The 57,671-nt window shown below is 71.0% G+C and carries 39 protein-coding genes, 6 tRNA genes, 1 pseudogene and 1 riboswitch; of the genes and pseudogenes, 24 read left to right on the top strand and 22 right to left on the bottom strand.

The annotated features are described in order from the left end of the window. The first annotated feature begins 59 nt into the window (after positions 1-59). From ACFYW8_RS11880 to purM, 4 genes are all read left to right on the top strand, one after another. Entirely contained in the window at positions 60-854 is a 795-nt protein-coding gene (locus ACFYW8_RS11880) for a sterol carrier family protein (protein ID WP_365869480.1), read from the top strand. Positions 855-911: 57 nt separating this feature from the next. After that, entirely contained in the window at positions 912-1,703 is a 792-nt protein-coding gene (locus ACFYW8_RS11875) for an META domain-containing protein (RefSeq protein WP_389071323.1), read from the top strand. 61 nt (positions 1,704-1,764) lie between these two features. Then, entirely contained in the window at positions 1,765-3,291 is a 1,527-nt protein-coding gene (gene purF, locus ACFYW8_RS11870) for an amidophosphoribosyltransferase (protein ID WP_365869482.1), read from the top strand. A gap of 42 nt (positions 3,292-3,333) precedes the next feature. Beyond that, complete coding sequence (gene purM / locus ACFYW8_RS11865) at positions 3,334-4,434, top strand: phosphoribosylformylglycinamidine cyclo-ligase (protein WP_389071319.1); 1,101 nt, start codon at positions 3,334-3,336, stop codon at positions 4,432-4,434. Between the two features lie 221 nt (positions 4,435-4,655). On the opposite strand, the gene ACFYW8_RS11860 is transcribed toward purM, so the two are convergent. Together ACFYW8_RS11860 and ACFYW8_RS11855 are read right to left on the bottom strand one after the other, a co-directional pair. Continuing rightward, positions 4,656-4,910, bottom strand: coding sequence for a DUF3073 domain-containing protein (locus tag ACFYW8_RS11860; RefSeq protein WP_037615441.1), 255 nt, complete (start codon positions 4,908-4,910; stop codon positions 4,656-4,658). A gap of 301 nt (positions 4,911-5,211) precedes the next feature. Then, complete coding sequence (locus tag ACFYW8_RS11855; protein ID WP_389071313.1) at positions 5,212-6,306, bottom strand: Leu/Phe/Val dehydrogenase; 1,095 nt, start codon at positions 6,304-6,306, stop codon at positions 5,212-5,214. 222 nt (positions 6,307-6,528) lie between these two features. Here ACFYW8_RS11855 and ACFYW8_RS11850 point away from each other — a divergent pair, with 222 nt between their 5' ends. Both ACFYW8_RS11850 and bldC read left to right on the top strand, forming a co-directional pair. Then, positions 6,529-7,377: a hypothetical protein gene (locus ACFYW8_RS11850; RefSeq protein WP_365869485.1), complete on the top strand. Its 849-nt coding sequence runs from the start codon at positions 6,529-6,531 to the stop codon at positions 7,375-7,377. Between the two features lie 615 nt (positions 7,378-7,992). Beyond that, the gene (bldC, locus tag ACFYW8_RS11845) at positions 7,993-8,199 is read left to right on the top strand and encodes a developmental transcriptional regulator BldC (protein WP_003949541.1); all 207 of its coding nucleotides are present in this window, start codon (positions 7,993-7,995) and stop codon (positions 8,197-8,199) included. 466 nt (positions 8,200-8,665) lie between these two features. Here the strand turns inward: bldC and ACFYW8_RS11840 are convergent, their stop codons facing one another. From ACFYW8_RS11840 to ACFYW8_RS11795, 10 genes are all read right to left on the bottom strand, one after another. Beyond that, on the bottom strand, positions 8,666-8,857 hold the full coding sequence (locus tag ACFYW8_RS11840) for a DUF6274 family protein (RefSeq protein WP_389071307.1): 192 nt from the start codon (positions 8,855-8,857) through the stop codon (positions 8,666-8,668). Between the two features lie 351 nt (positions 8,858-9,208). Further along, positions 9,209-9,283 (bottom strand) — tRNA-Asp (locus tag ACFYW8_RS11835). Between the two features lie 95 nt (positions 9,284-9,378). Then, complete coding sequence (hrpA, locus tag ACFYW8_RS11830; protein ID WP_389071303.1) at positions 9,379-13,356, bottom strand: ATP-dependent RNA helicase HrpA; 3,978 nt, start codon at positions 13,354-13,356, stop codon at positions 9,379-9,381. Positions 13,357-13,448: 92 nt separating this feature from the next. Continuing rightward, positions 13,449-14,846 (bottom strand): FG-GAP repeat protein, encoded by a 1,398-nt coding sequence (locus tag ACFYW8_RS11825; protein ID WP_389071299.1) that lies wholly within the window; start codon positions 14,844-14,846, stop codon positions 13,449-13,451. Positions 14,847-15,092: 246 nt separating this feature from the next. Next, a complete protein-coding gene (locus ACFYW8_RS11820; RefSeq protein WP_389071294.1) occupies positions 15,093-15,470 on the bottom strand; it encodes a hypothetical protein in 378 nt (125 codons plus the stop codon). Between the two features lie 209 nt (positions 15,471-15,679). Next, a tRNA-Phe gene (locus ACFYW8_RS11815) sits at positions 15,680-15,753 on the bottom strand. A 24-nt stretch (positions 15,754-15,777) separates the two neighbouring features. Further along, positions 15,778-15,852 (bottom strand) — tRNA-Asp (locus ACFYW8_RS11810). Positions 15,853-15,898: 46 nt separating this feature from the next. Next, a tRNA-Glu gene (locus tag ACFYW8_RS11805) sits at positions 15,899-15,971 on the bottom strand. 80 nt (positions 15,972-16,051) lie between these two features. Further along, positions 16,052-17,659: a metallophosphoesterase gene (locus tag ACFYW8_RS11800; protein ID WP_389071289.1), complete on the bottom strand. Its 1,608-nt coding sequence runs from the start codon at positions 17,657-17,659 to the stop codon at positions 16,052-16,054. 100 nt (positions 17,660-17,759) lie between these two features. Next, on the bottom strand, positions 17,760-18,110 hold the full coding sequence (locus ACFYW8_RS11795; RefSeq protein ID WP_261708721.1) for a metallopeptidase family protein: 351 nt from the start codon (positions 18,108-18,110) through the stop codon (positions 17,760-17,762). Between the two features lie 165 nt (positions 18,111-18,275). Here ACFYW8_RS11795 and ACFYW8_RS11790 point away from each other — a divergent pair, with 165 nt between their 5' ends. The 6 genes from ACFYW8_RS11790 to ACFYW8_RS11765 all read left to right on the top strand — a co-directional run bounded on the left by ACFYW8_RS11790 (position 18,276) and on the right by ACFYW8_RS11765 (position 25,564). Continuing rightward, on the top strand, positions 18,276-19,526 hold the full coding sequence (locus ACFYW8_RS11790) for a serine hydrolase domain-containing protein (RefSeq protein ID WP_389071283.1): 1,251 nt from the start codon (positions 18,276-18,278) through the stop codon (positions 19,524-19,526). Between the two features lie 204 nt (positions 19,527-19,730). Beyond that, positions 19,731-20,249: a hypothetical protein gene (locus tag ACFYW8_RS11785; RefSeq protein ID WP_389071279.1), complete on the top strand. Its 519-nt coding sequence runs from the start codon at positions 19,731-19,733 to the stop codon at positions 20,247-20,249. Between the two features lie 406 nt (positions 20,250-20,655). Further along, positions 20,656-22,926, top strand: coding sequence for a DEAD/DEAH box helicase (locus tag ACFYW8_RS11780; RefSeq protein ID WP_389071275.1), 2,271 nt, complete (start codon positions 20,656-20,658; stop codon positions 22,924-22,926). 239 nt (positions 22,927-23,165) lie between these two features. Next, the gene (locus ACFYW8_RS11775) at positions 23,166-24,701 is read left to right on the top strand and encodes an amino acid permease (RefSeq protein ID WP_389071271.1); all 1,536 of its coding nucleotides are present in this window, start codon (positions 23,166-23,168) and stop codon (positions 24,699-24,701) included. Between the two features lie 121 nt (positions 24,702-24,822). Beyond that, a tRNA-Lys gene (locus ACFYW8_RS11770) sits at positions 24,823-24,898 on the top strand. Positions 24,899-25,243: 345 nt separating this feature from the next. After that, positions 25,244-25,564, top strand: coding sequence for a LuxR C-terminal-related transcriptional regulator (locus ACFYW8_RS11765; RefSeq protein ID WP_389071266.1), 321 nt, complete (start codon positions 25,244-25,246; stop codon positions 25,562-25,564). Positions 25,565-25,665: 101 nt separating this feature from the next. Here ACFYW8_RS11765 and ACFYW8_RS11760 read toward each other — a convergent pair whose 3' ends face one another. After that, complete coding sequence (locus ACFYW8_RS11760; protein ID WP_389071263.1) at positions 25,666-25,959, bottom strand: hypothetical protein; 294 nt, start codon at positions 25,957-25,959, stop codon at positions 25,666-25,668. Positions 25,960-26,423: 464 nt separating this feature from the next. On the opposite strand from ACFYW8_RS11760, the gene ACFYW8_RS11755 reads away from it, so the two are divergent. Both ACFYW8_RS11755 and ACFYW8_RS11750 read left to right on the top strand, forming a co-directional pair. Next, positions 26,424-27,434, top strand: coding sequence for a hypothetical protein (locus ACFYW8_RS11755; protein WP_389071259.1), 1,011 nt, complete (start codon positions 26,424-26,426; stop codon positions 27,432-27,434). A 105-nt stretch (positions 27,435-27,539) separates the two neighbouring features. Continuing rightward, on the top strand, positions 27,540-28,520 hold the full coding sequence (locus ACFYW8_RS11750; protein ID WP_389071255.1) for a TIGR01777 family oxidoreductase: 981 nt from the start codon (positions 27,540-27,542) through the stop codon (positions 28,518-28,520). Here ACFYW8_RS11750 and ribA read toward each other — a convergent pair. Together ribA and ACFYW8_RS11740 are read right to left on the bottom strand one after the other, a co-directional pair. Beyond that, on the bottom strand, positions 28,498-29,151 hold the full coding sequence (gene ribA / locus ACFYW8_RS11745; RefSeq protein WP_389071251.1) for a GTP cyclohydrolase II: 654 nt from the start codon (positions 29,149-29,151) through the stop codon (positions 28,498-28,500). The genes ACFYW8_RS11750 and ribA overlap by 23 nt on opposite strands. A 123-nt stretch (positions 29,152-29,274) precedes the next feature. Next, complete coding sequence (locus ACFYW8_RS11740) at positions 29,275-29,784, bottom strand: MarR family transcriptional regulator (RefSeq protein WP_365869550.1); 510 nt, start codon at positions 29,782-29,784, stop codon at positions 29,275-29,277. 81 nt (positions 29,785-29,865) lie between these two features. Between ACFYW8_RS11740 and ACFYW8_RS11735 the strand changes: the two are divergent. From ACFYW8_RS11735 to ACFYW8_RS11715, 5 genes and pseudogenes are all read left to right on the top strand, one after another. After that, positions 29,866-31,002, top strand: a pseudogene (locus ACFYW8_RS11735) (dihydrofolate reductase family protein); the annotation flags it as partial. Positions 31,003-31,176: 174 nt separating this feature from the next. Further along, positions 31,177-31,250, top strand: a tRNA-Met gene (locus tag ACFYW8_RS11730). Between the two features lie 211 nt (positions 31,251-31,461). Beyond that, positions 31,462-32,652, top strand: a complete 1,191-nt coding sequence (locus ACFYW8_RS11725; RefSeq protein ID WP_389071245.1) for a PP2C family protein-serine/threonine phosphatase — start codon at positions 31,462-31,464, stop codon at positions 32,650-32,652. Positions 32,653-32,957: 305 nt separating this feature from the next. Then, a riboswitch (cyclic di-AMP (ydaO/yuaA leader) is annotated at positions 32,958-33,116 on the top strand. 11 nt (positions 33,117-33,127) lie between these two features. Further along, positions 33,128-34,162 carry a M23 family metallopeptidase gene (locus ACFYW8_RS11720; protein WP_365869553.1) on the top strand — a complete coding sequence of 345 codons (1,035 nt, stop codon included), beginning with the start codon at positions 33,128-33,130 and terminating at the stop codon, positions 34,160-34,162. Positions 34,163-34,413: 251 nt separating this feature from the next. After that, positions 34,414-35,358 carry an aldo/keto reductase gene (locus ACFYW8_RS11715; RefSeq protein WP_389071238.1) on the top strand — a complete coding sequence of 315 codons (945 nt, stop codon included), beginning with the start codon at positions 34,414-34,416 and terminating at the stop codon, positions 35,356-35,358. Between the two features lie 152 nt (positions 35,359-35,510). Here the strand turns inward: ACFYW8_RS11715 and ACFYW8_RS11710 are convergent, their stop codons facing one another. The 4 genes from ACFYW8_RS11710 to ACFYW8_RS11695 all read right to left on the bottom strand — a co-directional run bounded on the left by ACFYW8_RS11710 (position 35,511) and on the right by ACFYW8_RS11695 (position 40,745). Continuing rightward, on the bottom strand, positions 35,511-36,872 hold the full coding sequence (locus tag ACFYW8_RS11710; protein WP_389071234.1) for a PrsW family glutamic-type intramembrane protease: 1,362 nt from the start codon (positions 36,870-36,872) through the stop codon (positions 35,511-35,513). Between the two features lie 88 nt (positions 36,873-36,960). Beyond that, positions 36,961-37,797 (bottom strand): tRNA (guanosine(46)-N7)-methyltransferase TrmB, encoded by an 837-nt coding sequence (gene trmB / locus ACFYW8_RS11705; RefSeq protein WP_365869556.1) that lies wholly within the window; start codon positions 37,795-37,797, stop codon positions 36,961-36,963. 173 nt (positions 37,798-37,970) lie between these two features. Continuing rightward, positions 37,971-39,176, bottom strand: coding sequence for an L-2-hydroxyglutarate oxidase (gene lhgO, locus ACFYW8_RS11700; protein ID WP_389071227.1), 1,206 nt, complete (start codon positions 39,174-39,176; stop codon positions 37,971-37,973). Positions 39,177-39,323: 147 nt separating this feature from the next. Next, positions 39,324-40,745, bottom strand: a complete 1,422-nt coding sequence (locus ACFYW8_RS11695; RefSeq protein ID WP_365869558.1) for an MFS transporter — start codon at positions 40,743-40,745, stop codon at positions 39,324-39,326. A gap of 1,097 nt (positions 40,746-41,842) precedes the next feature. Between ACFYW8_RS11695 and ACFYW8_RS11690 the strand changes: the two genes are divergently transcribed. Together ACFYW8_RS11690 and ACFYW8_RS11685 are read left to right on the top strand one after the other, a co-directional pair. Next, on the top strand, positions 41,843-43,942 hold the full coding sequence (locus ACFYW8_RS11690; RefSeq protein ID WP_389071221.1) for an asparagine synthase-related protein: 2,100 nt from the start codon (positions 41,843-41,845) through the stop codon (positions 43,940-43,942). 224 nt (positions 43,943-44,166) lie between these two features. After that, positions 44,167-47,991: a BTAD domain-containing putative transcriptional regulator gene (locus ACFYW8_RS11685; RefSeq protein ID WP_389071217.1), complete on the top strand. Its 3,825-nt coding sequence runs from the start codon at positions 44,167-44,169 to the stop codon at positions 47,989-47,991. A gap of 181 nt (positions 47,992-48,172) precedes the next feature. Here ACFYW8_RS11685 and ACFYW8_RS11680 read toward each other — a convergent pair whose 3' ends face one another. Both ACFYW8_RS11680 and ACFYW8_RS11675 read right to left on the bottom strand, forming a co-directional pair. Further along, positions 48,173-50,167 carry a sigma-70 family RNA polymerase sigma factor gene (locus ACFYW8_RS11680; protein ID WP_389071212.1) on the bottom strand — a complete coding sequence of 665 codons (1,995 nt, stop codon included), beginning with the start codon at positions 50,165-50,167 and terminating at the stop codon, positions 48,173-48,175. A gap of 329 nt (positions 50,168-50,496) precedes the next feature. Then, positions 50,497-51,276: a TetR/AcrR family transcriptional regulator gene (locus ACFYW8_RS11675; RefSeq protein WP_389071208.1), complete on the bottom strand. Its 780-nt coding sequence runs from the start codon at positions 51,274-51,276 to the stop codon at positions 50,497-50,499. A 376-nt stretch (positions 51,277-51,652) separates the two neighbouring features. On the opposite strand from ACFYW8_RS11675, the gene ACFYW8_RS11670 reads away from it, so the two are divergent. Then, the gene (locus ACFYW8_RS11670; RefSeq protein ID WP_389071203.1) at positions 51,653-53,014 is read left to right on the top strand and encodes an NAD(P)/FAD-dependent oxidoreductase; all 1,362 of its coding nucleotides are present in this window, start codon (positions 51,653-51,655) and stop codon (positions 53,012-53,014) included. A gap of 130 nt (positions 53,015-53,144) precedes the next feature. Then, positions 53,145-54,812, top strand: coding sequence for a SpoIIE family protein phosphatase (locus tag ACFYW8_RS11665; protein WP_389071199.1), 1,668 nt, complete (start codon positions 53,145-53,147; stop codon positions 54,810-54,812). Positions 54,813-54,950: 138 nt separating this feature from the next. On the opposite strand, the gene ACFYW8_RS11660 is transcribed toward ACFYW8_RS11665, so the two are convergent. Then, positions 54,951-56,225, bottom strand: a complete 1,275-nt coding sequence (locus tag ACFYW8_RS11660; protein WP_389071194.1) for an MFS transporter — start codon at positions 56,223-56,225, stop codon at positions 54,951-54,953. Between the two features lie 185 nt (positions 56,226-56,410). Between ACFYW8_RS11660 and ACFYW8_RS11655 the strand changes: the two genes are divergently transcribed. Then, positions 56,411-56,959: a MarR family transcriptional regulator gene (locus tag ACFYW8_RS11655; protein WP_365869566.1), complete on the top strand. Its 549-nt coding sequence runs from the start codon at positions 56,411-56,413 to the stop codon at positions 56,957-56,959. Positions 56,960-57,671 lie beyond the last annotated feature (712 nt).

Raw genomic sequence — 57,671 nt, 5'->3', positions numbered from 1 at the left:
GGTGCCCGGCCCACCCGGGTGCCTGAACAGCTGTGCCGTCAAGGCATAGGCTCCCAGCCATGCCTCCGGTCAAGAAGCGCACACGGACGTACGACCCCGCCAAGATCCGTGCGGCGGTGCTCGCGCAGTTCGGGAACGTACGGGAGGGCGTACGCGCCCTGAGCGAGGAGCAGTTGGCGCGGCCCGCGGGCCTCGGGGACTGGAGTGTGCGGGAGCTGGCCGCGCACATCACGATGGCCGTCGGCGCCGTGAGCCGTCATCTCGACCTGCCCGCGCCCGCCGCGAAGGAACTCGCGCTGCTGGACTGGCCGTTCGGGACGGCCTCCCGCGCCGGGAACATCGCCGACGGCACGCGCGCGCTCGCCGAGGAACACCCCGATCTCGACGCGCTCTACACCGACTCCGTCGCCAGGATCACCGGGCACCTGGCCACCGCTCCCGACGACCGGCTGCTCGGCGTGCCCGCCGGGGCGATGACCCTCGCCGACTTCCTCGTCACCCGGACCGTCGAACTCGTCGTCCACACCGACGACCTGAACCGCGCCGCCGGTACCGACATCCCCTTCGACCGCCAGGCCCTCGCCGCCTGCACCCGGCTGCTCGCCGACACGCTCGCCGTGAAGGCGCCCGGCGCGTCGACCGAGGTCCGGATCCCGCCGTACGCCGTCGTGCAGTGCGTGGAAGGGCCCCGGCACACCCGCGGCACCCCGCCGAACGTCGTCGAGACGGACCCGCTGACCTGGATCCGGCTCGCGACGGGACGTACGGAGTGGAAGGCGGCGCTGGACGAGGCGAAGGTCAGCGCGAGCGGCGAGCGCGCCGACCTCGCGGGGCTGCTGCCCCTGATGGGCTGAGCCACCCTCACCGCCTCCGAGGGGAACCGGCCACCCCACCTCTCCCGTCACATCGGCATGGACAAGCAGCGCATGACCCTCGGTGTCCTGACCCTGCTTCCCCTGGCCGCCGCGTGCGGTGCGCAGACGGCGGGGAGCGGGTCCGCACGGACGGAAACGGCGCCCGTGACGGGCGTCCACTGGACGGTCGACGTCCTCACCGTGGACGGGAAGACCGCGCGGGCACCCTCCGGCACATATCTGAAGATCGCGGACGACGGTCGCGTCAGCGGCAACCTCGGCTGCAACGGGTTCGGCTCGAAGGCCACCTTCACGGGCGACCGCGTCGAGTTCGGCGGAATGTGGACGACGGACATGGCCTGCGAGAAGGGCCCGATGAGCTTCGAGCGGAGCCTGGGCCGCACCTTCGCGGACAAGGGCGCGTTCACGGCGAAGGCCGACGGCGACCGGCTGACGCTCACCACGGACGGCGGTGACCGGATCGGCCTCACCAAGGAGAAGGACGCACCCGTTCGAGGGACGAAGTGGACGGTCACGGCACTGGGTGACAACAACGTCTCCCAGCCGCTCCCGAAGGGGGCGAACGCGTACTTCGTCCTTCGCGCGGACGGCACCCTCGACGGCCGGCTCGGCTGCAACCACGCGTCCGCCCAGGCCACCGTCGGCGACGGACATATCACCCTCGGGCCGGCCAAGACCACCCGGATGATGTGCCAAGACTCACTCATGAGGACCGAGAAGACGCTGCTGGGGCTCTTCGACAGCAAGGTCACCTACGCGTTGGATCATCGCGGCATCGCGCTGACCAGCGCGAACGGCACTGTCGTCAGTGCGGTGGCCGACGAATGATCCACTGAGGGCCCGTATCCCCAATTCGGACCAGTGGTCGATCTCGCCTACACTCGGTGCCGTGCCACGTGGTGACGGTCGACTCAATCATGATCTGCTCCCCGGTGAGAAAGGCCCCCAGGACGCTTGTGGCGTCTTCGGTGTCTGGGCTCCGGGCGAAGAGGTCGCCAAGCTCACTTACTTCGGGCTCTACGCCCTCCAGCATCGGGGTCAGGAATCCGCGGGAATCGCGGTCAGCAACGGCTCCCAGATCCTCGTCTTCAAGGACATGGGCCTCGTGTCCCAGGTCTTCGACGAGACCTCGCTCGGTTCGCTCCAGGGTCATATCGCGGTCGGTCACGCCCGCTACTCGACCACCGGGGCCTCCGTGTGGGAGAACGCCCAGCCGACGTTCCGTGCCACCGCGCACGGCTCCATCGCGCTCGGCCACAACGGCAACCTCGTCAACACGGCGCAGCTCGCCGAGATGGTCGCGGCCCTGCCCAAGCAGGAAGGCCGCACCACCCGTGTGGCGGCCACCAACGACACCGACCTGCTCACCGCGCTCCTCGCGGCCCAGGTCGACGACGACGGCAAGCCGCTGACCATAGAGGAGGCCTCCTCCAAGGTCCTCCCGCAGGTGATGGGTGCCTTCTCGCTCGTCTTCATGAACGAGCACACCCTCTACGCCGCCCGTGACCCGCAGGGCATCCGCCCGCTGGTCCTCGGCCGCCTGGAGCGTGGCTGGGTGGTGGCCTCCGAGTCCGCGGCCCTCGACATCTGCGGCGCCAGCTATGTGCGCGAGATCGAGCCGGGCGAGTTCGTCGCCATCGACGAGAACGGTCTGCGGAGCTCGCGATTCGCGGAAGCGAAGCCCAAGGGCTGCATCTTCGAGTACGTCTATCTGGCCCGCCCCGACACGGACATCGCCGGTCGGAACGTGTACCTCTCGCGCGTCGAGATGGGCCGCAAACTCGCCAAGGAAGCCCCTGTGGAGGCCGACCTGGTGATAGCGACCCCGGAGTCCGGGACGCCCGCCGCGATCGGTTACGCGGAGGCCTCCGGCATCCCGTTCGGCGCCGGCCTGGTCAAGAACGCGTATGTAGGCCGGACCTTCATCCAGCCGTCGCAGACGATCCGACAGCTCGGAATCCGCCTGAAGCTGAATCCGCTCAAGGAAGTCATCAAGGGCAAGCGCCTGGTCGTCGTCGACGACTCGATCGTGCGCGGCAACACCCAGCGCGCCCTGGTCCGGATGCTGCGCGAGGCCGGTGCGGCCGAGGTCCACATCCGGATCTCCTCCCCGCCCGTGAAGTGGCCCTGCTTCTTCGGCATCGACTTCGCGACCCGCGCGGAGCTGATCGCGAACGGCATGACCATCGAGGAGATCGGCACGTCGCTCGGCGCCGACTCCCTCTCGTACATCTCGATCGACGGGATGATCGAGGCCACGACGATCGACAAGCCGAATCTGTGCCGCGCCTGCTTCGACGGCGAGTACCCGATGGAGCTTCCCGACCCCGAACTGCTCGGCAAGCAGCTCCTGGAGACCGAGCTGGCCGCGGGTCCCGCAGCCACGGCCGCGGCTGACGCCATCCGTCGCCCGTAGCGCCGCAGAGCCCCGTTTCACCAACCCGAAAGATCCCAGGCAATGTCTTCTGTGTCCGATCAGTCCCCTCCGGCGACGGGCAGTGCCTCCGGTGTGTCCTACGCGGCCGCCGGAGTCGACATCGAGGCGGGCGACCGCGCCGTAGAGCTGATGAAGGAGTGGGTGAAGAAGACGCGGCGCCCCGAGGTCCTCGGTGGCCTCGGCGGCTTCGCCGGCCTCTTCGACGCCTCGGCCCTCAAGCGGTTCGAGCGTCCGTTGCTCGCCTCCGCCACCGACGGTGTGGGCACCAAGGTCGACATCGCCCGGCAGCTGGGCGTGTACGACACCATCGGCCACGACCTCGTCGCGATGGTCATGGACGACATCGTGGTGTGCGGCGCCGAGCCGCTCTTCATGACCGACTACATCTGTGTGGGCAAAGTTCACCCGGAGCGGGTGGCGGCCATCGTGAAGGGCATCGCCGAGGGCTGTGTCCTGGCGGGATGCGCCCTGGTGGGCGGCGAGACGGCCGAACACCCGGGTCTGCTCGGTCCGGACGACTTCGACGTCGCCGGCGCCGGTACGGGCGTGGTCGAGGCCGACCAGCTGCTCGGCCCGGATCGCATCCGTACGGGTGACGCGGTGATCGCCATGGCGGCCTCCGGTCTTCACTCGAACGGGTACTCGCTCGTCCGGCACGTCCTCTTCGACCGGGCGAACCTGCGCCTGGACCAGCACATCGAGGAGTTCGGCCGCACGCTCGGCGAGGAGCTCCTGGAGCCCACCAAGATCTACTCGCTGGACTGCCTGACGCTGACGAAGAGCGCCGAGGTGCACGCCTTCAGCCACATCACCGGCGGCGGACTGGCGGCCAACCTGGCCCGGGTGATCCCGGACGGTCTGCACGCCGTGGTCGACCGCGAGACCTGGACCCCGGCGCCGGTCTTCGACCTGGTCGGCAGGACCGGCGGTGTCGAGCGCCTGGAGCTGGAGAAGACGCTGAACATGGGCGTCGGCATGATGGCGATCGTGCCCGAGGAGTCGGCCGAGATCGCCCTCTCCGTCCTCGCGGACCGCGGAGTGGACGCCTGGATCGCCGGTGAGATCACCGAGCGCGGGGACCACACCACGGGCGCGGCGCTCATCGGCGACTACGCGAGCTGAAGCAGGCGCCCACGGGGACCGAAGCCGGCGACCACGTCGGCCGAGTCCCCGAAGAAGCAGGAATTTCCCGAAGCAGCACAAAACCCGGTCCGGTGCTGATGCCCCGGACCGGGTGAAGTGCAGTCGCTACGAGAAATCCGCCATGCGAGATCTACCAGAAACCCACGCCAAGAGATCCGCTACGAGATGAGATCGCGGAAACTGCGAGGGACGCTGTTGCGTCAAGCGCCGCGACGTTGCGACTGGGGACCGGACTGATCGTCCTCGTCCTCGTCGTCGTCGTTATAGAGATCCGCGTACTGCGCGTACGGGTCGTCTTCCTCGTCGTCGTCTTCGAACGGCTCGCCATTCGGCGGCTGGCTCGAAGTCGAAGCGCCCAGCTCATTGGCCAGACGCGAGAGGTCAGTCCCGCCGCTGCTGTACTTCAGCTGGCGGGCGACCTTCGTCTGCTTGGCCTTTGCCCGGCCGCGCCCCATGGCTCGACCCCCTCGGATACGGGGCTCGACGGCCCCAGAGTCTTGACACGCGTTCATGATCTGGAACGGACTCTCCGTGGAGAGACCGGTCCGTAGGGCTTCCACGGTACCTGAGCCCGCGCCCATACGGTACGTCGCCCGCAGCACGCGCCTTCACCCAGAACCCGCGAGGTGCCCTGTCCTCGCTGGTCAACCGCGATTTTAACCTCTTATTGGCGCACGACCCGCCGACGGACGTGAGAGTTGTCTCCCAACCGGCCGCCGACGGGTCCCTGACAAGCGCCTATGGCCCCGTACGGGGTCAGTGACGCAGTGCCTCAGCCATGCGCTGCTCGGCGATCCGGTCGGCCGCCGCGGCCGGCGGAATCCCGTCCTGCTTCGCACGTGCGAATATGGCCAGCGTGGTGTCGAAGATCTTCGCGGCCTTCGCCTTGCACCGGTCGAAGTCGAAGCCGTGCAGCTCGTCGGCGACCTGGATGACACCGCCCGCGTTCACCACGTAGTCGGGGGCGTACAGGATGCCGCGGTCCGCGAGATCCTTCTCCACCCCCGGGTGCGCCAGCTGGTTGTTGGCGGCACCGCACACGATCCGGGCCGTGAGCGCCGGCACGGAGTCGTCGTTGAGGGCCCCGCCCAGCGCGCAGGGCGCGTAGATGTCGAGGCCCTCGACACGGATGAGCGCCTCGGTGTCCGCGACGGCCGTGACGCCCGAGGGGTGCCGGTCCAGGATCCGCCGCACCGAGTCGGCCCGCACGTCCGTGATCACGACCTCGGCGCCGTCCTCGCGCAGGTGCTCGACCAGGTGGTGGCCCACCTTGCCGACGCCGGCGACGCCGACCTTGCGGCCGCGCAGTGTCGGGTCGCCCCACAGGTGCTGGGCGGAGGCCCGCATGCCCTGGAAGACACCGAAGGCGGTCAGGACCGACGAGTCGCCCGCGCCGCCGTTCTCCGGGGAGCGGCCGGTCGTCCACCGGCACTCGCGCGCCACGACGTCCATGTCGGCCACGTAGGTGCCGACGTCGCACGCGGTGACGTACCGGCCGCCGAGCGAGGCGACGAACCGGCCGTAGGCGAGGAGCAGCTCCTCGGACTTGATCTGCTCGGGGTCGCCGATGATGACGGCCTTGCCGCCGCCGTGGTCGAGGCCGGCCATGGCGTTCTTGTACGACATCCCGCGCGCGAGGTTGAGGGCGTCGGCGACGGCCTCCTGCTCGCTCGCGTACGGGTAGAAGCGCGTGCCGCCGAGGGCCGGGCCCAGGGCGGTGGAGTGGATGGCGATGACGGCCTTGAGGCCGCTGGCGCGGTCCTGGCAGAGCACGACTTGCTCATGACCCCCCTGATCCGAACGGAAAAGGGTGTGCAGTACATCAGCAGGCGCGCCGGTTACGTCGGTCACTGTGGTGACTCCCAGGTAAAAAGCGGCGGTTGGTTGCGGGGCCCGTGCGGATGGCGGGCTCCGTGGGAATGAGACTAGAGGCTGCGCCGACCCGCCCTCGGCGTCGTGTTCAGGATCACCCACGGGCGGGGTACGGCCATGATTCGATTTGCATAGATTTCTCTTCAGGTTATGAGCGGTTCTCGCTGGTTTTCCCGGTGGTCGACGGGGGAGGGAGCAGGCGTGCCCAAGGTGTCCGCGGTGATCGTCCCGTACACGTCGTATCTGCGGGTGTACGAGCCACTGGCCGCGTTCCCCGAGTCCGAGCGCGCCCACTGGACGCGCTACGCCCGGCGCGCCGAGCGCCCCTCGTACCAGGACGAACTGCGCCGCTCGCTGGCCGACTTGCTGCCCACCCCGCCGGTCCCCGTGCCGGTGCACGAGAGCGGCGACGCGTTCGTCGCCGAGGTGGACGGTGTGGTGTGCGTCTGCCCCTGGCGCACCCGGCTGCGCGGCTGGCAGGCCCTGGACGAGCTGGGTGAGGAGCTCCCGGCGTTCGTCCTCGACGCGGTGCTGCCGCCCCTGGTGCGCCGTCAGGCCGCGCTGGACTACGAGCGCTGGCTGGTGCGCAACCCCGACGCCCGCCCGTGGATCCGCACCTCGACCTGGCAGGTGCCGCTGAACTGGTTCGTGCTCGTCACGGACGAGGAGCGGGAGTACGAGAAGGGGACGGGTCCCGGCGGAGCCGAGCCGCTGCTGCGCTACCGGACGCCGATGGTGCAGGCGAGGCGGCGCACGGCGCGGGCGCTGCGGACGCTCAGGGAGGCACTGGACGAAGGGCCGCTCATCGAGGGTCTGGTGGACGTGGGGCGCTGGCTGGAGGAGTTCCATCCGCGCTCACTGGTCGAGCTGGACTACGGCGGGCTCGTGCACACGCTGCCGGCCGGGCAGCTGGAGGACGACCATTCCGCCGCGGACGTCGCCGAGGGCATCGAGGCACTGCGCACCGGGGACGGGGCGAAGGCGGGCGAGGCGTACGGCCGGCTGGTGGAGCGCTGGCGGTCGGTCAGGGACCGGCGTTCGTCGAACTGATGCCCCGCGCGGGCGGGCCGGGGCGGGCGGCGCCCATCGGTCCAGGTGGGGAGGGACGGGAGGGAGGGGAGTCCCGGGCCCCCTGGTCCGTGTGATCTGCTTCTCACTGGTTTCTGTCGAACTCGCGTATGGTCCTCACACGCTGAAGAACCCTCACGTCCGGGACGTAGGTCCTGATCCGGGCTTATGCGTCAACGGGTGCCAAGCGTGACGGACGGCACTTACCCGGCTCTTGCGTCGCTTCCCCCTCCTCGTGTCAAAATAGGACAAGGAGCCCGGGGGAGGGCTCCCTCCGCCCACGTTTGGGGGGAATCTCGGCATTGCACGCTTTGGGGGGTCTGGTGACTCCTGATCGCCCTGTGACTGATCGTCACAGTGGCGTGACTGTCCGCTATGGCATGGTCCATCGGCTTCCGTCGCTGATGAACACCTGGGAGGGCAATTCCATCGGTTTGGCCGACGCGGCTGGACGGATGGTGTAGTTGTAGTGCCGAGGACAAGCCGTTCGTCCTATAACCGACTCGACTCGCGTCCGCCATTTCGGGCAACGCGGGTCAAGGTGCAGAATTTAGAGGAAAGAACCGAGAAGGTTCGGTTCTCCCGAGGAGGCCGCTCATGACCGCTCGCACCCCTGATGCCGAGCCGCTGCTGACCCCGGCTGAGGTCGCCACGATGTTCCGCGTCGACCCCAAGACGGTCACGCGGTGGGCGAAGGCCGGCAAGCTCACATCCATCCGCACGCTCGGCGGGCACCGCCGCTACCGCGAGGCTGAGGTCCGCGCACTGCTCGCGGGTATCCCGCAGCAGCGCAGCGAAGCCTGAACCATCGCATAACCGGACAAGTCGACGGATCCCCCAACCCGTCGAGGCGTCCACACCACAGCTCCAAGCGACGCGGGTTCTGCCCCAACAGAGCCCACGCCCAAGCTTTATCGCCACTTGAACAGGGTGCGTCGTAGATCGCGCTGGACTCCGCCGGGTCCAGCGCGATCTTTTTTGTGCGGTCCGTGCGACTCCGTGGCCGACCTGTGAGCGGCCTTGTCGGAGTCTGGGGGCGGGTGTCGGATCGGCTGTGGAAGTCCTCGACGAGGAGTGCAATTGCACATATTAAATTGACTGGTTGTATGAGGGGGGTAAGTTCCACACTTCTGAAAACATATGCGGTGACTCCTGTCACATGCCACAGTCCTTGTCGCCCGCGAGCCTTCTGCGCTAGGGGAGTTGGGGTCGCGAGGGGCGCGTCACGCGGGGGCGTGCACGGCGTGAAGGTCGTGGCGACGGTCCTCGGTCACGCCGTCGAGGGATCTTCGCCCTCCGGGGCGCTCTCCAGGTCTCGCTCGTCGTGCGGGGTCGGTTCCATGGCCAGCCGCGCGAGCTGGTGGCAGATCGGGCAGTGCCGCGTCAGGTGGCGGTACCCGGAGGCGGCCGCCAGATGGGCTCGGAGCAGAGCCCGGGTCTCATGTCGAGCGGACACCGCCATGCGCACCTCCAGAGGGCCGGCAGGGCGAGGGCCCTGGATTCCGGGGTACCGGCGGAATGTGACGCCGTCAAGGGCCGTGAACGCGCCTCAGGGGGCTTCCCCGCGGCCTCGGCGGCCGTACGCGGACCGGTGCGCGCACGCGAACGCGGGCCGGTGCGCACATGCCGACGCGGCTGATGCGCGGACGCGAACAGCCGAACGAACCGGCGTCCGAACCGGCGCCCGCGCTCCGGACAGGCCCGACGCCGTACGCGCGTGATTCCTGGCCGCGGACCGCGCCGCACCTGCGAAAGCGGCCGGGAGCGGACATGCGAAAAGGCCCGGAGCCGAAGCTCCGGGCCTTTCTTCACGCGGTCCTGACGGGATTTGAACCCGCGGCCTCCACCTTGACAGGGTGGCGAGCACTCCAAACTGCTCCACAGGACCTTGTTTCGCAGCGACTTGTTCTTGCGCTGTGCTGCGAAAAGAGACTGTACAGGAGGGCGAGCCCGGGGTCGAACTCACCACCCGTACAGGCGCCGTTACGGGACGGCGGCGTCGATCGCCTTCACGATCCGCTTGTCGGAGACGGGGTACGCCGTGCCGAGCGCGTGGGCGAAATAGCTGACCCGCAGCTCCTCGATCATCCAGCGGATGTCCAGGACGGACGAGGGGACCGGACGGCCCTGCGGCAGCTGCTCCAGGAGCCAGGCGTACTCGTCCTGCATCTCATGGACCTTCTCCATGCGGCTGGTGTCCCGCTGGACGCCGGTCGGCATCTGCTGGAGACGGCGGTCCGCGGCGACCAGATAGCGCATCAGGTCCGGCAGCCGCCGCAGCCCCGTCGCCGTGACGAAGCCGGGCTTCACGAGGGCGTCCAGCTGCCCCCGTACGTCCGTGAGGTTCGCGAGCAGCGTCGGGCTCCTGACGCCCTTCAGACGGCGCTCACAGGCCTGCCAGGCGGCGAGCACCTGCTGCACCTGCCCGACCGTGCGCACGGTCGTGTCGACGATCTCGGCGCGCACCTTGTCGTAGAGCTTCCGGTAGGACTCCTCGTCCCAGGCCGGGCCGCCGAAGTCCGCGATCAGCTTGTCCGCGGCGGCCATCGCGCAGTCGTCGAAGAGCGCCTGCACCGAGCCGTGCGGGTTCGCGGACAGCGCGAGCTTCTGGGCGTTGGTGAGCTTGTCCGAGGCGAACTTGCCCGGATTCACCGGGATGTTCCGCAGGATCAGCCGCCGGGTGCCCTTCCACATGGCCTCGGCCTGCTCGGCCTCCGTGTCGAAGAGCCGCACCGAGACGGTGTTCGCCGCCGCTCCGTCGTCCACCAGCGCGGGGTAGGCCTTCACCGGCTGGCCCGCCCGGCGTGTCTCGAAGAGGCGGCTGAGCGAGCCGATCGTCCAGTCGGTCAGACCCGTGCGTTCCAGGGACTCGCCGCCCTCGCGCTCCGCCGTCGCGGCGGCGGCCTGCGAGATCGCCTGGCGCGCCTTCGGCTTCAGCCGGAGCTTGAGGGACTCCAGGTCCTTGTCCTCGGCGAGCTTGCGGCGCCGCTCGTCGACGATCCGGAACGTGATCCTCAGATGGTCGGGGAGCCGGGACCAGTCGAAGTCGTCCGCCGTCAGCGGCACCCCGACCATCCGCTTGAGCTCGCGCGCCATGGTCAGGGTCAGCGGCTCCTGGAGCGGTACGGCCCGCTCCAGGAACTTCTGGGCGAAGTTCGGGGCGGGAACGTAGTTCCGCCGGATCGGCTTCGGGAGCGAACGGATCAGCTCCGTCACCACTTCCTCCCGCAGCCCCGGGATCTGCCAGTCGAAGCCCTCGTCCGTGACCTGGTTCAGGACCTGGAGCGGGACGTGGACGGTCACGCCGTCCGCGTCCGCGCCCGGCTCGAACTGATAGGTCACGCGGAACTTCAGCGGCCCCTGCCGCCAGGAGTCCGGGTAGTCGTCCTTCGTGACCTGGCCGGCCCGGTCGTTGATGAGCATCGAGCGCTCGAAGTCGAGGAGTTCGGGCTCCTCGTGGCGCTTGTGCTTCCACCAGGAGTCGAAGTGCGCCCCGGACACGACGTGCTCGGGCACCCGCTGGTCGTAGAAGTCGTACAGGGTCTCGTCGTCGACCAGGATGTCCCGGCGGCGGGCACGGTGCTCCAGCTCCTCGACCTCGGTGAGGAGCTTGCGGTTGTCGGCGAAGAACTTGTGGTGCGTACGCCAGTCGCCCTCGACGAGCGCGTTGCGGATGAACAGCTCGCGGCTGGCCTCCGGGTCGATCCGCCCGTAGTTCACCTTCCGCTGCGCCACGATCGGCACGCCGTACAGCGTGACCTTCTCGTACGCCATCACGGCGGACTGGTCCTTCTCCCAGTGCGGTTCGCTGTACGTCCGCTTGAGGAGATGGCCGGCCAGCGGTTCGACCCACTCCGGCTCGATGCGGGCGTTGACGCGGGCCCAGAGCCGCGAGGTCTCGACGAGCTCGGCGGACATCACGAAACGCGGGGGCTTCTTGAAGAGCGCCGAGCCCGGGAAGATCGCGAACTTGGCGTTGCGCGCGCCCAGGTACTCGTTCTTTCCCGTGCTCTTCCCGCTCTCCCCGCCGGTCTCCTTCACGTCCTTCATGCCGACGTGCGAGAGCAGACCGGCGAGCAGGGACACATGGACGCTCTGCTCGGGCGCGTCCTCCTCGTTGAGGTGGATGCCCATCTGCTTGGCGACGGTCCGCAGCTGGCTGTAGATGTCCTGCCACTCGCGGATGCGCAGGAAGTTCAGGTACTCCTGCTTGCACATCCGGCGGAACGCGGACGAACCGCGCTCCTTCTGCTGCTCGCGCACATAGCGCCACAGGTTGAGGAAGGCCAGGAAGTCGGACGTCTCGTCCTTGAAGCGGGCGTGCTGCTGGTCGGCCTGCGCCTGCTTCTCGGACGGCCGCTCGCGCGGGTCCTGGATGGAGAGCGCGGCCGCGATCACCATGACCTCTCGGGCACAGCCGTTCTTGTCGGCCTCCAGGACCATCCGGGCGAGCCGGGGATCGACGGGCAGCTGGGCGAGCTTGCGGCCGGTCGGCGTGAGCCGCTTGCGGGCGTCCTTCTCGGTCGGGTCCAGCGCGTTCAGCTCCTGTAGGAGCTGGACGCCGTCGCGGATGTTGCGGTGGTCCGGCGGGTCGATGAACGGGAACTTCTCGATGTCGCCGAGGCCGGCCGCGGTCATCTGGAGGATGACGGAGGCGAGGTTCGTACGGAGGATCTCGGCGTCGGTGAACTCCGGGCGGGCGAGGAAGTCGTCCTCGGAGTACAGCCGGACGCAGATGCCGTCGGACGTACGGCCGCAGCGGCCCTTGCGCTGGTTGGCGCTGGCCTGCGAGACGGGCTCGATGGGCAGCCGCTGCACCTTCGTGCGGTGGCTGTACCGCGAGATGCGCGCCGTGCCCGGGTCGATCACGTACTTGATGCCCGGGACGGTCAGCGAGGTCTCGGCGACGTTGGTCGCGAGAACGATCCTGCGCCCGGTGTGCGCCTGGAAGACCCGGTGCTGCTCGGCGTGCGACAGCCGGGCGTACAGGGGCAGTACCTCAGTGAAGCGGTAGTTCTTCTTCGTCAGCGCGTCGGCCGTGTCGCGGATCTCGCGCTCGCCCGACAGGAAGACGAGGATGTCGCCCTTGCCCTCGGCCTGGAGTTCCTCGACGGCGTCGCAGATCGCGGTGATCTGGTCGCGGTCCGCGTCCTCGGAGTCCTCCTCCAGGAGCGGGCGGTAGCGCACCTCCACGGGATACGTCCGTCCGCTGACCTCGACGATCGGGGCGTCGCCGAAGTGCCGGGAGAAACGCTCCGGGTCGATGGTCGCGGAGGTGATCACGACCTTGAGGTCGGGGCGCTTGGGCAGCAGCTGGGCGAGGTAGCCGAGCAGGAAGTCGATGTTGAGGGACCGCTCGTGGGCCTCGTCGATGATGATCGTGTCGTACGCGCGCAGCTCGCGGTCCGTCTGGACCTCGGCGAGCAGGATGCCGTCCGTCATGAGCTTCACGAAGGTGGCGTCCGGGTTCACCTGGTCGGTGAAGCGGACCTTCCAGCCGACGGCCTCGCCGAGCGGCGTGTCCAACTCGTCCGCGACCCGCTCGGCGACGGTACGGGCGGCGATACGACGGGGCTGGGTGTGCCCGATCATGCCGCGGACGCCACGGCCCAGCTCCATGCAGATCTTCGGGATCTGGGTGGTCTTGCCGGACCCGGTCTCACCGGCGACGATCACCACCTGGTGGTCGCGGATGGCCTCCGCGATCACGTCCTTCTTCTGGCTGACCGGCAGTTGCTCGGGATACGTGATGGCGGGCACGCGGGCGCGGCGCTCGGCCATGCGGACCTCGCCCCTGGCGACCTCCGCCTCGATCTCGGCGAACACGGCGGAGCGGGCCTCGGGCTTGTGGATCTTGCGAGCGCCTTCGAGCCTGCGCCCGAGCCGGTGCGCGTCGCGCAGGGACAGCTGGGCCAGACGGGCGGCGAGATCGCCGAGGGCGGGGGCGGGGTGCGTAGACATACGCGGTCCAGGATCTCACCTCGGGCAAAGAAGGGGCGAACCCTTTTGGGCCCGCCCCCTCGCCGCCGCACGGTGCCGTGCGGGCCGTGCCGTCAGGACACCATGTCCTGGGAGAAATAGGTGTTCCTCTTGTCCGTGCCGCCGAGGGTGCGGTAACTGAAGGACACCAGGCCCTTGGTGGTGGGGGCCGAACCGCCGGACGGGAAGTACCAGACGTTGCCGACGTCCTGGTTCTCGAACTCCGTACCCACCACGAGCTCGCTGCGGCCGTCCCGGTTCATGTCGGTGAGCAGCAGAGTGCTCCCCCACCTGTCGTAGTACTCGTTCGCGCCCGGCACGCCGGGGGAGTTCTGGTTGTAGGCGATGGCGCCGGTGGTGGTCAGGCCCTTCGCGGAGCCGCGCAGCACCGTCACCCCGCCGGTCGTCGAGACTCCGGAGATGCTCTCCTGCTGGGAGCTGACCGCGACGTCCGCGTAGCCGTCGTGGTCGATGTCACCGGCGGCGAGGGCGAAGCCGAAGCGGTCGTACTTCTCGCCCACACCCGGGACGCCCGGCGTGTCCTGGCTGATCCGCACCGCCGGGCGGGTGGTGCTCAGGCCGGTGGCGCTGCCGTAGTTGACGATGATGGAACCGCCCACCACGCCCGTGGGGTTGTAGCCCTCCAGGTAACCGCCCAGGATCACGTCGCCGAAGCCGTCCCCGTCCACGTCGCCGATCGTCGCGCTCGCGCCCAGACCCGAGACCCGGCGCGAGCTGTGCGGCCCGTCGGGTGAACCGAGCACCAGGACCGCCCCGGCGTAGTACCCCTCCTTCGGAGGCGTCCGGTGGATCGAACCGAGCAGGATGAGGTCGGTCGCGCCGTCGCCGTTCACCTCGCCCGCGACCATGCTCTGGCCCCCGAAGTCGGCGTCGATGTCCTGGTACGAGTACGAGTCGACCGCGGCCGGTTTGCCGGCCCGGGAGAACGGGCCCCTGGCGATGTAATACCCGGCGTAGTCGTAGGGGGACGCGAGGTCCTCGTGCCCGTCCCCGTCGAAGTCCCCGGCGACCATCTTGGTGCCCACCCACCCGCCCGGCCGGCTGTCGGCCAGCAAGGTGCCGCCGGACAGACCGCGCGCGCCGCCCCACACGACGACGGACGGCTTGGCGTAGACCGTGATCAAGAGGTCGTCGTAGCCGTCGCCGTCCAGGTCACCCGGGGTGACGTCCGCGGCGAAACCCGTCGCCGTGGCCATCGAGGCGGGGATGCCGGGGGAGTCCTTGGTGATCCTGACCTTCCGCGCGGTGCTGAGTCCGCCCGGTCCTCCGTAGAGCACGGACGCCGCGCCGCCTCCGGTGACCACCATGTCCCCGTAGCCGTCGCCGTTGAAATCGACCCGTGGTGCCGTCACCGGTGCGGCGGCGGCCTCGGTCGGATCGCCCACGCCGATGGCGGTGATCCCGGCGACCAGCGACGTGACCAGTCCGGCCGCCAACCAGGTTCTCCGCATACCCACTCCCTTTTCACCAGGTCGTGTCGGCGGATGTACCGCACGTCCCGCCACACGAGATCCATGAGTGGGGCGGAAGGTTGTACGGATGCGGCACCGGGGCCGCGCTCCAGGGGCCGGCGCCGGTCCCTGAAGCCGCAGGTGGGACACGTCGGGCGGGTATGTGTCACCGCGTCGAGGCGCGGAACCCGGTCCGGCCGCCCCGCCGCGGCACGCGCGGGTCCCGGGCCCGCCACCGGCCCCGGGCTACTCCTGGGGTTGCCGCTGTTCCCGGGCGGCGTCCGGGGAGGCCGCCGGTGCCGGGACCGCCGCTGAGGCCGCGGTTGTTCCCGGGACCTTTCCCGGGGCCGCCGCCGCTGCCGGGACCGCCGCGGGGGCGGGGGCGGGGGCCTGCGGTTGCGCCATGGCCCTGGCCGTGTTCGAGACCGCCTTGATGCCCAGGTAGGCCGTGGTCGTGCTGCTCACCGCCGTGAAGGCGGAGGTCAGCACGCCGACGGCCACCGCCTTGTCGCCGTTGAGCTGCCAGACCCCGAAGACCGCGACACCGACGACCGCGAGGTTGCTCATGACGACCGCCGTCAGCCCGTAGCGGGCGCGGTAGCGCTCCAGATCCAGCTCGCGCACCGGTCTCGACCTGTCACCGTTCGACACCACTCGTTCCCCCGTCCGAGACATGGCGTCCGCGCCGTCGCGTCCGCGGGCCAGAACGTAGCGCCCTGCATGTGCCGTGCCAAGTCGAGGACGGGCCGGGCGGGACACCGGTGTCGCGTGCGGGCCGGACGGCTTCGACGCATACGAGAAAGGCCCCGATCCGAAGATCGAGGCCTTTGCTGTGGCTGGGGCCGGGGTCGAACCGGCGACCTATCGCTTTTCAGGCGATCGCTCGTACCAACTGAGCTACCCAGCCACGAGGTTTCCGGGGAAACCTCAGCGGTCCTGACGGGATTTGAACCCGCGGCCTCCACCTTGACAGGGTGGCGAGCACTCCAAACTGCTCCACAGGACCAAGCTGTTGCGTGCGACGCGTGAACAGTGTCGCACACGGTGTTGCGTGCCCCCAACGGGATTCGAACCCGTGCTACCGCCTTGAAAGGGCGGCGTCCTAGGCCGCTAGACGATGAGGGCTATCGGCCCGCCTGGGCGCTTCTCAGCGCGTCGGGGACGTCATGAGCATATGGGATGGCGAGGGGTATCGCCAAAACGGTTTACGGGGAGGTCCCGGAGGGGCCCGGGGAGGGGGGTGGGGAGGGGCTCCGGGAGGTGGTGGGCGACGGGGTCGCGCCGGGCTGGTTCTCCTTCGGCAGATGCCGGCTGACCTCGGCCGTCGTCTGGCCCAGACCGCCCAGCCTGATCTCGTCCCAGGCCTGGAGCCGGTGGGTGTCCCGGTCCATGTAGAGGACGGAGGCCTCGATCGGGTCGGGGTACGCGCCCTCGACCGCGCGCAGCCCGCTGCCGCCCGTCGAACCCTCGACGCGCAGCCGTGTGCCGTGCTGCATGACCTCCGTCTCCTCGTGGTGCAGATGGCCGGCCAGCACCATCGGCACCTCGCCGTCCGTCCCGCGGGCCGCCGAGGGCTCATGGGCGACGGCGATGTCGACCGGGGTGCCCGCGGCGCGCTGGTCCCGCAGGGCCGAGGCCAGCCGGGCGCCGGCGAGATCCTCCGCCGCGTCGCCGCCCGGCGCGGTCGAGCGGTCCGGGGTGAACCGGGGGTCGCCGATGCCGGCGAAGCGCAGGCCCGCGACGGTGGCCGCCCGGCCGTCGTCGAGGACGTGCACGTTCTTCACGTGCTCCAGATAGCGCTGGGTCTCGCGCGAGTCGTGGTTGCCGCGGACCCAGACGTACGGGGCGCCCAGGTCCCGGATCGGGTCCAGGAAGCCGTTCTCGGCCGCCGACCCGTGGTCCATGGTGTCGCCGGAGTCGACGATCACGTTGATCGCGTACTGCTTCACGAGCGAGGCGATGATCTTCCAGCTCGCCGGGTTGAGGTGGATGTCGGAGACGTGCAGGACCCGGATCGTGGTCGGGTCGGGCTCGTAGCCGGGGAGGGTGGACGTGACGTCGTACAGCTTCGTCACGTTCGTCACCAGGCGCGCCAACTCCTTCTGGTAGACGTCGAATTCGCTGACGATGCTGCGGGCGTCGCCGACCAGGGAGGGTGCGGAGGCGAGGAGCCCGGAGTACTTCGGCTCCAGGACCGAATTGGGGTTCCAGGTGGCGAACGCGGTCGCCCCCGAGGCGGCCAGCAGGGCGAGGGCGAGACCGCCCGCGGTGAGGGCGCGGCGCGGGCGCCGGTAGACCGCGAGACCGAGGGCGGTCGCGCCGGCGACCACCGCGATGCAGGAGCGGACGGCCAGGTCGAGGGTGCCGTGCTCGACGTCCCTGGTGACCTCGTCCTGGAGGCCGGAGAGCCGCTCCGGGTGGTCGACGAGGGCCTGGGCGCGCTCCGGGTCGAGCCGGTCCACGTCCACGTCGAGGCGCAGCGGGGCCGAGTGGCTGTGCAGTTCCAGTGCGCCGAGCGGGGAGATGTTGATCTTCGTGCCGCCGGTGAGGGAGGGTCGCAGGGTCATGGTGGTGTTCATGGGGCCGACCGGGGCACGGACGTCGCCCACGACCAGCAGTCCCAGCCAGGCGCCGAGCAGCACCACGCAGAGAAGTCCGAGGGCGCGGGCGTACGGGTTCGGCCGGGCGGCGAGTTCGAGAACCGGGCCCTTGCGGTGGCCGTGACGGTGGCGGGTGAGCGCGTGCCGCGCCCGGCGGACGCGGTCGGTCATGCGGCGGACGGTGGCGGTTGCGGCAACGAGGACGCGGGCCATTGGTCCCGTATGCCCAGGGCTGGGGCGGATATGCGGGAGTTCCGCCGCCCTCGCGGGACGCGCGGGTTCGCGCTCGGCCGCGGACCGGCTCGTGCTCCGGTCAGCCCCAGCCCAGTTCGTGCAGCCGCTCGTCGTCGATGCCGAAGTGGTGGGCGATCTCGTGGATCACGGTCACCGCGACCTCGTGGACCACGGCGTCCGGGGTCTCGCACATGCGCAGCGTGGGGCCCATGTAGATCGAGATGCGGTCGGGGAGCACCCCGGCGTACCACTCGCCGCGGTCGGTGAGCGGGGTGCCCTCGTAGAGGCCCAGCAGCTCGGGGTCGTCCGCCGGAGGCTCGTCCTCGACGAAGACGGCGACGTTGTCCATGACCCGGGTCAGCTCGGGCGGGATCCGGTCGAGCGCCTGGCTCACGAGCTCTTCGAAGGTTTCGCGCGTCATCTCCAGCACAAGGCCATTGTCGGGGACGGCACGCTCCGGGCGGCGTACGACGGAGACCCGGGTGGGCCGGATCCGGTGGAGGGGAAACCGGCAGCCTGCCCCACATGGGGTGTCTCGTACCAGTTCCAGAGTGTTCTGTCGAATTACCTCGTATTGTCCGGCGATAGTGCGGGCATGACACGCACCTCATCCCCGACGCGTCCGAGTGCGCGTGCGCGCGCCCGCGGGGCCCTCCTCTGCGCCGCGCTCCTCGCCGTCACGGTCCAGACCGCCGCCGCCGCACCGGCGTTCGCCGGGGGGCCCGGACGTGATGGCAAAAGCGACTGTGTGAGGACCGCGAGACCTCTCGACGGCGAGGCCCGCGAGGTTCTCGACATCACCCGCAAGGCCAAGGCCGAACTCCATCTGAAGTCGGTGGAGTTGAAGGTCACCAGCGAAGGCCGCGAGGTTCTCACCGACGCGCTCGGCGAGTCCATGACCGGTGTCCCGGCCCAGCCCGACATGCACTTCCGCGCCGGTTCCGTGGCCTTCTCCTACGTCGGCACGGCCCTCCTCCAGCTCGTCCAGGAGGGGAAGGTCCGCCTCGACGACACCGTGGAACGCTGGCTGCCCACGCTGCCCAAGGCGAACACGATCACCCTGCGGATGCTGGCCACCAACACCACCGGGCTGCACGACTACGTCACCGACCCGGCCTTCCTGGCCGAACTGGAGGCCCACCCGTTCCGTCAGTGGACCCCGAACCAACTGCTCGCGTACCCCTACAGCCACCCGTTCTGGTACGAACCGGGCACCAACTGGAGCTATTCGCACGCCAATTACCTGCTGCTGATCCAGGCACTGGAGAAGATCACCGGCACCCGGATCGACAGGTTCCTGAGACAGCGGGTCACCGGTCCACTGGGCCTCGACAACACCCGGAACAACTTCACCCCCGACATCCCGCGTCCGGCCCTGCACGCCTTCACGTCCGAGCGCGGCCTGTACGAGGAGTCCACGTTCTGGAACCCGTCGTGGACCACCGCGCCCGGCGCGGTCATCACCACGCACGTCTGTGACCTGGCCCGCTCCGCGGCGGCCATCGGCGGCGGCGAGCTCCTCTCCCACCGCTCCTACCGCACCCTGCTCAACCCGGGGACGGTCGGCCTCGGCCACGCGACCGCCACCTGTCCGGCCACGGTCTGCCTGGAGCAGACCGAGGCCAAGCACTTCGGGCTCGGCGTCATCGTGATCAACGGATGGGTCCTGCAGAACCCGTCGTTCTCGGGCTACGCGGCGATCCAGGCGTATCTCCCGTCCGACCGTCTCGCCATCGCGGTCAACGCCACCAAGACCAAGGACACGCCCGAGGGCAACATGGCCGAGGTGGTCGCCCAGCGCATCGCGGCCGCGCTCGCCCCGGAGACCCCGCTGGCGATCGGCTGACCCCTCGGTCGGCCCGCGGCACCTCCCGGATCACCCCCCGCCGCGCGGGAGGAACGCGCTCTTCGCACGCCCCCGGGCCCGGTTGGGCCCGGGGCGCGCGTGTCTTCTTGCGGGCGGCGGGAGTTGGACGGGGAGAACTCCCGTCTCTCCCCACGCTCCCGGCTTCTCCAGAGCGGGGGACACCCCGTTCGGAGGTGGCCGCCCGTGCGCGCCTTGTACGTACCCGTCCGTCTGGCGGCCACGGTCATGGCCGTGGCCGCCGCCGCCGGTTGCATGAGCGTCGGCGACGACGCGGGGCGCCCGGGGCCCTCGCACTCGGCCGGGCGCCGAGCCGGCGAGGCGCCCGGTGGCGGCACAGAGGTGGGCGGCGGCGGAGCCGGGTCGTACGGCGGGAAGAGCGGAAAGGCCGGCAAGGGCGGCAAGGCCCCGGCGAAGCCGGGGGAGTCCGCGTCCGACGGGGCCTCGGCGTCGGCGTCCCCGGGCGCGAAGCCGTCCGCGGAGGCGACGGAGAAGGGCGGGGGGCCGGCCACGGACTCCGCGCCGCCGGGCGGCCGGCCGAGTCCCACCCGTGAGACGACGGAGCCGACCCCCGAGCCTCCGCCCGTCTCGTCGCCGCCGGCGCCCGACCCCGGCTCGGCGGAGCCGTCGTCGTCGGCGCACGAGCAGCCGGTGACACAACTGGTCCAGCGGGAGCCGGCCCCCGAAGCGGGCTCACCCGTGTAGCGCGGCCGGGGGCGAGGCGGGCGGGGCGGCACGAGGGCGCCGGTGTCGGTCCTCGTGGAGGTGGCCGGAGGCGCCGGACGTGGTGGATGTGGCGGGGTTCACGGGGATCGAGGCCGTGGATGTGGCCCGTTCAACAGCGCGGTCGGCGCGGCCGAGGTAGCTTTGTTGAAGCGAGCAGGTGGCCAAGAACGCACCCCCACCTGGTCGTATGAGGCTCAGTTTGCCTTCATGAGGGAAGGGTGCGTATGGTAGTAGATCGTTTGATCCCATTTGCCCGGCGCCGCCGCAGAGAGCGCCGCGTGGCGCGTACTCTCCCTTGCCGTGGCCGGACCGCATAGAGGCGGTCGTTTGCGACTTCACGGAGTTTGGGCGCGTGCCGAAGAACTCCGGAAGGTTCGCATTTCGCATGTCTGTTTCCAGTACTGATCACGTCGTCGTGCCCGAGAACAACGAGAACAACGACGCGGTCGACGCCGTCGAGGTCATCGAGACCGCCGAGCTCATCGAGGCCGTCGAGGCCGTCGAGTCCGCCCCCGAGATGACCTTCGAGGACCTCGGTCTCCCCGAGGGCATCGTCCGCAAGCTCGCGCAGAACGGCGTGACCAGCCCCTTCCCGATCCAGGCCGCGACCATCCCGGACGCCCTGGCCGGCAAGGACATCCTCGGCCGTGGCCGCACCGGCTCCGGCAAGACCCTCTCCTTCGGTCTGCCGACCCTCGCGCAGCTCGCCGGCGGTCACACCGAGAAGAAGAAGCCGCGCGCCGTCATCCTCACGCCGACCCGTGAGCTGGCCATGCAGGTCGCCGACGCGCTGCAGCCCTACGGCGACGTCCTCGGCCTGAAGATGAAGGTCGTCTGCGGCGGTACGTCGATGGGCAACCAGATCTACGCCCTGGAGCGCGGCGTCGACGTCCTCGTCGCCACCCCCGGCCGTCTGCGCGACATCATCAACCGCGGCGCCTGCTCGCTGGAGAACACCCAGATCGCCGTCCTCGACGAGGCCGACCAGATGTCGGACCTGGGCTTCCTGCCCGAGGTCACCGAGCTGCTCGACCAGATCCCGGCCGGCGGCCAGCGCATGCTGTTCTCGGCCACGATGGAGAACGAGATCTCCACGCTGGTCAAGCGCTACCTGACCAACCCGGTCACGCACGAGGTCGACAGCGCCCAGGGCAACGTCACGACCATGTCGCACCACATCCTCATCGTGAAGCCCAAGGACAAGGCGCCGGTCACCGCCGCGATCGCCTCCCGCAAGGGCCGCACGATCATCTTCGTCCGCACCCAGCTGGGCGCCGACCGCATCGCCGAGCAGCTGCGCGACGCCGGTGTGAAGGCCGACGCGCTGCACGGCGGCATGACGCAGGGCGCCCGTACGCGGACGCTGGCCGACTTCAAGGACGGTTACGTCAACGCGCTCGTCGCGACCGACGTCGCCGCCCGCGGTATCCACGTCGACGGCATCGACCTGGTCCTGAACGTGGACCCGGCCGGTGACCACAAGGACTACCTGCACCGCTCCGGCCGTACCGCTCGCGCGGGCCGCTCCGGCACCGTCGTGTCGCTGTCGCTGCCGCACCAGCGCCGCCAGATCTTCCGGCTGATGGAGGACGCGGGCGTCGACGCCGCGCGTCACATCATCAACTCGGGCACGGCCTTCGAGCCCGAGGTCGCCGAGATCACCGGCGCCCGCTCGATGACCGAGGTCCAGGCCCAGTCCGCGGGCGACGCCGCCCAGCAGGCCGAGCGTGAGGTCACCCAGCTCACCAAGGAGCTGGAGCGCGCGCAGCGCCGTGCCGCCGAGCTGCGTGGTGAGGCCGACCGTCTGGTCGCCCGTGCCGCGCGTGAGCGGGGCGAGGACCCGGAGGTGGCCGTCGCCGCTGCGGCCGAGGCCGCCGCCGAGGTCGTCGTCGAGGCCCCGGCCGCCGAGGCCGTCGCCTCCGAGCCGGCCGAGCGTCCCGCGTACGAGCCGCGTCAGCGCCGCGACGAGCGGGGCAACTACGAGCGCCGTGACAACGACCGTGGCGGCTTCCGCCGTGACGACAACCGTGGTGGCGGCTTCAACCGCGACGACCGCGGCGGCCGTCGTGACGACAACCGTGGCGGTGGCTTCAACCGCGACAACCGCAGCGGTGGTGGCTTCAACCGTGACGACCGTGGCGGCCGTTCCTTCGAGCGTCGTGACGACAACCGCAGCGGTGGTGGCTTCAACCGCGATGACCGTGGCGGCCGTTCCTTCGAGCGTCGTGACGACAACCGTGGCGGTGGCTTCAACCGCGACAACCGCAGCGGTGGCGGCTTCAACCGTGACGACCGCGGTGGCGACCGTGGTGGCTTCAACCGCGACAACCGCAGCGGGGGTGGCTTCAACCGTGACGACCGTGGCGGCCGTTCCTTCGAGCGTCGTGACGACAACCGTGGCGGTGGCTTCAACCGCGATGACCGTGGCGGCCGTTCCTTCGAGCGTCGTGACGACAACCGCGGTGCTGCCGGCCACCGGGGCAGCGACCGTCCCTTCAACCGTGACCGTCAGGGCGACCGTCCCGCGGGCGGCAGCTTCCGCTCCGGCCACGACCGTCCGACCGGCCGTCGTGACGACCACCGCACGACCGGCACCGGCACCGCTCCCGGTTCGTTCCGCCGTGACGAGAAGCCGCGCTGGAAGCGCAACGGCTGATCCAGCCTGACGTGAACCATCGAAGGGCCCGTACGACTCCGGTCGTACGGGCCCTTCGCGTTGCCCCGGTCGACCCGCCGGCCTCCCGGCGGGGCCACGGGGAGGGCGCGTTCGCGGCGGAGGTCACCGGCCGCGGGTGAAGATCGAGAGCGGCCGGCAGGGCGGCAAGGGCATTTTCTGGCCACTTTGCTGCCCGCTCCAGGGCATGTCATGCCCCCGGCGAGGGAATCGCTGGGGGCATGACAGATGACGCCAGAGCCACTGGGCTGTCGGACGAAGAGCGGCTGGCCCAGCTCGGCTACACACAGGTACTCGCCCGCCGCATGTCGGCGTTCTCCAACTACGCGGTCTCGTTCACGATCATCTCGGTCCTGTCGGGCTGTCTGACGCTGTATCTGTTCGGCATGAACACCGGCGGTCCCGCCGTGATCACCTGGGGCTGGGTCGCGGTCGGCCTGATGACGCTGTTCGTCGGGCTAGCGATGGCCGAGATCTGTTCGGCCTACCCGACCTCCGCCGGGCTGTACTTCTGGGCCCACCGGCTCGCTCCGGAGCGCAGCGCGGCCGCCTGGGCGTGGTTCACGGGCTGGTTCAACGTCCTCGGCCAGGTGGCGGTGACCGCGGGCATCGACTTCGGCGCCGCGTCCTTCCTCGGCGCCTATCTGAACCTCCAGTTCGACTTCGCGGTGACACCGGGCCGCACGGTCCTCCTGTTCGCGGGAATCCTGATCCTGCACGGTCTCCTCAACACCTTCGGCGTGGGGATCGTCGCCCTGCTCAACAGCATCAGCGTGTGGTGGCACGTCATCGGTGTCGCCGTCATCGTCGGCGCGCTGACCTTCGTACCGGACCACCACCAGTCGGTGGACTTCGTGTTCACGAAGTTCGTGAACAACACGGGCTGGGGCAGCGGGGTCTACGTCGTCCTCATCGGACTCCTCATGGCCCAGTACACGTTCACCGGGTACGACGCCTCCGCCCATATGACGGAGGAGACCCACGACGCCTCCACGGCCGGCCCGAAGGGCATCGTGCGGTCCATCTGGACCTCGTGGATCGCCGGATTCGTCCTGCTCCTCGGCTTCAACTTCGCCATCCAGTCGTACGACAAGGAGCTCGGCTCCGCGACGGGCGCGCCCCCGGCGCAGATCCTGCTGGACGCGCTCGGCGCGACCTCCGGGAAGCTCCTGCTGCTGGTCGTGATCGGGGCCCAGCTGTTCTGCGGAATGGCGTCGGTGACCGCCAACAGCCGCATGATCTACGCCTTCTCGCGCGACGGCGCGCTGCCGTTCTCCAAGGTGTGGCACACGGTGAACCCGCGCACGCGGACCCCCGTGGCGGCGGTCTGGCTGGCCGCGCTGGGCGCCCTGGCGCTCGGCCTGCCGTACCTGATCAACTACGCGGCCTACGCGGCCGTGACGTCGATCGCGGTGATCGGCCTCTACGTCGCGTACGTCATCCCGACGCTGCTGCGGGTGCGCAAGGGGGACGCCTTCGAGCGAGGACCCTGGCACCTGGGCCGCTGGTCCCGCCCCGTTGGGGTGATCGCGGTCGTCTGGGTGGCCGTCATCACGATCCTGTTCATGCTGCCCCAGGTCTCCCCGGTCACCTGGGAGACGTTCAACTACGCCCCGATCGCGGTCCTTGCCGTCCTGGGCTTCGCCGCGGCCTGGTGGCTGGCCTCGGCCCGTCACTGGTTCCTCAACCCCGAGCACCGGCGCACGATCGCCCGTGAGGCCGCCCGCAAGGGTGCGCCCGAACCGGTCGATCCCTGACCTTGTGCGCTTTTGGCGTGGCCGGGCCCCGATACCCGATCGGAGCCCCGGCCGCGTCCCGCTATGCTCAGGGATGCATCGGCGCGGGCCGGTGCGCCGTACCGGGCGTTGTCCGGGACGGGGACCCTTAGCTCAATTGGCAGAGCAGTGGACTTTTAATCCATTGGTTGTGGGTTCGAGTCCCACAGGGTCTACCACTGCGGGGGAGGGGAAAACCCCTCTGGCCTGCTGGGCAGCGCCCGGGGCGGCTTCGGCCGGCTCGGGCGCTGTCTCGTTTCCCGGACCCTCGCGTGCGCGACGCGCGAGCGGAGGTGTCCATGGCCCGCGGATCGGCCGGTCCCCGTACATAGCGGATCGGCCGGTCCCCGTACATAGGGGAGTCGGCGGAGGTCCTCTCCGCCGGCGAAGACCCTCAAGGGAAGCTCTGGAACGCCTTTATCGGCGTGCCCCTGCCAGCGTCGGGGGGCTAGGTTCACCCGTGATGACCGCCTTGCTCGGGGCACGGGGCTCTGCTGAGAAGGCGGGATCGGAAGGGACCTGCCGTGAAGACGTCCACGTGCGCCTACCGTCGTACCGGGACTGATCCGATACTCGGAATCGCCGGCGTGCACCGCCTGACGGACCGGGAGAAGGAAGTGTTCCTCCTGCTGGCCACGGGCCTGGCCAACCGTCAGCTCGCACTGGAACTGCGGATCGCCGAGCGGACGGTGAAGGCCCACGTCGCGCGGATCGTGGAGAAGCTGGGGCAGCAGACACGACCGCAGGCCGCGGTGCTGGCCGCCCTCGCTCACGACGCCCTGTGCGCCGACGCGGACTGTGCCAACCGGCAGGAGCCGGCGCTGTCGGCTCTCGCCGTCACCTGAGACGACGACCGCGACCACCGCGACGGTCGGGGCGTCCCGGGGAGCTGGTGCTCACCTCGCGCCTGGGGCGGCGGCCGCCCGGCGCCGGCTCCAGGAGTACGTCACGCGCCGAAGGCGCTGATGACGGCGACAACGGAGAGCACGCCGACAGAGCCGCCGATGAGACCGATGAGGGACTGCTTGCGGTGGACCTTGCGCGTGATTCCGAGGATTCCGAAGGTCACGGCGAGGAGTCCGGTGAGGAGAGGGATCGCGAGTCCGACGAATGCGATCAGCGCCGCGGCGGCGGTGGAGGCGATGCCGAGAACCAGTGCGACGGGCCCGTAGGCGGAGGCGGCGGTGTCTGCGGTGTCGGCGGGGCCGGTGGCCATGCTGTACTCCTCGGTCTTCGGCATCGGAGTCATCGTGCGCGGGGGGACAGCGAATCCCGCACACCTCATGATGGCACTGCTCGCGCGGGCTCCGGTGCGCAAAGCGCGTCCGGCCGTCGGAGGAGGGGCATCGGGGGCAATGCCACCCCGACTCAAAAAGTGCCGAAGCGGACATCGCGTTCCATTCGGAAGGAATTTCGCCGTACCCCCTGACTTCGTGAACCGTCGAAGCGCTGACGGGATTGCCCAAAGAGGCAATATCGCGGGGCGGCCGGTTCTCTTTAGAGTCGGAGATCCGGAAGACCGTGCACAGCAGGGGGAATTTTATGAGGTTGACTCGCTCCGCCACAAAAGCAAGTTCCTTGGCCGTACTGCCGCTCGCGCTCCTGGCCGCCGGATTTCCGGCATCAGCCTCCCCCGGGAGCGACGCTGCCCCCAGGTCTCGTGAATTCTCCATATCCGCTCTGGGGTTACCGGGCCTGACCGACGTGACCGGAGCGGGCGCACGGACCGCCGAGGGGAAGGCCCTGAAGGCCCAGGGGTTCAGCGTCATGCGGGCGGCGTCGGGCGCGACGGCGGTCGTGGACCGCTCCATGGCCGATCAGGGGATCGTCGCCGCCGCGGGCCGGTCCTTCGTGGACCTCTCGTGGAAGGGCTACGCGAAGGACGCCAGGTACGTCGTCACCCGGAACGACAAGACGGTCGCCACCCTCGCTCCGGGGGCGAACACCTTCCATGACACCTCGGTGACCTCGGGCGGCGACTACCAGTACGTCGTCGCGCCCGTACTGCCGAAGGGCGGAGACGCCAAGGCCCGCAAGTGGGGCATGAAGGTCGTGGTCCCCTCCGCGTCCCCGGGGAAGACGCCTCTCGCCGCGCTGCGCGAACAGGCCGTGTCGCGGGCCGAAGCCGCGGCGGCTGCCAGCACGACCACCCTGACCTGGGTGACCTTCATCCCGCAGAAGCGCATCGACGCCCCGCCCGCCGGCTGTGACTACGGGAGGGGCTACCAGTTCGCCGGTGACGGCCATTCCGATTTCAACTGGAGGTCGTCGCAGTACCGCACCGCCCTGAACGCCGTGATCACCTGGAGTTCGAAGTCGGTCGCGGGATACAAGAGCGTCCACGCGAGCCACGTCTACAAGAAGAGCACCGGCAGGCTGGTCGCCACCAAGACCGCGTCGTCGGGGAACATGGTCGCCAAGAAGTTGGGTTCCGGAGGAAATTACGTGGACGTCCGGATGGTGACGCACGCGTCCAATCCGTTCTGTCACGTGGGTGCGATCGACGGTGCCTTTTCGATGCATCTGACGAAGAGCGGGAATTGGTCCATCATTTCCGGGACGCACCGGCTGATGCCGAACCACTACGTCTACATCTACAACGGCGGCAGGGTCACCAACGTCTACACGCGCAAGTACGCGAGCCCCGCGTGCCTGATCGGTTCCGCTGCCTGCCCGGTCGCGGACCTCACCGGCTACTACGGCTCGTTCTCGTAGCCGGGAGCGCCGGCCGGTGACCGTGCCGGCCGGACCGAAGGCTCACATTTGAACACGTTCAGTTTTCTGCGCTAGGCTCCCCCCGACACACGCGGGGGGAGCCTGATGAAGATAGTGATCCCGGGGGGAACCGGGCAGGTCGGCGCGATACTGAACCGCGCGTTGACCGCCGAGGGCCATGAGGTCGTGGTCCTGACCAGGCGGCCGGTGCGCGACGGTGAAGTCCTCTGGGACGGCGAGACCCCGGGGCCCTGGGCAGAGACGATCGACGGCAGTGATGTCGTGGTCAACCTGGCCGGGCGCAGCGTCAGCTGCCGCTATACCGCGGCGAATCTGCGGGCCATGATGGACTCGCGCGTACGCTCCACCGAAGTCGTGGGTGAGGCGATCGCGGCCGCGGCCCGGCCTCCCCGGGTCTGGCTGCAGATGAGCACCGCCACCGTCTACGCCCACCGCTTCGACGCACCCAACGACGAGGCGACCGGCGTGCTCGGCGGCACCGAACCCGGCGTGCCGGGCTACTGGGCCTACAGCGTCGAGATCGCCAAGGCCTGGGAACGGGCGCAGGAGCAGGCGGAAACCCCGAACACCCGCAAGGTCGCCCTTCGCTCGGCGATGGTGATGAGCCCTGACCGCGGCGGTGTCTTCGACGTCCTGCTGCGGCTGGCGCGGCTCGGACTCGGCGGCCCGGTCGCGGGCGGCGAGCAGTACGTGTCCTGGATGCACGACCGCGACTTCGTTCGCGCGGTCGAGTTCCTGGCCGACCGGGACGACCTCGCCGGGCCGGTGAACCTCGCCGCTCCCGATCCGCTGCCCCAGCGCGCGTTCATGCGCGCGCTGCGGTCGGCGTGGGGTGTCCCGGCGGGCCTGCCCGCGACGAGGTGGATGGCCGAGGCCGGCGCGTTCGCGCTGCGGTCGGACACCGAACTCCTGTTGAAGAGCCGGCGTGTCGTTCCCGGCCGTCTGCTCGAAGCGGGCTTCGCCTTCGACCACGCCCGATGGCCGGAGGCCGCCGACGACCTCGTGCGGCGAGTGCGCGGCCTGCGCGTCGGGCGCCGGGGTGTCAGCCGGCCGAGAGCCCGCTGAGCTCCGTGATCTCCGTGAGTTCCGGCAGCGGGAGCGTGTGCTGGGTCTGGAGGACCTTGGCGCGCAGGTAGCGCACGTTGTGGGCGGTGGTGAAGACGCCCGTCGGGACCCGGCGGGAGACCGTGATGCCGAGTTCGCGGAGCTGTTCGGCCTTGTCCGGGTTGTTGGAGAGCAGGTCGAGGGAGTCGATGCCGAGGGCCCGGAGCATCTGGGCGGCCGCCGTGTAGTCGCGGTCGTCCTCGGGCAGCCCGAGGGCCGCGTTGGCGGCGTAGGTGTCGAGACCCTGGTCCTGGAGGGCGTACGCGTCGAGCTTGTTGTAGAGGCCGATGCCGCGGCCCTCCTGGCGCAGATACAGCAGGACTCCGCCCCGGTCGGCGATCTGCTCCACCGCCTCGCGCAGCTGGGGTCCGCAGTCGCAGCGGGCCGAACCGAAGACATCGCCGGTCAGGCACTCGGAGTGCAGCCGCACCAGCGGGTCGGCGCCGGGTTCGCCGAGGACGACGGCCAGGTGTTCCTTGCCGTCGTCGAGGCCGTGGAAGGTCACGAGTTCCGCGTCGACGGAGTAGCCGTCGCCGAACCGCAGGGGTACGCGGACGCGGGTGCGCACGGTGGCGGTGGGGTGGTCGCGCATGGTGTCTCTCCGTCCAGCGGGTTCGTACGAGATGGTGCTTCAGATTTGAAGCACTGCCTCGGAAGGGGAGACTACATCTGCTTCAAACTTCAAGCAATGGGGTTCACGTCCCCCTCGCGCCCCTCACGAGGAGCAGGAACGCCGCCGCCACGGCAGATCTTCCCCGGCGGCCCCGGAATTCCCGTCCTGGATCGCCCGGGTGATGGTTCCGCAGATCTCGTCCAGCTGCTCCACCTGCTCAGGCGTCAGATGGTCGAAGATCGCTGTTCGCACCGTCTCGACGTGTCCCGGCGCGACCCGCTCAAGGAGGGCCATGCCCTCGTCGGTGAGGACGGCCACGTGCCCGCGCTTGTCGGTGGGGCAGCCCTCCCGGCGCACGGTGCCGTCCTTCTCCAGCCTGGTCACCGCGTACGTCAGCCGGCTACGGGTGATCTTCTGGGCCTCGGCGAGGTCGGTCATCCGCAGCCGCCGGTCCGGCGCCTCGGACAATTTGGCCAGGATGGAGTAGTAAAGGTGTGGCATCCCCGCTTCCGCCTGCAGCCGGCGGTCGATGGCGTCCTCCAGGAGGGAGGCCGCGGAGAGGTACGAGCGCCAGGCGCGCTGTTCGGCGGCGGTCAGCCAGCGGGTCGTCATGAGACCAGTCTAGGTATTGTTTAAAATTTGAACCACTGCGCTCGAACTCACCGCGCGCGTGCGACCGGAGGATGCGTCCCGATGCCCCGTCCCTACGTCCTGCTGTCCGCCGCCGTCTCCCTCGACGGCTTCCTGGACGACACCGGCCCCGAGCGGCTGCTGCTCTCGGGCCCGGCCGACTTCGACCGGGTCGACGAGGTGCGGGCGTCCAGTGACGCGATCCTGGTGGGTGCGGGCACACTGCGCACGGACAATCCGCGGCTCCTGGTCAACTCCGCCGAACGACGTGCGGCCCGCGTCGCCGGCGGCCGCCCCGAGTACCCCCTGAAGGTCACCGTCAGCGGGTCCGGCGACCTCGACCCCGAGGCGCAGTTCTGGCACACGGGTGGCGAGAAGGTCGTCTACACGACGGACAACGGCGCGCTGCGGGCAGCGGCACTGCTGCACGGCCTCGTCGGCGTCGACGTCGTCCCGACCGGACCCGAACTCGACTGGCGCGTGCTGCTGGAACACCTTCACGACGTACGGGGTGTGCGCCGCCTCATGGTCGAAGGGGGCGGGAAGGTCCACACCCAGCTCGTGCGCGAGGGACTCGCCGACGAACTGCAGCTGGCCGTCGCCCCGCTCTTCGTCGGACAGCCGGACGCTCCGCGGCTGTTCGGGCCCGGGGCCTACCCCCTGGGCCGGCTGCGGCTCGTGGAGACACGGCCCGTCGGGGACGTCGTGCTCATCCGGTACGTGCCCACCGCGCCCGGCACCGGCCCGCTCGCCGTCGCGGCGGACCGGCGCTGGCTGGAGCTCGCCTGCGAGCTGGCGGCGCTCTGCCCGCCCTCGAAGACCGCGTTCAGTGTGGGCGCCGTGGTGGTCGCCGCCGACGGGACCGAGCTGGCCCGGGGCCACTCCCGCGAGGGCGACGACCCCGTCGTGCACGCCGAGGAGGCCGCCCTCGCCAAGATCGACCCGGCCGACCCGCGGCTGGCCGCCGCCACCGTCTACAGCAGCCTGGAACCGTGCGCCCACCGCGCCTCCCGGCCCGCGCCGTGCGCCCGGCTCATCCTCGACGCCGGTGTGCGGCGGGTCGTCACGGCCTGGCGCGAGCCCGACACCTTCGTCACGGACGCCGACGGGAACGGGCTCCTCGCCGCCGCGGGCGCCGCGGTCGTCGTCCTCCCCGAGTACGCGGACCGGGCCGAGGCCCCCAACCGGCATCTGCCGGGGCAGGCCTCCCTCGGTCCCGGACGTCGACCGGATGTCGTACGCGGCGGGCGAGGCGGGCGAGGCGGGCGAGGCGGGCGAGGCGGGTGAGGCGGGGTTCCCGCCGACGCCGCCGAAGGGGCGCGTTTAAACGCGTGTGCTTCGGGTCCCGCGGATGGCGTACACTGGTCTCAACGACGCGGGGTGGAGCAGCTCGGTAGCTCGCTGGGCTCATAACCCAGAGGTCGCAGGTTCAAATCCTGTCCCCGCTACTCAAGGCCAAGGGCCGGAACTCGGATTCACGAGTTCCGGCCCTTGGTGTTTTCCCACCCTCGGATGCGTCCCGAGATCCGTCCCCGGGTCCGGGCCCACAGGGTCCGCCCTCCGGCCGTTCCTCCGGGCAGGTTCCCCGCGGCGGCCGCACCGTCCCCCGGTCGGGCCACACCGGTCGCCCGCCGCCGCCGAAGCGGGTCTGCTGGACGGGTGGGGCAGCCGAGACGTGAGCAGCGAACCGGAGAACTCCATGACCGGTCCCACGGCCCGTCGGCCGGTGGCCCCGGGCCAGGGAGCGCCTCGCGACCCCCTGCGGCGGGAGCGGGCTTCCGCCGGATCTCCTTCGCGCGCGCCTTCGTCCGCGCCCTGCCCGCGCTGTTCGTCGTCGCCGCGATGGTCTACGACTACTTCACACCGTCGGAATTCACCGCGGCTCCCCTCTTCACGGCCGCGCCCCTGATCGCCGCGCCCCTCTACTCGCTGCGCGGCACCGTCCTCACCGGCGCCCTCGCCGTCGGTGCGGTGCTCGGGGTGCACTCCCTGCTCGGCATCGTGCTGCAGGTCGACGCGGTCACCGAGACGGTCACCGTGGCGACGGCCGCCGTTCTCGCCGTCCTCCTCAACATCGTCGTCCGGCGCGGTGACGAACGGCTCGCCTCCGTCCGGGAGATCGCCGAGTTCGCACAGCGTGCCGTGCTGCCCGAGCCCGCGGCGCGGATCGACGGCCTCGACGTCGCGGCCCGCTACGAGGCGGCACAGGAGGACGCGTTCATCGGCGGTGACCTGTACGCGGTGCAGGACTCCCCGTACGGCGTGCGGCTGATCGTCGGGGACGTACGGGGCAAGGGGATGACCGCGGTGGCCGCCGTCGCCGTGGTGGTCGGCGCGTTCCGGGAGGCGGCCGAGCAGGAGACGACGCTGGAGGCGGTCGCACGGCGCCTGGAGCGGGCCCTGACGCGCCCGGGAACCCTGCACGAGAGCCCTGACGCGTTCGAGGAGTTCACCACCGCCGTCCTGGCGGAGATCCCCCACGACGAGGACGTCGTCCGCATCGTCAACCGCGGCCATCCGCCGCCCCTGCTCCTGCATCCCGACGGCCTGATCGTCCCGCTCGCCGCCGAGCCCTTCGCGCTGCCGCTCGGGATGAGCGAGCTGGGAACCTGGCCCGACCGTGCGGTACAGGACCGCTTTCCGCGCGGGGCGATACTGCTCCTGCACACCGACGGGCTGTCCGAGGCCCGCGATCGGCGCGGGACGTTCTACGATCCGGCCGCTTGGCTGGCCGGACGGGTCTTTCCCGGCCCCGACGCGCTGCTGACCGCCCTCTCCGAGGCGGTCCGCCGGCATACGGGTGGTGCTTTGACGGACGACATGGCGCTGCTCGCCGTACGGCGCTTTTGACGAGTGCTCGTCGAGGGGATTTCCGCAGGGCTCGGGAGACCCTTCGCGGGCTTCGCGTACGGCCTTTTCGGGCATGGTCACGAACGGTGACCGGGCGATGTCCCTCCGCGTATCGCCTGACATGCCGTCAAGGAATCCCGTGTCGACGAGTTGAGGTCAACTCGCCCGTTTTTCATCGCTCGTGACCCCAAAGTCCTGGCCAAAAGCCGTTAATGATCAGTCCGAACAGCTTGGAATTCGGTGCCCGACTCTATTAACGTGCGATAACGCAGCGCGGCCGTTACAGCCGTCACAAGAGGTGGCTCCGTGCGCACGCGCCGAATCCCGCAAGGGAACCGGGGAACCATCAACTTGGGGTGAATCGAGCGTATTTCCGCTGTGGAAGCACAGTGGCCGTACGCGCGTAGGAGACCTTCCTGTTCCGAACCCGTCAGCTAACCCGGTAGGCGGCAAGGAAGGAAAGGAGTGCGCCCACGTGGCGTCCAACCGGCCCGCTCAGCCAATCTCGTCCACGCCGACTGACACGCATACCTTCGGCTATGGCAAGGACGAGGGACCCTGGGAGGAGTGGAACCCCACCGAGGATTCCGTTCTTCCCGTCCGCGGCCGGCACCGCACGGGCAAGCAGCGCGGCGGAGGACTCGCCCGCAGCTCAACGGTTCTCGGCGTCGGCGTCATAGCCGCCGTCGGCGCGGGTGGCATCGCCAGCGCCGCACCGGGCAAGCCGCCCGTCTCGATCTCGCTTCCCGACCTGTCGTCGGTCACCCAGTCCGCCAAGGCCCTGATATCGGACGGCGGATCCAGCGCCCCCAAGGGCTCCACGACTCCGCTCACCAGCGCCGGTCTGACCGGCGCCGACGCGGCGCAGGGTGCCACGGACGCCGGTGAGGCGCTGCGCTCGCGCATCATGCAGCAGGCCCAGTCGCAGCAGAACCAGGCGGACACGGCCACTCAGCAGGCCGCCCAGGCCGCCGCCGCGAAGAAGGCCGTCGCGCTCGCCGCCAAGCAGCAGGACGACGCTGAGGCCAAGGCCGCCGCCGCGAAGCAGAAGGCGGAGGACGCGGCCAAGGCGAAGGCCGAGACCGAGCGTCTCGCCGAGCTCGCCAAGAGTTACTCGCTGCCGACCTCCTCGTACACCCTGACCTCCCGCTTCGGCGAGGCCGGCTCCATGTGGTCGTCCGGCTATCACACCGGCCTCGACTTCGCGGCGCCCACCGGCACGCTCATCAAGGCGATCCACAGCGGCACCATCACCGAGGCCGGCTGGGCCGGCTCGTACGGCTACCGCACGATCCTCACGCTCGACGACGGTACGGAGCTCTGGTTCTGCCACCAGTCGTCGATCAGCGTCAGCGTGGGCCAGAAGGTCGCCACCGGCGATGTCATCGGACGCGTGGGCGCGACGGGCAACGTCACCGGGCCGCACCTGCACCTCGAAGTGCACCCCGGCGGCGCCGCCACCGGCATCGACCCGATGGCGTGGCTCCAGAGCAAGGGCCTCAACCCCTGATGCGCACGGGCTTCTGAGCCGTACGACGTCCGGCGCGGACGGGGGCGACCCCTCACGCGTGGCGTGCGCTTGTCTTCCCCGGTCTCCGGCGGCCCTGATGCCACCCCCCAGGCGTCAGGACCGCCGGCCAGGATCAGCGGTCGGCAGCCGGTCAGGGCAGCCGGTCAGGGGCGTGGAGGCACGGGCGTGCACCCGGCGCGTCCGAAATGGGTGCGGAATACATGCATCCGACCCGGGTGTTCATGTCCTACATGACTCCTCTTCGCAAGCTCGGTTCGTCCGACCTCGAGGTCTTCCCGCTCTCGCTCGGTGGCAACGTGTTCGGCTGGACGGCCGACGAGACCCGGTCCTTCGCCGTGCTCGACGCCTACGCGGCCGCCGGCGGCAACTTCCTCGACACCGCGGACTCCTACTCGGCATGGGTCGAGGGCAACGAGGGCGGCGAGTCCGAGACAGTCATCGGCAAGTGGCTGAAGAGCCGCGGCAACCGTGCGGACATCGTGGTCGCCACCAAGGTCAGCCAGCACCCCGCCTTCCCGGGGCTGTCCGGTGCCAACATCAAGGCCGCGGCCGACGCGTCGCTGCGCCGCCTGGGCACCGACCACATCGACCTCTACTACACGCACTTCGACAAGCCGGAGGTGCCGGTCGACGAGATCATCGGCGCTCTCGACGAACTGGTGAAGGCGGGCAAGGTGCGGCACATCGCCGCCTCCAACATCTCGCCCGAGCGGCTCCAGGAGTCCCTGGAGTTCTCCGACCGCGAGGGCCTCGCGCGCTATGTCGCGCTCCAGCCGCAGTACAACCTGGTGTCGCGCGACACCTACGAGGGGCCCCTGCGCGAGGTCGCCTCCCGTGCCGGTCTGGCCGCCGTCCCGTACTTCGGGCTCGCGTCCGGTTTCCTCACCGGCAAGTACCGCCCCGGAGCGACGGTCGACTCGGTCCGCGCCGCGGGCGCGGCCAAGCACCTCGACACGGAACGCGGGCCGCGGGTCCTCGCCGCCCTCGACGAGATCGCCGGGGACCACGGCGTCGCGGTTGCGACGGTCGCCCTCGCCTGGCTGGCCGCACAGCCGACGGTCGCCGCGCCGATCGCCTCCGCCCGCACGGTGGAGCAGCTTCCCGCGCTGCTGGGGGTCGCGGACCTGGTGCTGACGGACGAGGAACTGACGCGCTTGTCGAAGGCCTCGGCGTAACAGGGGCGGTGCCGCGCCCGCGTGGCACCGCCGGTGTCGACAGGTGGTGTCGACCGGCGGTGTCGCCCGGGGCGCCGGGCCGTTCCGGGCTACGGGTGCTACGGGTGCTACGGGTGCTACGGGTGCTACGGGTGCTACGGGTGCTACGGGTGCTACGAGCGGTACGGGTTGTACGCGGGATACGGCGTCGGTGCCGACGCCTGCGCCGTTGGACCGTACGGTTGCGCAGTCGGGCCGTACGGCCGCGCGGGCTGGGCGACGTATCCGTGGGCCGGCCAGGGCGTCGGCGCGGGCAGTGGTGTCGTCGCGCGGGCCGCGTAGGCGAGGGCCGGGCGGGCGGTCTCCCGGCGGCGCCACAGCTCGTCGAGCAACTCGCGTTCCCGTACGACGAAGTCGGCGCCCGCCCGGCCCCGGCGCCCCCGGTGGCGCAGGAACGCCAGCGAGGTCGCGTACGCCTCGTACTCCGCCACCGAGCGTGCAGCGCCCTTCCCGAAGTGGTGGCCGGCGTACTCGCGGGCGAGCCGCCGCGCCCGCATCGAGCCGAGGGCCCACGGTTCGGTCGCGCCCAGCCATCCGGCGACGGTGTACGCGGGCAGTTCGGTGCGCACGGTGCGCAGCTCGCGCTGCCGGGTCCAGACGGCCAGCCAGGTCAGCAGCCCGAACGCGGGCACCATGAACGCGGCGTACACGCCGAAGAATCCGAACTCGCCGAAGTCCGACGAGCTGTTCCAGACCGCGTGCATCCCCATCGCGAGCAGCAGTCCGGTGAGAGGGAACAGCACACGGCGTACATGCCGGCGCTCGGAGGACAGCGCCGCGAAGCCGAAGCCGATGCCGGTCAGCACGGTGAACAGCGGATGCGCGAAGGGCGACATGACCACGCGGACGAAGAAGGTCGCGGCGGTGACGGAGGCGAGCCCGCTCTCCCCGCTGAGCTGGTCGGAGCCGAAGGCGGTGCCGAGGTAGAGGATGTTCTCGGTGAACGCGAAGCCGGTGGCGGTGATCCCGGCGATGACGACGCCGTCGACGATCCCGGTGAAGTCGCGTCTGCGGAACAGGAAGACCAGCAGGACGGCCGCCGCCTTCGCCGACTCCTCGACGACGGGCGCTATGACGGTCGCGCCGAGCGTGTCGGCACCGGACGGATCCGCGGTCGCCATCGCTATCCACCGGGTCGCGAAACTGTTGGCGACGATCGCTATGAGCGCGGCGGCGCAGGCGCCCCAGGCGAAGGAGAAGAGCAGGTTGCGCCAGGGGCCCGGCTCGACCCGGTCGAGCCACCGGAAGGCGGCCACGAGCAACGGCACGGGGAACACGGCCAGTCCGAGACCGACCAGGAAGCCCTCGGTTCCGGTCTGTTCGCGGACCAGGGCGAGGATCACCAGGCCCGACATCGCGAGCAGCGTGATCAGGGCTCCGTACCGGACCCCTCTGCGCTGCCACCAGTGCGGATGCATCGGCGCGGGTCCGGCGGGACCGCCGGGCCGAGTCGGGTACTGGGGATGGATGGCCACGGCATTGACCCTAACGAGGGAGGGCGTGGCCCGCGACGGTAACCGGAGTCCGGGAATTCCCGTGGGACGCCGGAGGGGTGTGTGCGGGTCAGTCGCCCGGGGTGTGCTGGTCTCGATGCTGTACGCGCCGGAAGAGCAGGTCGTTCACCACATGACCCTTGTCCAGTCCCTGGCCCTCGAAACGGGTCAGCGGCCGGAACTCCGGACGGGGCGCGAAACCGCCGTCCGGCCGGGTGTTCTCGAAGTCGGGGTGCGCACTCAACACTTCGAGCATCTGTTCGGCGTACGGCTCCCAGTCCGTCGCGCAGTGCACGAGCGCGCCCGGTTCGAGGCGGGTCGCGACGAGATCCAGGAACTCCGGCTGGATCAGCCGCCGCTTGTGGTGCCGCTTCTTGGGCCAGGGGTCGGGGAAGTAGACGCGCAGGCCGTTCAGGGACGCGGGCGGGAGCATCTCGCGGAGCAGGATGATCGCGTCGCCGTTCGCGACCCGGACGTTGGTCAGGCCGCTCCGTTCGGCGAGGTTGAGCAGGTTGCCCTGGCCCGGGGTGTGCACGTCCACGGCGAGGATTCCGGTCTTCTGGTCCTCGGCCGCCATCTGCGCGGTGGCCTCGCCCATGCCGAAGCCGATCTCCAGCACGACGGGGCGGTCCGTCCCGAACAGTTCCGCCAGGTCGAGCGTCCGCTGTCCGTCGATGTCCAGACCCCATTTGGGCCACAGCCGCCGCAACGCGTCCGCCTGTCCGGTCGTCACCCGGCTCCGCCGCGGCTGGAAGCTCCGGATCCGCCGCTCGAAGTGCGAGCCGGCGGGATCGGCCTGCGGACCGTCGGGGAAGCGGGACTCGCCCTTGGCGCGGTGATGACGCGGCGGGCCGTCCTCGGGGGAGGCGGGCCGGGTCTCTTCGGTGGAGTCGAGGAAGTCAGACACAGTGGGGTCGATTTTACGGGCGGTCGAGGTGCGCGGTGGTCGAGGTGCGGGGTGGTCCGGTGTGGCGGGGTGGTCGAGGTGCGGGGTGGTCCGGTGGTCCGGGAGGCGGTGGCCCGGTGTAGCGCGGAGGTCCGGAAGGTCCGGGTGGTCCGGTGTGGTGGCGGGTGGGTCGCTCAGGCCGCCGTCAGGGCCGCCAGGGCACGGCGGGCGATCTCCCGGCCGATCGGGAGGGAAGCGGTGGCCGCGGGGGAGGGCGCGTTCAGCACGTGCACGGTGCGCGGGCCCTCCTTGATCAGGAAGTCGTCGACCAGGGTGCCGTCCCGCAGGACCGCCTGGGCGCGGACTCCGGCGGGGGCGGGGAGCAGGTCCTCCGGGGTCACCGCGGGCAGCAGTCGCCGCACCGCCTCCGTGAACGCGGCCTTCGACACCGACCTGCGCAGTTCCCCGGCTCCGTATCGCCAGTGCCGCCGCGCTATCCGCCAGGAACCCGGCCAGGACAGGGTCGCACCCAGTTCCCGGGGCCGGACGACCCCCCACCCGTATCCCTCCCGGGCGAGCGCGGGCACGGCGTTGGGGCCGATATGGACTCCGCCGTCGATGCCCCGGGTGAGATGGACACCGAGGAACGGGAACGCCGGGTCCGGGACCGGGTACACCAGGCCCCGCACCAGCTCCGGCCGTGCCAGCGTGTAGTACTCGCCGCGGAAGGGCACGATCCGCATCCCGGGGTCGTCCCCCGCGAGCCGGGCCGTCTCGTCGCAGTGCAGCCCCGCGCAGTTGACGAGCACCCGTCCGCGGACGACCGTCCCGTCCGCCGTGCGCACGGCGACACCGAGGCGGGGGCGGCGGTCGGCGCGCACCACGTCCGCCCCGTACCGGATCTCCGCACCGGAGGCCTCCGCGAGCCGCCGCGCCACCGCCACGTAGTCGCAGACGCCCGTGGTGCCGACATGGATGGCGGCGAGGCCGCGGACCTCGGGTTCGTACTCGCAGAGCTGGGCGGGGCCCAGTTCCTTGACCGGAATGCCGTTCTCCCGGCCGCGCTGCACCAGGCCGTGCAGCCGCGGGAGCTCCGACTTCTCCGTCGCGACGATCAGCTTGCCGGTGACGGCGTGCGGGATGTCGTACTCCGCGCAGAACTTGACCATCTCGGCGGCGCCCCGCACCGCGTACCGCGCCTTCAGGGAGCCGGGGCGGTAGTAGATCCCGCTGTGGATCACCCCGCTGTTGCGCCCGGTCTGGTGCCGGGCGGGCCCCCGCTCCTTCTCCAGCACCGTCACCCGGGTGCCCGGCGCCGCGCGCGTGAGGGCATACGCCGTCGACAGGCCGACGATCCCGCCGCCGATCACCAGCACATCGCAGTCGTACGCGCTGCGCATCCGCACCACCTCCCGGCTTCGATAGTGCACTGCGCCACTGACAATGCCCTCAAACCCGGGAACCGCGCCCCGCGCTTTTTTTGCGCCGCGGGGCCGTGGCGCCCTGTCCACGCCGGAACCGTCGGCTCCACGCCGGGGCCGGCACCTCTACGCCGGAGCCATCAGGAGCGGACGTGCCCGCTCCCGCAGTTCCACCACGCGCGGTTCGTCGCCGTAGGGCTCCAGCCGGTGCAGCAGGTCCTTCACGTACTCGGTGGTGCGCGCGGAGGAGATACGCCCCGCGACCTCCACCGCGCGGACACCCTGCTCGCACGCCGCGTCCAGATTGCCGGATTCCAGCTCGGCGACCGCCGACACCACGAGCCGAAGTCCGTGCGAGCGTACGAACTCCTCCGTCGGCTTCGACAGCGCCTGCTCGGTGAAGCGGCGCACCTGGCGCGGCGCCTTCAGGTCGCGGTAGCACTCGGCGGCGTCGGCCGCGAAGCGGTCGTACGAGTAGAAGCCGAGCCAGGACGGGTCGTGGTCGCCGTCGCGGGCCCGCTCCAGCCACCCCTCGGCGGCCTTCAGCGCCGTGCCCGCCGCCTGGGCGTCACCCGCGCGCGCGTGGGCACGTGCCTCGACGAGCCGGAAGAAGCTCATGGTGCGGGCCGTGGCGAGACCGCGGTTGCGCTCCAGGGCGGCCTGGGCGAGGTCGACGCCCTCGTCGCCGAAGCCCCGATAGGTCGCCTGGAGGGACATGGAGGCCAGTACGTAGCCCCCGAGGGGCACGTCGGCGGCGGCACGGGCGAGCCGCAGGGCCTGGATGTAGTAGCGCTGCGCGGCCTCCTGCTGGCCGGTGTCGAAGGCCATCCAGCCCGCGAGGCGGGTGAGTTCCGCGGACGCGCCGAACAGCGCTCTGCCGACCTCGTCGGAGTAGGAGCCGAGCAGCAGAGGTGCCGCCTCGACCCGCAGACACTCGGGCACCATGGACGAACGCCAGTCACCGCCCCCGTACTTGGAGTCCCAGCGCCTGGCGTCCTCCGCCGCCTCGCGGAGCTTCAGCACATCACTGTGGCCGACTTTCAGCGGCGCTCCGGAGCCCTCACCGAGGCTCACCTCGCGCGCCACCGAACTGTCGGCCGGGGTTATGAGCCAGCGGGAGGCGGGAGTCGCGTACGCGCTCACGGCGAAGGAGCCGGCCAGCGACTGCCAGATGCCGCCGCCGGCCCGGCGCCCGGCGAGGTCGAGGCGGTACAGCTCCGTCGCCGACCGCACCGCCTGCCCGACGTCACGGGGGAAGGCGAGGCCCACTTCCGGCGCGGGGTCCGCGTCCGCCAGCCCGATCTCGTGGAGCGGCACCGGACGGCCGAGCTTCTGGCCGATGGCGGCCGCGATGAGGTGCGGCGCGGCGCCCTGAGGCACCATGCCTTTCGACACCCAGCGCGCCACCGACGTCTTGTCGTAGCGAAGAGTCAACCCGCGTTGAGCGCCAAGATCGTTGACACGACGCGCGAGTCCTGCGTTGCTGATTCCCGCGAGGGCGAGAACGGCGCCGAGTTTTTCGTTCGGCCCGCGTTGCTCCCTGGACATGCGCCACCCCTCGACACAGACGGCTGCCGCACTGGCATAACCACGCGGCATTCGTAAACCCAGCGTAGTTCGCCCGATCCCCAGCGTTAAGGGGCGTAGGTCCGGTTGGCGGGATTGTGGTCCGTACGGCTGTGCGGACTGTCGCCACGTGCTCCCGTTGTGTGGCCGTGCGCCCGCCCGTGCGCTCTTCTCCGGCCACAGGGGGGAGCGCTTCCATGGAACTTGCGTGGGTCGGCCCGCTGTACTGGATCCAGTGGGCTGGGGGACACCGCCGCCTACATCCCCGCGGGCGGCGGACCGGTCCGGGAGGCGAACTCCGCCTCCCGGACTGTGCGTTGCCGAAGCGGTGCGCAAGGCCTGTACGGAGCGTGTCCGCGCTTGTCCGTCCATCGCCGATTTGGCCGAAAATCGATGGTTGCCCCGGAGGGTGATTAGGGCTCCCACCACGTCAGTTGAGGGCGCTAAGGGCGTCCTGAGGGAGCGTATCGGGGGCGCATTCGCGTCGACCTGTCGGGGGTCGGGTGGTGCGGGAGGGATGGACGCCGGGGCTCCGGCGTGCTGGTCGGGGCGTCGGCGGCCGCGCGGCCGGGTCGTCGGCCCGGGTGCCGGTCCTGCCTCCGATCGTGGTGGTGCCGGGCGCCTCGGGGTGCCCCGGGGTCACTCCCGTGGCCCCGGCCGTTGTCTCCCCGCCCCGCGTCGCGTCCCCTCGCGTCGCACGCCGCGCCCGAGCGGGCGCCGACGGTGCCGTGGTGGGCCCGTTCGTCCGGGCGCCGCTTCAACTGCCGCACGGCGGAGGGTTCGACGGGCCCCCGGGGGGCGGTCCGGTGGCGGATCGGCGGCGGATCGGCGGCGGTTCCAGGGCCGTTCGGGGGTGATTCCCCGCGAGGGTCCGCGACGGCATCCGGGCGTCTCAACAGGCCTGGCCCGTACGGCATTTGCCGGTCGCGCGGCAGCCTCACGGTGGCGTGGGGGTCCGCGCGGGGGCGCACTTCGGGGAGCGCAAGCCGCCGCAGGGACCCTCCCACACGCCTCCTTCGTGGCAGCATGGTGCCGAGTTCGTACGGTGCACTGGTTGTCCACAGCCTGTGGAGGCGACGATGCGATGGTTGGTGGGGTGGAGCAGCACCGTCGCCAGAGCGTCCGGGATCGGCTCGGCCGGCGCCACGGGGAACGACGGCGAGACCGTGCACCCGGTGGGTTCCCAACTCCTGTGGGGCGACCCCGATCCGCTGTGGGCCGTCGGTGACTGGCGCCCCGACGAGGTCCGCGTGGTGACGGCCGGCGCGCGGAACCGCATCGCCGTCCTCGGCATCTGCGGCGCCTCCGACGAGGAACTGCGCGTCGGACTGTTCGCCGCGCGCGGCGGAGCGCTCCGCCATCTCACCAACTGGTCCGGCAGTTACACCGCGGTCGTCCAGGTCGACCGCCGGGTGACCGTCTGCGGTGACCTCGCCGGCGCACGGCCCGTGTTCTACACCCCCTGGGCGGGCGGCACGGCCTACGCCACCGCAGCGCTCCCGCTCGCCGACCTCATCGAGGCCAACCTCGACTTCGGGCACCTGGCCTCGATGCTCGCCGCCCCCGACGTACCGGCCGCCGTGCGCGATTCCACCCCGTACGAAGGCGTGCGCCGCATTCCGCCGGGACACACGCTCATCCTGCGGGCCGGTGCGCGTGAGATCGCCGGGTACGAGCCCGTCGCCTCCCTGGCCGTCGCCGCGCCCACCGCCGATCCCACGACCGCCGTGGACGCCGTACGGGACGCCCTCGTGGAGGCCGTCCGCGCCCGCCTCCTGGCTCCCCGCCATGTGCCGGGAGCCGATGTGGACCCCGGGCCCGTGCCCGGCATGGGGCCCGCCGAGCGCCGCGCCGCGCGCGGGACACCGGTGCCGGGCATCGGAGCCGACCTCTCCGGAGGGCCGGCTTCGGGGACCCTCGCACTGCTCGCGGCCGGCCTTCCCGGAGCGCCCGGGACGGTCCTCGGACACGGCACCGGCGCAGGGGAACGGCTCCTGGCGGTGACCTTCAACGACCTCACCGTGCGGGGGCGCGAGGCCGAGCTGGAGCGGGCCGGGACGCTGGCCGCGAATCCCCGGCTGCACCACGTGGTCGTCACCGGAGGCGAGGAGACCCTTCCCTACGCCGACCTGGAGGGGCCGCTGACCGACGAGCCGGGGCCTTCCCTGGTGACGGCGGCACGTCACCGCGCGCGGCTCGCCTCCGGCAGCGCGGACCACTTCACGGGCTACGGCGCCCGGCAGGTGCTGGACGCCCATCCGGCCCGCCTCGCCGATCTGCTCATGGACCGCAAGCGGCGCCATCTGGTCCGGCCCGTCGCCGCGTTGACGAAGGCCGACGGTTCGGTGATGGTCCCCGCGCGCGTGTACGGCGCGGCGCGCAAGCTCGCCCGTACGCCGTACCGCACCGGAGTCGACGTCCTCGCCGAGCAGTTGCTGCACCGGCGGTTCGAGGACCCCGGAGGGGCGGTGGGCGCTTCGCTGGCCGCGCTCAGCTGGGCCGGACCCGGGCCCGCGGCTCGCTGGCTGACCGGGGAGGCGCTGGCTGAAGTATCGGTTCGCCTCCAAGGGGGCGGTGGGCGGCTGAACGTCGGTCCCGGGCAGCGGCCGGGGGACTTCCGCGCGCGTGCCGCGCTGGCCCGTCACGCGGCGGACGTGCGCGTCCTGGAGCAGGCCGCCGAAATCCGCTTCCAGCGGCTGCACACGCCGTTCCTGGACAACCAGGTCGTCCGGGCGTGCCGTGAGCTCCCGGAGGCGCTGCGGGTGCAGCCCGGGGCACGGGCGGCGATTCTGCGTACGGTGCTGGAGGGGGCCGGGGTGGCCGATCTGCCCCCCGGGTGGGGAGCGCCGTCCCACGCGTCCTCCGCTGTCGCGGCCGGTACGGGGCTGCGGGTGGCGGCCGATTCCCTGGTCGCCCTGTTCGACACGCCGTTGCTCGCGCAGGCGGGGCTGGTCGAGGCGCGAGTCGTCCGCAAGGCGCTGCGCGCGGCCGCGGAGGGGGCCCCGCTGCCCCTCGACGGGCTGGCCGATCTCGTGTCGCTCGAACTGTGGCTGCGCCGGCTGCTGGCCCGGCGCGGGACGTGCTGGACGGGGACGCCGGCGCGGCAGCGGGCCGTTCCCGCGGGGATCGTCCCGCAGGGGAGGGCGTTGGGGGCGGGGGCGACCGCCCGGCAGGGCTGAGCCCTGCCGCCCGGTGGGCCGCCGGGGTCAGGATTCAGCCCCTCCGGCGTTTGCGGGGCGGGGTCCGGCGCCGGGCCCCGGTGCTGAAAGGGCCGGGGCGGAGGGGCGAATGAAGACTGCGGCCGGGCCGAGGGCAGGGGGACTCGGGAAGGCGAGGGCGGTCATGGTGGGCTCGCCGGGGCAACGCGGTGTCCTCGCCGGAGTGAGGCGGTGAGAATAGGGGCGTGCGGTACAGGATTCTGGGGGTTGCCCAGGTGGAGGACGACCGGGGGGCCCTGGTCACCGTGGGCGGCCCCCGGGTACGCGCGCTGCTCACGGCCCTGGCGTGCCACCCCGCCCGCACGCTCACCCCGGACACCCTGATCGACGAGGTTTGGGCGGACGACCCTCCCCAGGACGCCCCGGCGGCGCTGCAGGCACTGGTCGGCCGCCTCCGCCGGGCCATCGGCAAGGACGCGGTCACCTCGGAGACCGGCGGCTACCGGCTCCGGGCCGCCGCGGACGACGTGGACCTGTTCGTGTTCGAGCGGCTCGTCACGGAGGGCAGGACCGCGCTCGACCGCGGCGACGCCCGTACCGCCGCCGCCCGACTGCGCGAAGCCCTCGCCCTGTGGCGTGGCCCCGCCCTCGCGGACCTCCCCGACCGCACCGCCGCGACCCGCCCGAAGGCGCTGCGCCTGGAGGCGACGCGCAGCCGCGTCGAGGCGGACCTGCGACTCGGCCGCGCCGTCGACGTGGTACCGGAGCTGAAGGAGCTGACGGCGGCCCACCCGTACGACGAGGCGCTGCACGTCCTGCTCATCCGCGCCCTGCGCGAGACCGGCCGGGGCGCCGACGCGCTGGCCGCGTACGAGGACGTGCGCCGTGGGCTCATGGAGGGTCTCGGAGCGGATCCAGGGCCGGAACTCCGTGCCCTGCACGCCGCGTTGCTGGACCCGTCGGATGTCCGCGGGCCGCAGGGGTCCCGCTCCGGCACGGGCGGCGCCGTGTCGCCCGTGCCGACGGCCGGTCCCGGCTCTGGTCCCGGTCCCGGTCCCGGCTCTGGTCCCGGTCCTGGTCCCGGTCCTGGTCCCGGTCCCGGTCCTGGTCCCGACTCCGGCTCCGGCCCTGGTCCCGGCTCCGGCCCTGGTCCCGGTTCAGGTTCATGGGATCCCTCCCGTGCTCAGCGGACCGGGAACATTCGTCCCCGTCTGAACTCGTTCGTCGGGCGGGAACGCGAGCTCGGGGCGATCCGTTCGGATGTGCGGAGGGCACGTCTGGTCACGCTGACCGGACCAGGTGGTTCGGGGAAGACCCGCCTCGCCGAGGAAGCCGCCACCGGGCTTTCGCAGGCGTGGCTGGTCGAGCTGGCCCCGCTCGACCGGCCCGAGGCGGTCCCGGGCGCGGTGGTCAGCGCCCTCGGTCTGCGCGAAACCGCGCTGATCACCAACGAGATGGCGGTTCCGCAGGACGACCCGGTCGCCCTGCTCGTCGAGTACTGCGCCCCGCGCAGCCAGCTCCTGATCCTTGACAACTGCGAGCATGTCATCGAGGCGGCGGCCGAACTCGCCGAGACGCTGCTGACCCGCTGTCCGGGGCTCACGATCCTCGCGACGAGCCGCGAACCCCTGGGCGTACCAGGCGAGTTGGTGCGCCCGGTCGAGCCGCTCCCGCACGGTTCCGCCCGCCGCCTCTTCATGGAGCGGGCCTCCGTCGTACGTCCCGGCGCCGGCACCACGCTCCACGACTCCGCCGCCGTGGACGAGATCTGCCGACGGCTCGACGGCCTGCCCCTGGCCATCGAGCTGGCGGCCGCCCGATTGCGGCTGCTCACCCCGCGGCAGATCGCCGACCGGCTCGACGACCGCTTCCGGCTGCTCACCTCCGGAAGCCGTACGGTGCTGCCCCGCCAGCAGACCCTGCGTGCCGTCGTCGACTGGTCCTGGGATCTGCTCGACGAGCGCGAACGGGCCGTGCTGTGCGAGGCGTCGGTGTTCGCGGGCGGGTGGGACCTGGCGGCCGCGGAGGCCGTGTGCACCGGTCCGGCCGCCGACCTGATCGGCGCGCTCGTCGACAAGTCCCTGCTCGTCGCCACCCCGGACGGCATGGACAACACGGACGGCTCGGCGTCGTGCCCGTCGCCGTATCCGGCGCCGCCCGCTCCGGGTGGCGCCGGGGGCACGGGTGCCGCCGGGGGCGCGGCTACTCTCGGTGCCGGTGCCGGTGCCGGTGCCGGTGGCGGGATGCGCTATCGCATGCTGGAGACCATCCACGAGTACGCCGCCGAGCGAGCCGCCGAGGTTCCCGAACTGCGCGCCGCCGCAGAGCGACGCCACCGAGCGTGGGTGCGCGCCCTGACGGAGGAGGCCGAGCCCCAGCTGCGCTCGTCCGGCCAACTCCCCTGGATCCGGCGCCTGGAGACCGAGCTCGACAACATCCGGGCGGCCCTGCTGCGCACGCTGGCCGCCCATGACGAGGAAGAGGCAGGTGCCCTGGTCCTCGACATGGGCTGGTTCTGGTGGCTGCGCAACTTCCACCGCGAGGGCGCCGAATGGACGGAACTCGTCCTGAGACTGGGAGCGTTGCTGGACGCGTCGACCAGTGACGGTGCGGTGACCTGTGACGACCGCACGGCGACAGCCGGCGGCGACACGGGCGGTGCCGGCCACAGCGACAGCGGCAGCCGTTACGGCAGTGGTAGCCACAGCGACAGCGGCGCTGGCGGCGTGAGTGACATCCGCGGTGAAGGCAGCGGAGGCAGCGGGCTTCGCGCCGCGAGCGGCGGCGCGTCGGCGACCGCGCCCGGCGCGGAGACCACCGTCGGTGTCCCGTCCGCCGCCGGTGAAAGCCTCTTTTCCGAGCTCGACGGCGTCGATCCGGTCGCCGCACTTCTCGATCATCCCGAGCGCGACGAACGGCATCCGTTGCGCGCCATGCGCATGCGGCTGCGCATGCTCCACCTGTTCATGAAGGTGGACGTCGTCCCGGTGGACGAGTGGGGGGACGTCCGGTTGCGGGAGTACGCGGGGCAGGTACGGGCCGCCTTCGAGAAGGGCGGTCCGGACGCGGCGCGCATGCCGGGGATCATCTGGCCGATGGCCGCGCACTTCCTGGGCACCCCGGACGACGCACGCCCCGCGATGGACAAGGCGGTTGCCAACTGCCGTGAGTACGGCGGTGAATGGGAGATCGGTGTCGCCCTGATGTTCCGTACGCACATGGCCGTCGACGGGCCGGGCCGTATGCCCGGGGTGGACGAGGACCTGGCGGAACTGCGCGGGCTCAGCCGACGGGTGGGGGACCGCTGGATGTGGGCCCAGGTGTGCAGCGCGGCCGGTGAGGCGGCGATGGCGCGCAGCCGGTTCGACGAGGCGAAAGGCGAGTACGAGGAGGCGCTGCGGCTCGCCTACGAGGTGGGGGCGTACGCCGAGGTGCCGTTCCTGATGGCGCGGCTGGCCGAGATCGCCCACCGCGCGGGCGAGCGGTCCGTGGCCCTGGCCACCCTGGACGAGGCGAGCGCCGCGGCCGATCTGTACGGGGTGATGGATTCCCGGGCGTTCGTCCATCTGCTGCGGGCCCAAGTGGTCCTGGACGACGGGGAGGTCGCCCTCGCGCGCGAACTGTGCGAGAAGGCGCGCGCGGAGAGCCTCCGGGGTACCCCACCACCGCAGTTCGTGGCGGCGCTGGACTGGGCCGACGCCCTTGTCACGGTTGCCGAGTCCGGCCCCGTGCGGGGCCTGTTGAAGCTGTCCTCCGCGCTGCGGGACGCGATGGACGGGCGGTGCGCCGACGTGGTGGCGTCGGGCCTCGTCGAGGTCGCGGCCCGTCTTCTCACCGAGGTGGGCGCCCACCCGGTCGCGGCCCGGCTGCTCGCCGCCGGCACCCGCTGGCGCGGAGGGGATCCGCGCCCGGCCCGCGAGAGCGCCGATGCCCGGCGCATCGAAGCCGCGGCCCTCGCGGCGCTCGGACCGGACCGCTACGAGTCCGAGCGCGCCCGGGGTTCCTGCTGGACGCAGGAGGAGGCCCTGAGCGACCTGAACGAAGCGCTCAAGGAGTACCCGGCCGAGTAGTCGTCACCCGTACGAGGTCCGCCGGGTGCGCCATGTGCGCCAGGTGGGCCGGGTCCGCCGGGTACGTCGCGTGTGTCGGGTGCCTTGGGTGTTCCGGTGGGGGCGCACCCGTATCTCCCCCGGGTACGCAGGGCCGGGTCGAGCGTTCGGCGAGGCGAGGACGCCGGCTCGCGCGGAGCCCTTACCGGCACAGGAACTCCGACTCCGCCCAATCCCCCAGTGACGCCGAGTCGAACGGGCTGTGGGGCTCGACGACGAGCCGGATCGTCCGGTGGCCGGTGAGGTTCACGTGGACGGGGACCGCCGGGTCACCGCCCTCGATCAGCGGTGAACGCCACTGGGGGGACCCGTCCGCGTAGACGGAGAACCGCAGCCTGCCCAGGCCCGTCATCAGGTCGTCGACCCCGACCATCGCGTCGTACGAGCTGCAATCGCGGTTGAGTTCGATGGTGACGGAGGACCGGCCGTGGACGGTCACGCCGTGCGCGTACCGGGTGTCCGCGATCTTCATTCCGTCGCGCCGCCAGACCCAGCTGCTTTCGCCCAGCCGCATCTCCGGCTCGGTGTGGTCGCCGATGACGTCGTACCGCAGCTCGCTCCACCGGTAGACGAGCGGGGCGGGCGGGGGAGGCGTCGGGGTCGGCGTGGGCTTCGGGTCGGCCTTCGTCGGGGTGGGCTTCGGCGGCGGGGTGGGCTTCGGTGCGGGAGTCGGTGCGGGGGGCGGGCTCGGGGCCGCCTCGGGTGCCTGCTTCGGGGTGGGCTTCGGCCCTGGCCCGGGGGGCGGGGCGGGCACCGGCGAGTGAGTCACCGCCGGCGGATTCGGCGCGGGGGATCTCCTGGCCGGAGCCTGTGACGGCAACGGCGCTTCGACGGCGGGTGAGGCGGCCGGTCCGGCCTCGGGCCGCCGGGCGGGGCTCTCGTTGCCGGCCAGGGCGAGCACCACCGCCGCCGTCGCGGCCACGGCGACGGCACCCGCCGCGATACCGGCCTTGACCGGTGCGCCGATCCCCTCGGAGAGCGCGGCGCCGCCAACTGCGCCCGCTCCTCCCGAGCCGCCGCCCGCCGCGCCCGCCGCGGCCGCGGCTCCGGCGGCACCCGCTCCGGCGCCACCGGCGATGAGCGCGACGGCCTTCGCGTATCCGGCGGCACCGAACCAGCCGATGACCGCGACCGGCACGACCGCGGGGATGCCGCCGGCCACTTCCTTGATCTGGCCCGCGGCCAGGCGGCACCTGGCGCACTCCGCCAGGTGCTTGCGCAGCCCCCGTTCGGCACGGGTGCGCAGGCCGCCGCGGGCGTAGGCGCCGAGCCGGTCGGCGTAGCGCGCGCACTCCTCGTCCATCGTGAGCGTGGTGCTGACGTGCGCCTGGAGGTAGGCCTGCCTGAGGCCCTCGCGGGCGCGGCTGGCGAGCACGCGGGTGCCGTTGGCGTCGAGACCGAAGAGCGTGGCCACCTCGCTCGGGGACTCGTCCTCGACCTCGGTGTGCCAGAGCACGGCCTGCCAGCGCTCGGGCAGCGAACGGAAGGCCCGCATGGCCATGGACTGCTCGGCCTCGTGCATCGCGCGTACGTCCGCGCCGAGGTCGAGGGTGTCGTCGTCGGAGACCTCGGATCCACGGACGGCCTGTGCGGCGAACACCGCGAAATCGTCGACCAGTTGCTCGCGTCTGGCTGTCTTCGTCCAGTTCGCGGCGACCCGGCGGACGGTGGTGAGGAGATACGCGCGCACGGCGTGCTCGGGGCCGCTGCCGCCGCGTACGGCCTGGAGCATGCGGGCGAACACCTCGGCAGTGAGGTCGTCGGCGGTGTGCGAGTCGCGGCAGCAGGTGCGGGCGTAGCGGCGGACGGCTTCGGCGTGCCGGCGGTACAGCTCCTCGTACGCCGTGTCGTCGCCCGCGCGCATCCGCTCGATCAGACCGGCGTCGGGGGGCGGCAGGTCCACCGGGGGCACCAGATCCAGCGGGGGAGGCAGCACGCTGCCCTCGCGAAGGTCCCACCGGTCACGCTGCGAAGGCACGCCGGGGTCGACCGTGTCGGTGTCCGGGTTTCCGCTCCGCGGACTTCCACCGGGCGGGCCGCCCTGGCTCGGCACCTGCCGTGACGGTGAGCCGCCGGGCTCCGTGCCGCCGTCGGCGCCACCGTCACCGAGTGACTCGTCCCGGCCGTCAAAACTCATCGCGGAAAGCCCCCGCCTGCACACTCGGACCCGAATACCGGGACAGAGTGCCACAGGCTTCCCGGGCGCAGCTTCCTCGTACGGACCAACCACTCGTCCGAGGGGATTAATCGCTCGGCAGTACTAAATGTCACTCGTTCGGGGAATGGTCAACGGTCGCCGTACGCGCGGAAGTTGCCGCTCCGCACTGGAGTGAGGTCATGACGTCGCGACGGCAGGGGCACATGGCGGCACGAACGAGAGAAGCCCCCGGGCGCGAGTGTCGCACTCGCGCCCGGGAGCTCCCACGTACTCGAAGGATCCACGCACCCGGAAGGGATCGCTCCGGTTCACGCCGGACGCGAGCGCAGGCCCTCCAGCAGGATGTCGAGGAGCCGGGCCGAGGCCGCCGCCTGCTGCGCCGCGTCCGGCAGTGAGGGCGCCGCCGTCGCGATGACCAGCAGCACGTCCGCCACCGTGACATCGGCGCGCAACTCGCCCGCCGCGCGCGCCCGGTCGACCAGTTGGCCGACCACTTCGAGCAGGGCCGCCGCGCCGGCGTCGTCCACCTCGGCGATCACGGGCTCGTCCTCGGGAGCGGGCCGCTGTTCGACGAGCCGCAACTCGGGCGCGAGCTGGGACCGCTGCTGCGGCACCCGTGCCTCGTCCGCCTCGGGCTCGTCCTCCGCGACGCCGACCCGCAGCACCTGGGGCGGCAGCAGCCGTCCGGCGCCCGAGGCCACCGACGTCCGCAGGAAGCGCGAGAGCGCCGACCACGGCTCGTCCTCCTGGCCCAGCGCGGCGCGGGCCTGGTCGGTAAGCCGGGAGGTCTCCTCCTCGGCTATCCGGCGCACCAGGACGTCCTTGCTCGGGAAGCGCCGGTACACCGTGCCGACACCGACCCTCGCGCGCCGGGCGACGTCCTCCATCGGCGCGCCGTACCCCAGCTCGCCGAAGACCTCGCGCGCCGCGCGCAGTACATGTTCCAGATTGCGCTGTGCGTCCACACGCAGCGGCGTCGTGCGCGATCCGTCCGTCGGACCGCGGCCGTTGCCGCTCGTCGCCGCGCCGATCGCACCACCAGGTGCGATGGCCGACGCGGAAGACCAATGAGAGTCCTGAATATGCATAAGCGTTCCCCCGGTAATGACGTCTCCCCCCGGAGACACTCCCCGCCATCGACAGACCGGAGCGTGTGGAACAGCTTGTGCGCGAACCCGCCGTACGGACCCGCCGAGCGCATCCCCCTACACCCCGTCGACACACGAACATAGTTGAGAGGGGGTCAATTCAGAAGGGGCAGGTTCCGCACAGAGCGCCCCCCGATCGGAGTACGGGCCGGTTACGTCCCGGTTGCGCCCCCTCCGAGTACCCCCCTCGCCCACCCTGACCTGCGCTTTTTCCCTGGACTCCGGCAAATCGGCCAACTCCGCACGTTGTCGGCGACCGGTCACACAAATTGCCAGGGCTGTGGACAAACTCCGGAGAGGGGTGCGTCATGGGACGGTGAAGGAACGTGCGCGCATTCTCATTGTCGGCGGCGGCTACGTCGGGATGTACACCGCTCTGCGCCTCCAGCGGAAGCTGAAGCCCGAACTGAAGCGGGGCGAGGTCGAGATCACGGTGGTCTCACCCGACCCTTATATGACGTATCAGCCGTTCCTTCCCGAGGCCGCCGCCGGCTCGATCTCGCCGCGGCACGTGGTCGTTCCGCTGCGCCGGGTCCTCGGCCGGTGCCGGATCGTCATCGGCGAGGTCCAGTCGATCGACCACGCCAAGCGCACCGCCACGCTCAGCACGCTCGCCACCGAGGAGGAGGGCACGGGCGCGGAGCGGATCACCTACGACGAACTCGTGCTCGCCCCCGGCTCGGTCTCGCGCACCCTGCCGATCCCGGGGCTCGCCGAGTACGCCATCGGCTTCAAGACGGTCGAGGAGGCCATCGGCCTGCGCAACCACGTCATCGAGCAGATGGACATCGCCTCCTCCACCCGCGACCCCGCGATCCGTGACGCGGCCCTGACCTTCGTCTTCGTAGGAGGCGGTTACGCCGGCGTCGAGGCGCTCGGCGAACTGGAGGACATGGCCCGCTACACCGCGCGGTACTACCACAACCTCAAGCCCGAGGACATGAAATGGATCCTCGTCGAGGCCTCGGACCGCATCCTGCCCGAGGTCGGCGAGGAGATGGGCCGGTACACCGTCACCCAGCTGCGCCGGCGCAACATCGAGGTACGCCTGGAGACCCGCCTCAACAGCTGCGCGGACCGGATCGTCGTCCTCAGTGACGGCGCGCGTTTCCCGACGCGCACCGTCGTGTGGACGGCCGGTGTGAAACCGCACCCCGTCCTCGCCGAGACCGACCTCCCCCTGAACGAGCGCGGCCGGCTCAAGTGCACCCCGCAGCTCGCCGTCGACGGCGCCGCGCACGCGTGGGCCGCCGGCGACGCCGCGGCGGTCCCCGACGTGACCGCGGAGCCCGGCAAGGAGACCGCGCCCAACGCCCAGCACGCCGTGCGCCAGGCGAAGGTCCTCGGCGACAACCTCGCGCACACCTTGCGCGGCGAGCCCCTGGAGACGTACTCCCACAAGTACGTCGGCTCGGTCGCGTCCCTGGGACTGCACAAGGGAGTCGCACACGTCTACGGGCGCAAGCTGAGGGGCTATCCTGCCTGGTTCATGCACCGCGTCTACCACCTCAGCAGGGTGCCGACCTTCAACCGCAAGGCCCGTGTGCTCGCCGAATGGACCCTGGCGGGACTCTTCAAGCGGGAGATCGTGTCCCTCGGGTCGCTCGAACACCCCCGTGCGGAGTTCGAACTGGCGGCCGGGGGAAAGCCTCGGACCGACCCGAAGGGGTCGTCCTGACCGGACCGAGGAACTACACCGGCGGGGACGGCGTCTGACGGATGTCGGCCCGGTCGGTCAGACTGCCAGACAGGTCCACGACTTTGGGCGGGTGAACCGCTCGCCCTTCTAACACGAGGCTTTCCCCACTGTGAACTTCACGCGCTGGAGCGCCCGGCTCCCCGGAACGCAGCGCCGCGCCACAGCGCGGACCGAGCACACGGCCGCGCACACGGCCGCCCCGGACCGGCGCGGGGAAGGCTCCGTACCGGCGGCCCGCGTCGAGCAGCCGACCGATGACGCCCCTCCCGGGCTGGCGGTCGACGAACTCCCGGTGCGCGCGGTCCTCGACCGCGTTCCCGCGCTCGTCGCCCTCGTGCACGGCCCCGAGCACCGCCTCTCGTACGTCAACGACGCCTACACGGCGGCCTTCGGCGCCCGCCCCGTCGGCGAGCCCGCGCGCCAGGCACTGCCCGAGCTGGACGAACTCGGGCTGCTGCCGCTCCTCGACCAGGTCCTGCGCAGCGCCAAGCCCCGCACGGTCAAGTCCCGCAAGGTGTCGACCGGCCGCTCCTACACGTTCACCTGCACCCCCGTCGACACCTCCCCGGAGGGAGACGGCCGCGGGGTCCTCGTCTTCGCCACCGACGTCACCGACCACGCAGAGGCCGCCGAGCGGCTGCGCGCCAGCGAGCGCCGGCAGCGCGAGACCGCCGTCACCCTCCAGCGCTCCCTGCTCCCGCAGGAGTTGGAGGAGCCCGACGACCTGCGCATCGCCGCCACCTACCTGCCGGGCGGCACGGAGGCGGCGGTCGGCGGCGACTGGTACGACGTCATCACCCTCGGCGGCGGCCGCACCGCGCTCGTCATCGGCGACGTCATGGGCCGCGGGGTCCGCGCGGCGGCCGTCATGGGCCAGCTCCGCACCGCCGTCCGCGCGTACGCCCGTCTCGACCTGCCGCCGCACGAGATCCTGCAGCTCCTCGACGGCCTCGCCACCGAGATCGACGCCAACCAGATCGCCACGTGTGTGTACGCCATCCACGACCCGAACGAGGGCCGGCTGGTTTACGCCTCCGCCGGCCACCTGCCCATCCTGGTGCGCGACGAGAACGGCACCATCCATCGCGCCGACGAGCCGACCGGGCCGCCGCTCGGCACCGGCGGATGGCTGCACGCCTCCGGCTCGGTGCCGCTCGGCCCCGGCTCCACCGCCGTCCTCTACACGGACGGTCTGGTCGAGCGCCGCGACGAGGACCTCGACGAGGGCATCGCCTCCCTGCAGCGCGCCCTCGCGGGCGCCACGGGCAGCCCCCAGGTGGTCTGCGACCGCCTGGTCCGCGCGGCCGGCGTCACCGCCGACCACGACGACGACGTCGCCGTCCTGGTCGTCCAGCACCCTTCCCGTACGGGCCCCGACGGCGAGCTCTTCCGCAACGCCGCCCTGGAACTGCTCGGCGGCATGGAAGCGGCCCCCCGCGCGCGTGCCTTCGCCTCAGGCGTGCTGGCCAGCTGGCGCTTCCCCGGCGATCTGCACGACCTCGGCGTCCTGGCCGCCAGCGAACTCGTGGCCAACTCCCTTCAGCACGGCACCCCGCCGATGCGGCTGCGCCTTCGCCGCACCGACCGCCGCCTGATCATCGAGGTCACCGACGGCGACGACCACCTCCCGCGCCGCCGCCGCGCCGAACCCGGCGACGAAGCGGGCCGCGGCATCGCGATCGTGGCCACTATCGCCTCGAACTGGGGCTCTCGCCGCACACCGGGCGGCGGCAAGGCGGTGTGGTGCGAGTTCGCGCTCCCGCGCGCGGGCGGCTGACTCCGCGAGCCTGGAGCCAGGAGAAGTACGGGGGGACCGGCGAGGGACCGAATTCGCGGAGCGGAATGCGGGAACCCGAATCGGCATACGAAAGGGCCGCCATCACGTCGTCACGTGATGGCGGCCCTCGTACGTCTGTCAGGCGCTCGCCGGTACCGGTTCCAACGGAGCCCCGCCCCGTGCGACCACCCGGCTCCTCGCGAGCGAGGGCTGATTCTGTACGGGGGTGAGCTGCCGCCCGAGCCGCACGGCCAGGACGGTGATGCCGAGCGAGAAGAGCAGGAACGTCGCGACGTACGGGCCGTGCAGCGAGGCCCCCAGCGGGCCGCCCACCGCCGGCCCGATCGCCAGCGCGAGCTGCTTCACCAGGGCGAAGGCGGAGTTGTACTGACCCGCCATGCCCGTCGGCGCCAGATCTGCGACCAGCGGAGCCACCGTCGGCGACAGCATCGCCTCACCGAGCCCGAAGAGCGCGTACGTCGAGACGAAGGCCGCCGTGGCCATGGTCCGGCTGCCGTGACCGAGGCCCGCGTACCCGGCCGCCAGCCAGGCGACGGCCCAGATGAGCCCGACCGCGGCGATCACCCGGGACCGCTTGCGGCGTTCGACGAACTTCAGCACCGCGAACTGCGCGACCACGATCATCGCCGTGTTCGCCGCCATCGCCGTGCCGAGCGCGGACGTGGAGATCCCGGCCGCCTCGACGCCGTACGCGGAAAGACCCGACTCGAACTGGCCGTAGCAGGCGAAGAACAGCACGAAGCCCAGCACGGACAGCTGCACCATCGCCCGGTTGCCGAGAAGCTGCTTCCAGCCGCCACCCCTGGACTGCGGTGCGTCCCCCGTGATCCGCGGTGCGTGCGGCATCCGTACGGTCGCCATGATCACGACCAGCACCAGGAACATCGCCGCTTCGATCGCGAACAGCAGCGTGAACGAGCTCGCCCGGTCCGGATCGACGATGTGTCCGCCGATGAGACCGCCGACCCCGAGGCCCAGGTTCTGCAGGAAGAACTGTGTCGCGAAGGCGCGCGACCGGGTGTCCGCCGAGGAGCAGTCGACGATCATCGTCGCGAGCGACGGCTGCATCACGGCCTGCCCGGCACCGAGCGCCGCCGCCGACAGCACCACGGTCGTCGCGCTGTTCGCCAGCCCCAGGCTCAGCGCACCGAGAGCGGCGGTGACCAGGGCGGCGAGCAGAACCGGCAGCGGGCCGCGCCGAACGATCGCCCGCCCGGCGAACGGCAGCACGACGAGAGCGGCCACGGCGAAGACGGCGAGCACGACGCCCGCCGTCATGGAGCCGAGTCCCCGCACCTGCGCCACATAGACGTAGAGGAAGGGGACGGTAAAGCCGAGCCCGAACGCGCTGAGCGCGTTGCCCACGTGGATCCGGCGCATAGCTGCGCCCATCGCCCTGGTCACTTTCACCTGCCTTGGTCGTGAAGCCGTGCGGGCCCGTCCGTGCCCGGCAGCGTGTTCGCGACACGTTCCCCGTGCATGGATGCAGGCCTGAAGACTTCGAAGCTAAAGTTAGATGTTGAACTGTACACCTCGAAGGACTTCGACACCAAGCGGTGTCATGCGATACTCGGGCCATGGGCGACACCCCCGGCGTCAGTGAGCCGACACTCGAAGAACAGATCGCCGCCTACCAGCGTGAGTTCCAGGACCTCGACCCCCAGGTCGAGAAGATCGTCTCGGCGCTGTCCCGCCTCAACCGGCGGATGAACGTCGCCTACGGCCGCCAGACCGCCGCGCTCGGCATCAGCAACGCCGAGTGGGAGGTCCTGAAGGCGCTGGTCCTCGCCGGCGCCCCCTACCGCCTCGGGCCGAGCGAGCTCGCCAAGCGCCTCGGCCTCACCCCGGCCGCCATGACCCACCGCATCGACCGCATGGTCGCGGAGGGGCTGGTCACCCGGGAGCGTGACGAGGCGAACCGTGTGCGCGTCATCGTCGAGCTGACCGACGAGGGCCGCGAGAAGTGGCTGGAGGCGATGCGCCTCGCCACGGTCTTCGAGGAAGACCTGCTCCAGGACCTCTCCGCCGAGGACCGGGGTGTCCTGGGTGAGGTCCTGACCCGTCTGCTCCGACGGGTGGAGGACGCCCAGCCGGACGCGGGCGGCCGACTCAGCGACCTCGATTAAAGATCTTGACAGGGGAGGTTGACACTGCCCTGGCGGATCCGTAAGGTTCTTCGAGTTGCCACGGGGCCGTAACGGTTCTGCGGCGGCACCTCCGCCGCTGATGCGGCACTCAAACCACCAGCACGATCTCCCAACCGGGGCGAATTCGGCGTGCCCGAATTCAATTCGATTTGGGCACGGCGGCCCGATTAGGAACTGCCGGGAAGATCCGCTAAAGTTTGAGACGTCGGAACGGCCCAACAGCCGCGAGGACGAGCCCCGCTGACTGGGAGTCAGGTCCGAAAGGTTCTGATAGAGTCGGACTCGCCGGAAAGGGAAACGCGGAAGCGGGAACCTGGAAAGCACCGAGGAAATCGGATACGGAAACGGTCTGATAGAGTCGGAAACGCAAGACCGAAGGGAAGCGCCCGGAGGAAAGCCCGAGAGGGTGAGTACAAAGGAAGCGTCCGTTCCTTGAGAACTCAACAGCGTGCCAAAAATCAACGCCAGATTTGTTGATACCCCGTCTCCGGCCGATCGGTCGGGACGAGGTTCCTTTGAAAAAGTCCTGCCGGGCATTGTTCCGGCAGGCGCATCAGCGAGGACGCTGTGAACCGAAGGGATTATTCCTCCCTCCGGTTCCGCTCTCGTGATGTAAACCGGATTACCGGTAAACATTCACGGAGAGTTTGATCCTGGCTCAGGACGAACGCTGGCGGCGTGCTTAACACAT

This window comes from Streptomyces sp. NPDC002742 (assembly GCF_042888885.1).
Taxonomy (GTDB): Bacteria; Actinomycetota; Actinomycetes; order Streptomycetales; family Streptomycetaceae; genus Streptomyces.
This window is presented reverse-complemented; position numbering and strand designations above follow the sequence as displayed.

Coding starts and splice junctions, on each gene's coding strand:
- ACFYW8_RS11790 (WP_389071283.1), top strand. CDS start 18,276: ATGACACGCACCTCATCCCCGACGCGTCCGAGTGCGCGTGCGCGCGCC.
- ACFYW8_RS11800 (WP_389071289.1), bottom strand. CDS start 17,659: ATGGCCCGCGTCCTCGTTGCCGCAACCGCCACCGTCCGCCGCATGACC.
- ACFYW8_RS11740 (WP_365869550.1), bottom strand. CDS start 29,784: ATGACGACCCGCTGGCTGACCGCCGCCGAACAGCGCGCCTGGCGCTCG.
- ACFYW8_RS11680 (WP_389071212.1), bottom strand. CDS start 50,167: ATGAGTTTTGACGGCCGGGACGAGTCACTCGGTGACGGTGGCGCCGAC.
- ACFYW8_RS11750 (WP_389071255.1), top strand. CDS start 27,540: ATGAAGATAGTGATCCCGGGGGGAACCGGGCAGGTCGGCGCGATACTG.
- lhgO (WP_389071227.1), bottom strand. CDS start 39,176: ATGCGCAGCGCGTACGACTGCGATGTGCTGGTGATCGGCGGCGGGATC.
- ACFYW8_RS11695 (WP_365869558.1), bottom strand. CDS start 40,745: ATGTCCAGGGAGCAACGCGGGCCGAACGAAAAACTCGGCGCCGTTCTC.
- bldC (WP_003949541.1), top strand. CDS start 7,993: ATGACCGCTCGCACCCCTGATGCCGAGCCGCTGCTGACCCCGGCTGAG.
- ACFYW8_RS11660 (WP_389071194.1), bottom strand. CDS start 56,225: ATGGGCGCAGCTATGCGCCGGATCCACGTGGGCAACGCGCTCAGCGCG.
- ACFYW8_RS11840 (WP_389071307.1), bottom strand. CDS start 8,857: ATGGCGGTGTCCGCTCGACATGAGACCCGGGCTCTGCTCCGAGCCCAT.
- hrpA (WP_389071303.1), bottom strand. CDS start 13,356: ATGTCTACGCACCCCGCCCCCGCCCTCGGCGATCTCGCCGCCCGTCTG.
- ACFYW8_RS11775 (WP_389071271.1), top strand. CDS start 23,166: ATGACAGATGACGCCAGAGCCACTGGGCTGTCGGACGAAGAGCGGCTG.
- ACFYW8_RS11860 (WP_037615441.1), bottom strand. CDS start 4,910: ATGGGGCGCGGCCGGGCAAAGGCCAAGCAGACGAAGGTCGCCCGCCAG.
- ACFYW8_RS11825 (WP_389071299.1), bottom strand. CDS start 14,846: ATGCGGAGAACCTGGTTGGCGGCCGGACTGGTCACGTCGCTGGTCGCC.
- ACFYW8_RS11690 (WP_389071221.1), top strand. CDS start 41,843: ATGCGATGGTTGGTGGGGTGGAGCAGCACCGTCGCCAGAGCGTCCGGG.
- ACFYW8_RS11715 (WP_389071238.1), top strand. CDS start 34,414: ATGACTCCTCTTCGCAAGCTCGGTTCGTCCGACCTCGAGGTCTTCCCG.
- ACFYW8_RS11760 (WP_389071263.1), bottom strand. CDS start 25,959: ATGCCGAAGACCGAGGAGTACAGCATGGCCACCGGCCCCGCCGACACC.
- ACFYW8_RS11880 (WP_365869480.1), top strand. CDS start 60: ATGCCTCCGGTCAAGAAGCGCACACGGACGTACGACCCCGCCAAGATC.
- ribA (WP_389071251.1), bottom strand. CDS start 29,151: ATGCGCGACCACCCCACCGCCACCGTGCGCACCCGCGTCCGCGTACCC.
- purM (WP_389071319.1), top strand. CDS start 3,334: ATGTCTTCTGTGTCCGATCAGTCCCCTCCGGCGACGGGCAGTGCCTCC.
- ACFYW8_RS11875 (WP_389071323.1), top strand. CDS start 912: ATGGACAAGCAGCGCATGACCCTCGGTGTCCTGACCCTGCTTCCCCTG.
- ACFYW8_RS11655 (WP_365869566.1), top strand. CDS start 56,411: ATGGGCGACACCCCCGGCGTCAGTGAGCCGACACTCGAAGAACAGATC.
- ACFYW8_RS11780 (WP_389071275.1), top strand. CDS start 20,656: ATGTCTGTTTCCAGTACTGATCACGTCGTCGTGCCCGAGAACAACGAG.
- ACFYW8_RS11675 (WP_389071208.1), bottom strand. CDS start 51,276: ATGCATATTCAGGACTCTCATTGGTCTTCCGCGTCGGCCATCGCACCT.